General features: G+C 55.7%; 51 protein-coding genes (2 of these 51 only partly in view). 17 read left to right on the forward strand and 34 right to left on the reverse strand.

Features of this window, described 5'->3' with window-relative positions; all coding sequences use genetic code 11:
* The 4 genes in view from secD to queA are tightly spaced (at most 53 nt apart) and all read right to left on the reverse strand, a layout consistent with a single transcriptional unit that may run on beyond the window.
* Nucleotides 1-1,669, reverse strand: partial view of a protein translocase subunit SecD gene (secD, locus tag ACOTX4_RS06190; protein WP_003859106.1) — the 5' portion only. 179 nt of this gene lie to the left of the window's left edge; 1,669 of the gene's 1,848 nt are visible here — the first part of the coding sequence; its start codon is at nt 1,667-1,669; its stop codon lies beyond the left edge, outside the window.
* 27 nt (nt 1,670-1,696) lie between these two features.
* Nucleotides 1,697-2,029, reverse strand: coding sequence for a preprotein translocase subunit YajC (gene yajC / locus ACOTX4_RS06195; protein WP_003859109.1), 333 nt, complete (start codon nt 2,027-2,029; stop codon nt 1,697-1,699).
* Between the two features lie 22 nt (nt 2,030-2,051).
* Complete coding sequence (tgt, locus tag ACOTX4_RS06200) at nt 2,052-3,179, reverse strand: tRNA guanosine(34) transglycosylase Tgt (RefSeq protein ID WP_003859110.1); 1,128 nt, start codon at nt 3,177-3,179, stop codon at nt 2,052-2,054.
* Nucleotides 3,180-3,232: 53 nt separating this feature from the next.
* A complete protein-coding gene (queA, locus tag ACOTX4_RS06205; protein WP_003859111.1) occupies nt 3,233-4,303 on the reverse strand; it encodes a tRNA preQ1(34) S-adenosylmethionine ribosyltransferase-isomerase QueA in 1,071 nt (356 codons plus the stop codon).
* 92 nt (nt 4,304-4,395) lie between these two features.
* Here queA and acpH point away from each other — a divergent pair, with 92 nt between their 5' ends.
* On the forward strand, nt 4,396-4,977 hold the full coding sequence (gene acpH / locus ACOTX4_RS06210; protein ID WP_022650455.1) for an ACP phosphodiesterase: 582 nt from the start codon (nt 4,396-4,398) through the stop codon (nt 4,975-4,977).
* A 127-nt stretch (nt 4,978-5,104) separates the two neighbouring features.
* Entirely contained in the window at nt 5,105-5,707 is a 603-nt protein-coding gene (locus tag ACOTX4_RS06215; RefSeq protein WP_045330264.1) for a peroxiredoxin C, read from the forward strand.
* A gap of 48 nt (nt 5,708-5,755) precedes the next feature.
* Here ACOTX4_RS06215 and ACOTX4_RS06220 read toward each other — a convergent pair whose 3' ends face one another.
* From ACOTX4_RS06220 to phoB, 7 genes are all read right to left on the reverse strand, one after another.
* Nucleotides 5,756-7,135, reverse strand: a complete 1,380-nt coding sequence (locus ACOTX4_RS06220; RefSeq protein ID WP_045330266.1) for a DUF3999 domain-containing protein — start codon at nt 7,133-7,135, stop codon at nt 5,756-5,758.
* Nucleotides 7,132-9,741 carry a DUF2339 domain-containing protein gene (locus ACOTX4_RS06225; protein ID WP_045330269.1) on the reverse strand — a complete coding sequence of 870 codons (2,610 nt, stop codon included), beginning with the start codon at nt 9,739-9,741 and terminating at the stop codon, nt 7,132-7,134. The genes ACOTX4_RS06220 and ACOTX4_RS06225 overlap by 4 nt, the downstream gene beginning before the upstream one ends.
* Before the next feature lie 91 nt (nt 9,742-9,832).
* On the reverse strand, nt 9,833-11,650 hold the full coding sequence (malZ, locus tag ACOTX4_RS06230) for a maltodextrin glucosidase (RefSeq protein WP_023315506.1): 1,818 nt from the start codon (nt 11,648-11,650) through the stop codon (nt 9,833-9,835).
* 162 nt (nt 11,651-11,812) lie between these two features.
* Nucleotides 11,813-13,186, reverse strand: coding sequence for a proline-specific permease ProY (gene proY / locus ACOTX4_RS06235; RefSeq protein ID WP_003859117.1), 1,374 nt, complete (start codon nt 13,184-13,186; stop codon nt 11,813-11,815).
* 81 nt (nt 13,187-13,267) lie between these two features.
* A complete protein-coding gene (gene brnQ / locus ACOTX4_RS06240) occupies nt 13,268-14,587 on the reverse strand; it encodes a branched-chain amino acid transporter carrier protein BrnQ (protein ID WP_003859118.1) in 1,320 nt (439 codons plus the stop codon).
* Nucleotides 14,588-14,996: 409 nt separating this feature from the next.
* A complete protein-coding gene (phoR, locus tag ACOTX4_RS06245; RefSeq protein WP_003859119.1) occupies nt 14,997-16,292 on the reverse strand; it encodes a phosphate regulon sensor histidine kinase PhoR in 1,296 nt (431 codons plus the stop codon).
* A 21-nt stretch (nt 16,293-16,313) separates the two neighbouring features.
* Entirely contained in the window at nt 16,314-17,003 is a 690-nt protein-coding gene (phoB, locus tag ACOTX4_RS06250) for a phosphate response regulator transcription factor PhoB (protein ID WP_003859122.1), read from the reverse strand.
* A gap of 187 nt (nt 17,004-17,190) precedes the next feature.
* Here phoB and sbcD point away from each other — a divergent pair, with 187 nt between their 5' ends.
* A complete protein-coding gene (gene sbcD, locus ACOTX4_RS06255; protein ID WP_017694432.1) occupies nt 17,191-18,396 on the forward strand; it encodes an exonuclease subunit SbcD in 1,206 nt (401 codons plus the stop codon).
* A complete protein-coding gene (gene sbcC, locus ACOTX4_RS06260; RefSeq protein WP_045330276.1) occupies nt 18,393-21,524 on the forward strand; it encodes an exonuclease subunit SbcC in 3,132 nt (1,043 codons plus the stop codon). The genes sbcD and sbcC overlap by 4 nt, the downstream gene beginning before the upstream one ends.
* Before the next feature lie 97 nt (nt 21,525-21,621).
* Here the strand turns inward: sbcC and mak are convergent, their stop codons facing one another.
* A complete protein-coding gene (gene mak, locus ACOTX4_RS06265; protein WP_003859127.1) occupies nt 21,622-22,527 on the reverse strand; it encodes a fructokinase in 906 nt (301 codons plus the stop codon).
* Between the two features lie 123 nt (nt 22,528-22,650).
* On the opposite strand from mak, the gene rdgC reads away from it, so the two are divergent.
* A complete protein-coding gene (gene rdgC / locus ACOTX4_RS06270; protein WP_421635362.1) occupies nt 22,651-23,565 on the forward strand; it encodes a recombination-associated protein RdgC in 915 nt (304 codons plus the stop codon).
* A gap of 47 nt (nt 23,566-23,612) precedes the next feature.
* On the opposite strand, the gene ppnP is transcribed toward rdgC, so the two are convergent.
* From ppnP to ACOTX4_RS06295, 5 genes are all read right to left on the reverse strand, one after another.
* Nucleotides 23,613-23,900, reverse strand: a complete 288-nt coding sequence (gene ppnP, locus ACOTX4_RS06275; protein ID WP_003859131.1) for a pyrimidine/purine nucleoside phosphorylase — start codon at nt 23,898-23,900, stop codon at nt 23,613-23,615.
* Nucleotides 23,901-23,971: 71 nt separating this feature from the next.
* Nucleotides 23,972-24,649, reverse strand: a complete 678-nt coding sequence (locus tag ACOTX4_RS06280; RefSeq protein ID WP_003859133.1) for an AroM family protein — start codon at nt 24,647-24,649, stop codon at nt 23,972-23,974.
* A gap of 236 nt (nt 24,650-24,885) precedes the next feature.
* Nucleotides 24,886-25,077: a protein YaiA gene (gene yaiA / locus ACOTX4_RS06285; RefSeq protein ID WP_003859135.1), complete on the reverse strand. Its 192-nt coding sequence runs from the start codon at nt 25,075-25,077 to the stop codon at nt 24,886-24,888.
* Nucleotides 25,078-25,121: 44 nt separating this feature from the next.
* Nucleotides 25,122-25,646 (reverse strand): shikimate kinase AroL, encoded by a 525-nt coding sequence (gene aroL, locus ACOTX4_RS06290; protein WP_421635363.1) that lies wholly within the window; start codon nt 25,644-25,646, stop codon nt 25,122-25,124.
* Nucleotides 25,647-25,790: 144 nt separating this feature from the next.
* Entirely contained in the window at nt 25,791-26,249 is a 459-nt protein-coding gene (locus ACOTX4_RS06295) for a YaiI/YqxD family protein (protein WP_003859141.1), read from the reverse strand.
* A gap of 97 nt (nt 26,250-26,346) precedes the next feature.
* On the opposite strand from ACOTX4_RS06295, the gene proC reads away from it, so the two are divergent.
* Entirely contained in the window at nt 26,347-27,156 is an 810-nt protein-coding gene (gene proC, locus ACOTX4_RS06300) for a pyrroline-5-carboxylate reductase (RefSeq protein WP_023315501.1), read from the forward strand.
* Nucleotides 27,157-27,172: 16 nt separating this feature from the next.
* On the opposite strand, the gene adrA is transcribed toward proC, so the two are convergent.
* The 5 genes from adrA to ACOTX4_RS06325 all read right to left on the reverse strand — a co-directional run bounded on the left by adrA (nt 27,173) and on the right by ACOTX4_RS06325 (nt 31,529).
* Nucleotides 27,173-28,276, reverse strand: coding sequence for a diguanylate cyclase AdrA (gene adrA, locus ACOTX4_RS06305; protein WP_045332057.1), 1,104 nt, complete (start codon nt 28,274-28,276; stop codon nt 27,173-27,175).
* A gap of 102 nt (nt 28,277-28,378) precedes the next feature.
* The gene (gene psiF / locus ACOTX4_RS06310) at nt 28,379-28,699 is read right to left on the reverse strand and encodes a phosphate starvation-inducible protein PsiF (RefSeq protein ID WP_022650447.1); all 321 of its coding nucleotides are present in this window, start codon (nt 28,697-28,699) and stop codon (nt 28,379-28,381) included.
* A 293-nt stretch (nt 28,700-28,992) separates the two neighbouring features.
* Nucleotides 28,993-29,253, reverse strand: a complete 261-nt coding sequence (gene iraP, locus ACOTX4_RS06315) for an anti-adapter protein IraP (RefSeq protein ID WP_003859148.1) — start codon at nt 29,251-29,253, stop codon at nt 28,993-28,995.
* Nucleotides 29,254-29,461: 208 nt separating this feature from the next.
* Nucleotides 29,462-30,676, reverse strand: coding sequence for a multidrug efflux MFS transporter (locus ACOTX4_RS06320; RefSeq protein WP_015571317.1), 1,215 nt, complete (start codon nt 30,674-30,676; stop codon nt 29,462-29,464).
* A gap of 169 nt (nt 30,677-30,845) precedes the next feature.
* Nucleotides 30,846-31,529, reverse strand: coding sequence for an extensin family protein (locus tag ACOTX4_RS06325; RefSeq protein WP_003859154.1), 684 nt, complete (start codon nt 31,527-31,529; stop codon nt 30,846-30,848).
* Nucleotides 31,530-31,633: 104 nt separating this feature from the next.
* Between ACOTX4_RS06325 and ddlA the strand changes: the two genes are divergently transcribed.
* Nucleotides 31,634-32,731, forward strand: coding sequence for a D-alanine--D-alanine ligase (gene ddlA, locus ACOTX4_RS06330; RefSeq protein WP_003859156.1), 1,098 nt, complete (start codon nt 31,634-31,636; stop codon nt 32,729-32,731).
* 3 nt (nt 32,732-32,734) lie between these two features.
* Here ddlA and ACOTX4_RS06335 read toward each other — a convergent pair whose 3' ends face one another.
* Nucleotides 32,735-32,956, reverse strand: a complete 222-nt coding sequence (locus ACOTX4_RS06335; RefSeq protein ID WP_003859157.1) for a DUF2754 domain-containing protein — start codon at nt 32,954-32,956, stop codon at nt 32,735-32,737.
* 248 nt (nt 32,957-33,204) lie between these two features.
* Here ACOTX4_RS06335 and ACOTX4_RS06340 point away from each other — a divergent pair, with 248 nt between their 5' ends.
* The gene (locus tag ACOTX4_RS06340; RefSeq protein WP_045332053.1) at nt 33,205-33,507 is read left to right on the forward strand and encodes a DUF2755 family protein; all 303 of its coding nucleotides are present in this window, start codon (nt 33,205-33,207) and stop codon (nt 33,505-33,507) included.
* Here ACOTX4_RS06340 and ACOTX4_RS06345 read toward each other — a convergent pair whose 3' ends face one another.
* Together ACOTX4_RS06345 and sbmA are read right to left on the reverse strand one after the other, a co-directional pair.
* Complete coding sequence (locus ACOTX4_RS06345) at nt 33,508-34,605, reverse strand: DUF1615 domain-containing protein (protein WP_023315499.1); 1,098 nt, start codon at nt 34,603-34,605, stop codon at nt 33,508-33,510.
* 12 nt (nt 34,606-34,617) lie between these two features.
* Complete coding sequence (sbmA, locus tag ACOTX4_RS06350; RefSeq protein WP_003859162.1) at nt 34,618-35,838, reverse strand: peptide antibiotic transporter SbmA; 1,221 nt, start codon at nt 35,836-35,838, stop codon at nt 34,618-34,620.
* Between the two features lie 351 nt (nt 35,839-36,189).
* Here sbmA and ampH point away from each other — a divergent pair, with 351 nt between their 5' ends.
* On the forward strand, nt 36,190-37,350 hold the full coding sequence (gene ampH, locus ACOTX4_RS06355) for a D-alanyl-D-alanine-carboxypeptidase/endopeptidase AmpH (RefSeq protein ID WP_003859164.1): 1,161 nt from the start codon (nt 36,190-36,192) through the stop codon (nt 37,348-37,350).
* Between the two features lie 2 nt (nt 37,351-37,352).
* Here the strand turns inward: ampH and ACOTX4_RS06360 are convergent, their stop codons facing one another.
* Both ACOTX4_RS06360 and ACOTX4_RS06365 read right to left on the reverse strand, forming a co-directional pair.
* Nucleotides 37,353-37,979, reverse strand: a complete 627-nt coding sequence (locus ACOTX4_RS06360; protein ID WP_003859165.1) for a helix-turn-helix domain-containing protein — start codon at nt 37,977-37,979, stop codon at nt 37,353-37,355.
* 87 nt (nt 37,980-38,066) lie between these two features.
* Nucleotides 38,067-40,841, reverse strand: a complete 2,775-nt coding sequence (locus tag ACOTX4_RS06365; RefSeq protein ID WP_045350619.1) for an autotransporter outer membrane beta-barrel domain-containing protein — start codon at nt 40,839-40,841, stop codon at nt 38,067-38,069.
* 452 nt (nt 40,842-41,293) lie between these two features.
* Here ACOTX4_RS06365 and hemB point away from each other — a divergent pair, with 452 nt between their 5' ends.
* Nucleotides 41,294-42,268, forward strand: a complete 975-nt coding sequence (hemB, locus tag ACOTX4_RS06370; RefSeq protein WP_045332047.1) for a porphobilinogen synthase — start codon at nt 41,294-41,296, stop codon at nt 42,266-42,268.
* A 128-nt stretch (nt 42,269-42,396) separates the two neighbouring features.
* The gene (locus ACOTX4_RS06375) at nt 42,397-44,121 is read left to right on the forward strand and encodes a lysophospholipid acyltransferase family protein (RefSeq protein ID WP_023324213.1); all 1,725 of its coding nucleotides are present in this window, start codon (nt 42,397-42,399) and stop codon (nt 44,119-44,121) included.
* Between the two features lie 69 nt (nt 44,122-44,190).
* Here ACOTX4_RS06375 and tauD read toward each other — a convergent pair whose 3' ends face one another.
* The 6 genes from tauD to mmuP form a co-directional block, all read right to left on the reverse strand.
* Nucleotides 44,191-45,042 carry a taurine dioxygenase gene (tauD, locus tag ACOTX4_RS06380; RefSeq protein WP_003863169.1) on the reverse strand — a complete coding sequence of 284 codons (852 nt, stop codon included), beginning with the start codon at nt 45,040-45,042 and terminating at the stop codon, nt 44,191-44,193.
* On the reverse strand, nt 45,039-45,866 hold the full coding sequence (gene tauC / locus ACOTX4_RS06385) for a taurine ABC transporter permease TauC (protein ID WP_003863170.1): 828 nt from the start codon (nt 45,864-45,866) through the stop codon (nt 45,039-45,041). Before tauC ends, tauD begins: the two co-directional genes overlap by 4 nt.
* Entirely contained in the window at nt 45,863-46,630 is a 768-nt protein-coding gene (gene tauB, locus ACOTX4_RS06390) for a taurine ABC transporter ATP-binding subunit (RefSeq protein ID WP_003863171.1), read from the reverse strand. The genes tauC and tauB overlap by 4 nt, the downstream gene beginning before the upstream one ends.
* Nucleotides 46,631-46,640: 10 nt before the next feature.
* Nucleotides 46,641-47,603, reverse strand: a complete 963-nt coding sequence (gene tauA, locus ACOTX4_RS06395) for a taurine ABC transporter substrate-binding protein (RefSeq protein WP_022650443.1) — start codon at nt 47,601-47,603, stop codon at nt 46,641-46,643.
* Nucleotides 47,604-47,776: 173 nt separating this feature from the next.
* Nucleotides 47,777-48,709 (reverse strand): homocysteine S-methyltransferase, encoded by a 933-nt coding sequence (mmuM, locus tag ACOTX4_RS06400; RefSeq protein ID WP_022650442.1) that lies wholly within the window; start codon nt 48,707-48,709, stop codon nt 47,777-47,779.
* A complete protein-coding gene (gene mmuP, locus ACOTX4_RS06405) occupies nt 48,696-50,096 on the reverse strand; it encodes an S-methylmethionine permease (RefSeq protein ID WP_017383140.1) in 1,401 nt (466 codons plus the stop codon). The genes mmuM and mmuP overlap by 14 nt, the downstream gene beginning before the upstream one ends.
* Before the next feature lie 157 nt (nt 50,097-50,253).
* Between mmuP and ACOTX4_RS06410 the strand changes: the two genes are divergently transcribed.
* The 6 genes from ACOTX4_RS06410 to ACOTX4_RS06435 all read left to right on the forward strand — a co-directional run bounded on the left by ACOTX4_RS06410 (nt 50,254) and on the right by ACOTX4_RS06435 (nt 57,369).
* A complete protein-coding gene (locus ACOTX4_RS06410) occupies nt 50,254-51,363 on the forward strand; it encodes an AI-2E family transporter (RefSeq protein WP_003863175.1) in 1,110 nt (369 codons plus the stop codon).
* Between the two features lie 114 nt (nt 51,364-51,477).
* Nucleotides 51,478-53,262 carry a diguanylate cyclase gene (locus ACOTX4_RS06415; RefSeq protein WP_063938046.1) on the forward strand — a complete coding sequence of 595 codons (1,785 nt, stop codon included), beginning with the start codon at nt 51,478-51,480 and terminating at the stop codon, nt 53,260-53,262.
* Nucleotides 53,263-53,645: 383 nt separating this feature from the next.
* Nucleotides 53,646-54,140, forward strand: a complete 495-nt coding sequence (locus ACOTX4_RS06420) for a molybdopterin-dependent oxidoreductase (RefSeq protein ID WP_023324209.1) — start codon at nt 53,646-53,648, stop codon at nt 54,138-54,140.
* Nucleotides 54,141-54,157: 17 nt separating this feature from the next.
* Nucleotides 54,158-56,095 carry a putative bifunctional diguanylate cyclase/phosphodiesterase gene (locus ACOTX4_RS06425; RefSeq protein ID WP_032657331.1) on the forward strand — a complete coding sequence of 646 codons (1,938 nt, stop codon included), beginning with the start codon at nt 54,158-54,160 and terminating at the stop codon, nt 56,093-56,095.
* Nucleotides 56,096-56,354: 259 nt separating this feature from the next.
* Entirely contained in the window at nt 56,355-56,612 is a 258-nt protein-coding gene (locus ACOTX4_RS06430; RefSeq protein WP_003863178.1) for a YjhX family toxin, read from the forward strand.
* A 10-nt stretch (nt 56,613-56,622) separates the two neighbouring features.
* Nucleotides 56,623-57,369 (forward strand): SAM-dependent methyltransferase, encoded by a 747-nt coding sequence (locus ACOTX4_RS06435; RefSeq protein WP_045332032.1) that lies wholly within the window; start codon nt 56,623-56,625, stop codon nt 57,367-57,369.
* Between the two features lie 106 nt (nt 57,370-57,475).
* On the opposite strand, the gene ACOTX4_RS06440 is transcribed toward ACOTX4_RS06435, so the two are convergent.
* Nucleotides 57,476-57,671 (reverse strand): IS3 family transposase gene (locus tag ACOTX4_RS06440; protein ID WP_096888931.1); it runs 1,003 nt beyond the window's last position. Within the gene, nt 57,476-57,671 belong to an annotated coding region that runs on past the window's edge; the region does not span the whole gene.

Genomic DNA, 57,671 nt, shown 5'->3' on the forward strand with positions numbered 1-57,671 from the left:
TCGCATCGAAGATGGAGCTGAACGCCCCTTTGTAGCCTTCTTCAATCGCCTGCTGTACAGAACGACCGTTGCTCAGCTCTTCTTTGATACGTTCGTTTATCAGTACGTTGGCGTCGACCGCCACCGCAAGGGTTAGAACGATACCCGCGATACCTGGCATGGTTAGCGTCGCCCCTGGCAGCAGGGACATGATACCGATGATCAGCACCAGGTTGGCAATCAGCGCGGAGGTCGCAATCAGGCCGAACTTCTTATAGAAGAAGATCATGAAGATGATGGACACCGCCAGACCGGCCAGACACGCTTCCAGACCCTGTTTGATGTTCTGCATACCCAGGGTTGGACCGATGGTACGTTCTTCAACAATCTGAATTGGCGCAATCAGCGCACCGGCACGCAGCAGCAGAGAGAGCTGACGCGCTTCGTTCGGGTTGCTGATACCGGTAATACGGAAGCTGTTACCCAGACGAGACTGGATGTTGGCGATGTTAATCACCTCTTCCTCTTTCACCAGCACGGCACGGCCATTGGCGTCTTTCTTACCGCTGTCTTTGTACTCCACGAACAGGGTCGCCATCGGCTTGCCGATGTTGTCCTTGGTGAAGTTAGACATAATGTTGCCACCTGCGCTATCCAGCGAGATGTTAACCTGCGGCTGGTTGTACTCATCCTGGCTTGAAGTGGAGTCGGTGATATGGTCACCGGTCAGGATCACGCGTTTGTACAGCACAACCGGCTGGCCTTCGCGGGTCTGCTTCACTTCGGAATCGCCCGGCACACGGCCTGAAGCCGCAGCAGCCTGGTCAACGTTGGAGTTAACCAGACGGAACTCCAGGGTCGCCGTCGCGCCCAGAATCTCTTTCGCACGGGCGGTATCCTGGATACCCGGCAGTTCGACCACGATACGGTCAGCACCCTGACGCTGTACCAGTGGCTCAGCCACGCCCAGCTGGTTTACACGGTTACGCAGAATGTTAATGTTCTGCTGAACGGCGTATTCACGTGCTTCACTCAGACGCGCGTCGGTCATTACCGCACGCAGCTGATTGCTGCCCTGAGAGGTGATCACCAGATCGCGGTGACGCTGAGACAGATAGGTCACAGCCTGATCGCGTGCCGCGCTGTCGCGGAACGTGATGCTCATGCCGTAGTTATCTTCTTTACGTACGGTGGTGTACGGAATGCCCTTATCGCGCAGATCGCTGCGCAGGCTGTCGATATTCTGTTCCTGTAGCTTGCCGAGCGCGGTATCCATATCCACTTCCATCAGGAAGTGAACGCCGCCACGCAGGTCAAGACCCAGTTTCATTGGCTCTGCGTTCAGCGCAGCCAGCCAGCGTGGGGTTGCAGGAGCAAGGTTAAGCGCCACGACATATTTATCACCCAGCACGCCCATCAGCGCTTCACGTGCGCGGAGCTGCGTGTCGGTGGTGTCGAAGCGAGCAAGAATTGCGCCCTCTTCCAGTGCCACAGACTTAGCGGTAATTTTTTCTTCTTGTAACGTTTTCTGGACCTGGATCAGCGTTTGCTCACTGGCGGCGACACCGCGCGCGCCAGTGATTTGAACGGCCGGATCCTCACCATACAGGTTGGGAAGCGCGTACAGCAGGCCGACGATAATCACGACGACCAGCATGATGTACTTCCACAAAGGATAACGGTTTAACACGGCAGTTCCCTTTGGGAAAAGTTGGGATTACAGCGCCTTCATGGTGCCTTTCGGCAGAACGGCAGCTACGAAGTCACGTTTGATAACCACTTCAGTGGTGTCGTTGAGGGCGATAGCAATGTAGCCGTTTTCCGCTACTTTGGTTACGCGACCCACCAGGCCACCATTGGTCAGGACTTCATCGCCCTTCGCGATGGAGTTCATCAGGTTTTTGTGCTCTTTAGTACGCTTCTGCTGTGGACGCAGGATCATGAAGTAGAAGATCAGACCGAACACAACCAGCATCAGAATCAGAGACATCGGGCTGCCCTGCGCTGGTGCACCCGTTGCTGCTACCGCATCAGAAATAAAAAAGCTCATTCAAATTCCCTCATTATTAAAATTAATCAACGTTCAACGGTGGAACATCCCGCCCCTGACGTTGGTAGAAATCGGTCACGAAGCTCTCTAATTTACCCTCTTCGATAGCCTTACGTAAACCAGCCATTAAGCGCTGATAATAACGAAGATTATGAATGGTATTGAGACGCGCCCCCAAAATCTCGTTGCAACGATCGAGATGATGCAGGTACGCGCGAGAATAATTGCGACAGGTATAGCAATCGCACTCGGAATCGAGCGGGCTGGTGTCACTCTTATGCTTCGCGTTTCGGATTTTCACCACGCCATCGGTAACGAACAGATGACCGTTACGCGCGTTTCGGGTTGGCATAACGCAGTCGAACATATCAATGCCGCGACGTACGCCTTCCACCAGATCTTCTGGTTTACCCACACCCATCAGGTATCGTGGTTTATCCGCCGGGATTTGCGGGCAGACATGCTCCAGAATGCGGTGCATATCTTCCTTCGGCTCACCCACAGCCAAACCGCCGACAGCGTAGCCATCAAAGCCTATCTCTACCAGACCTTTAACCGAGATATCGCGTAAATCTTCGTAAACGCTACCCTGGATAATGCCGAACAGCGCATTTTTGTTTTGCAGGGAGTCAAAACGGTCGCGGCTACGCTTCGCCCAACGCAGGGACATCTCCATAGAACGCTTGGCGTAGTCCCAGTCCGCCGGGTATGGCGTACATTCGTCGAAGATCATTACGATATCGGAGCCGAGATCGTACTGAATCTCCATGGATTTTTCTGGATCGAGGAAGATTGGATCGCCGTTGATCGGGTTACGGAAGTGTACGCCCTGCTCAGTGATCTTACGGATATCGCCCAGGCTGAAGACCTGGAAACCGCCGGAGTCGGTGAGGATGGGGCCTTTCCACTGCATGAAGTCGTGCAGATCGCCGTGGAGCTTCATGATCTCCTGGCCTGGACGCAGCCACAGGTGGAAGGTGTTGCCGAGGATAATCTGTGCGCCAGTGGCTTCAACTTCTTCCGGCGTCATTCCTTTTACGGTGCCGTACGTGCCCACAGGCATAAACGCGGGGGTTTCTACCACGCCGCGATCAAACACCAGACGACCGCGACGCGCGCGACCATCGGTGGTATCGAGTTCAAATTTCATTTTTTCTCCGACGTCAGAAAAACAGTCCAACGTTGTAACACAGTGCCGCGGACTTATTCCCCGACACGCTCATTCAAAGCCTGCGGATTGTACGTGATAAACATCGCGTCACCGTAGCTAAAAAAGCGATATTTTTGTTCTACCGCAGACTTGTAGGCGTTCATCGTATGCTGATACCCCGCAAACGCGGAAACCAGCATAATCAGCGTCGATTCAGGCAGATGGAAGTTGGTCACCAGCGCATCAATGACTTTGTACTGATAGCCCGGGTAGATAAAAATCTGCGTATCGCCAAAGAACGGTTCAATCAGCTCGCTTTTCGCGGCCTGCGCGGCGCTCTCAAGGGAACGTACCGACGTTGTACCGACGGCCACGACGCGGCTTCCGCGCGCTTTCGCCGCCAGCACCGCATCCACCACCTCCTGCGGCACTTCGGCGTACTCAGAGTGCATGATGTGATCTTCGATGCTGTCCACGCGTACCGGCTGGAACGTCCCCGCACCGACGTGCAGCGTCACGAAGGCCATCTCAACGCCCTTGGCGCGCAGCTTTTCCAGCAGCGGTTCATCAAAGTGCAGGCCCGCCGTTGGCGCCGCCACCGCACCCGGCTTCTGGCTGTAGACGGTCTGATATAGCTCGCGGTCGGCCTCTTCGTCCGGGCGTTCAATGTACGGCGGCAGCGGCATGTGGCCGATGGCGTTGAGGATATCAAGCACCGTGCGTTCGTCGTTGAACTCCACCTCGAACAGCGCGTCGTGACGCGCGGTCATGGTCGCTTTGATGCTCTCGTCATCCCCCAGCAGCAGCTCCGCGCCCGGCTTAGGCGCTTTGGAGGCGCGAATATGTGCCAGAATACGTTTATCATCGAGCATACGTTCGACCAGCACCTCAATCTTGCCGCCGCTGGCTTTACGGCCAAACAGACGCGCCGGGATCACGCGGGTATTATTAAAGACCAGCAGATCGCCAGGGTTGAGCTTGTCGAGCAGATCGGTGAAAGTACCGTGCGTCAGCGCGCCCGTTGGCCCGTCCAGTGACAGCAAGCGACAGCTGCTACGCTCAGGCATGGGGTAGTGAGCAATCAGGGATTCAGGTAGTTCAAAGGAGAAATCGGCGACGCGCATGACGTATACTCGTGACTTAAAAACAGGCGGCATAGTCTAGTGCTCACACCCTTTTGCTGCAACAACTAGCCGCCACCGGACAACGAAAACGCATGAATTTTCTCGCTCACCTGCATCTCGCTCACCTCGCGGACAGCTCCCTCTCCGGCAATTTGCTGGCCGATTTTGTACGCGGCAACCCGGCGGAAGCGTATTCCCCTGAGGTTGTCGACGGAATTTTTATGCACCGCCGCATCGACGTGCTGACCGATAACCTGCCGGAAGTGAGGGAAGCCAAAACCTGGTTCCGCCCCGAAACGCGACGGGTGGCGCCGATCACGCTCGACGTCATGTGGGATCATTTCCTGTCGCGCCACTGGTCGCAGCTGTCGCCTGATATGTCGCTGCCTGAGTTTGTGCGCTACGCCCACGCGCAGGTGTCGATCATTTTGCCGGACTCCCCGCCGCGCTTTGTAAATCTGAATAACTATCTCTGGTCTGAACGCTGGCTGGAGCGATACCGCGAGATGGATTTCATTCAGAACGTCCTGAACGGCATGGCGAGCCGTCGACCGCGTCTGGACGCGCTGCGCGACTCATGGCATGACCTGGATGAACATTACGATGCGCTGGAAACCCGCTTCTGGCAGTTCTACCCGCGTATGATGACGCAGGCGAAAAATAAAGAACTGTGATGCCGGTATGATTGATAGGTAAAAGCTGGTGGAACGATTGTTACCACCTCTTTGTCTTATTCCCGTACTGCCTCTATACTGGCCCGCGTTGCGTTCCAAATAACCTTAGTATCTACAGGAGAATCATATGGTTCTGGTAACTCGTCCGGCTCCGGATTTTACAGCTGCCGCTGTTCTGGGCAATGGTGAAATCGTTGAAAACTTCAACTTCAAACAGCATACCAACGGTAAAGCGACCGTTCTGTTCTTCTGGCCAATGGACTTCACTTTCGTTTGCCCGTCTGAGCTGATCGCGTTCGACAAACGTTACGCAGAATTCCAGAAGCGTGGCGTGGAAGTGGTTGGCGTCTCCTTCGACTCTGAATTTGTACACAACGCATGGCGTAACACCCCTGTCGAAAACGGCGGCATCGGTGCGGTGAAATACGCGATGGTTGCGGACATCAAACGCGAAATCCAGCAGGCTTACGGTATCGAACATCCGGACGCTGGCGTTGCACTGCGTGGTTCTTTCCTGATCGATGCAAACGGCATCGTTCGTCACCAGGTTGTGAACGATCTGCCGCTGGGTCGTAACATCGACGAAATGCTGCGCATGGTTGACGCGCTCCAGTTCCACGAAGAGCACGGTGAAGTGTGCCCGGCGCAGTGGGAAAAAGGTAAAGAAGGTATGGCGGCTTCCCCAGACGGCGTAGCTAAATACCTGTCTGAGAACGTATCCAGCCTGTAATCGACACGGTTTACGAAAAACCCGCGAATACGCGGGTTTTTTTATGGCTTATGCTGCGCCGTCTTTTTTTACCTCGCGCCAGATGCGCCATGCCATACCCGCAAGCACCATCACCCCCGCAATCAGTACGCCCCAGACCATCAGCGTTTTCATTCTGCTTTCCTGCTCAGCCGCAGACGTCGCGGTTAAACGCGCCTCGCCCCCCAGCGGGACAGGTTCCAGCGTATCCGCCATCGGCAGGGCTGCCAGATCGTAGGTTTTACGCAGTTCGGTCGGGATCAGCATATCCGTCTCCACGCTCGCCGGTTTCGCAGCCCCGTTCCCCCACGCGAGCAGGTACGGCCCCTTCCCCTGCGCGTTAAACACCAGATCGTAGCGCACGCGCTGCCCTATCACGCCCGGCAGGTTCTCAGGCAAACGCGCATTGAGGGTCTTGATTTTTACCGCCTCGACCAGCCCGCCAGGGAGCGGAACAGGTTCAGCCGTTTTGCCGCCGAGCTGGTAGATCACCTCTTTTTTCAGCGTATGCCATCGATCCTTGTCCGCCCCCCGCCAGGCTATTTCTGCCGGGAGAACGCCGTCGCCATTCAGCATGAAGGCGATCGCACTCAGAGGCTGCGGATGTTTCCAGCGCCACACGGCTTCGCTTTCGGATAACCGCTCCCCCTCTCCCGCCAGGCTAATGTGCTCTGATTCCGGCGGCGCAGGCGCGTTAATCGCGTTGACGCCGGTTAACGTCAGGGCAGAACGTCCCGTGTTCAGCACCAGCAGCAGATAGCGATTCGCCTCAGGTGATAACACCAGATCGGTATCGATGCGGTCGAGCTTCAGGCGCTCCCGTCCACTCATCACGTCCAGCAGGGGCATCTCTTCGCGCAAGGTATACCAGTTTTTCAGATCCTCGCTGTAATAGACCGATGCCGTCCCCTGCCACGAGCCCTGCGGCGTGTCCCAGAAAAGCTGGAGCTGAGAGAGCGGAACCTCCGTCGCGTTTTCCGGCAGGGTCAGCAGATAGTGCTGTCCGGCAGCCGCAGCGTGTTGCCCTTCCAGCACAATTTCCACGCCGTTTCTGGCCCGTAGCATAATTTTATCGCCGCTGTCCTCTTCCCCGCCCGGCGAGGCGTTAAGCGCAAAAAGGCGCAGCGCCGTGGTGGTCGGTGCCGGCTGCGGACGCGTCGTAGTAACCAGGCTGAACGGTACAGGCTCGCCCGACTGATTAAACACGCGCACGTCGCGCAGATCGGGCGATGTGCTCTGCTGATAAATCGCCAGCGGCAGCATGACCCGATACCACGGCGAAGAGGCAGAGGTATCAAGGGACAGGCCGTAGGCATAATCCCGCGGGGATTCCGCTGGCGCGCCCTCGCTGAATGCCGGACCGGCCATGGCCAGCAGTGCTGCACAAACAACCGCATTCATCCATTTCATTTTTCTTCTCCTGCTTTAGGCGGTAGCGGCGAGAAATAGCCCACAATCAGGACCAGGATCGCCACGCCAATAAACGCGACGGCGCGCGCCAGGCCGCCACCGCCCGCGCTGTCCACCAGCATCAGTTTGAGCATCACCACCCCCAGCAGCGCCGCACCGCCAAGCCACTGCTGACGGGAGGCCTGACGGGTGGCGCGGATCATCACCACCAGCGCGCAGAACATCCAGAACAGGGCAAAGGTGGTCTGAATAAGCCGCGAATGCCACAGCGATTCCATGTTCCAGGCCACCTCGCCGTACCACGCCAGCGCACGCAGCAACGCGCCGTTGAGCCACCAGAAGCCAAGCGCCATCAGCACAACGGCGGGCCAAGGTCGGGACTGCGCAAGCGATGCCGGATAGTAGCGATCCACTGCCCGATAAAATACTACCAGCCCCAGCAGCGCGAACGCCGCCCCTTCCTCAAGCGGGTTCACCAGCGGCAGCCAGGTCTGTCGATAGACCACACCGTCCTGGAAATTGGTCACGACCAGCAATACCACCAGCGCCACAACCACAGGGATCGCGGCAATGCAGGCGTAGAGCGCAGGCCATACCCGGAAAGGCCACCCGCGACGCAGTACGGCCGCGGAGAGCGCCATAATCACCCCACCGCCGACAGCCATCGCAATGCCGCTTCCCCAGGCCGCCATGCCCCATGGCAGGGAGCGGGCAAACCAGTAAAGCTCGGCGGCAATGGCGAGTAAAATCATCCACAACAGCGACAGATGCAGCCCCATTGAGATGCGCGGCAGAAGTTTATCTTCGTCGCGCCGCAGCAGCATCAGGGCGGCAGGCAGCGCGATAGCCCAGGCCAGATTTGCCCAGCCGGCCGCCAGAATCTGCTGGTGCGAGACCTGATACAGCACCATCAGCAGCATCACCGGCCACAGCAGCCATTTGCTGGCATCCAGCTCCCACCATGCCAGACGAGCGGCAGCCTGCCGCCATCCCCAGGCCGACGCCGCCGTCAGCGCCAGCACGCCTGCCAGAAGCGATAACTCCTGCTTCAGGAACAACTGCGACGCGCCCAGCAACGCCACTAACCAGAACAGCAACCCACCGGCCAGCAATGCCCAGCTGCCCGGCAGCGCGATTTTCTGCCACAGCCAGGCCGCAGCCAGCCAGCAAAGACTGAGCACTGCGAAAATAAGCAGGAGGCTCAGCGTAGTGACCCCGTCCATTTGCGCCCATATCGCGCTGCCGAGCGCCAGCACCAGCAACGCCGTCCCGCTATAGCTCATGCGCCGCTGCTGCTGTTGCACGCCCAACCAAAGAATACCCAGCCCTTCCAGCGCCCAGGCCATCGCCGTCCAGCGCGCTGAAAGCGCCAGCGGAATGGCAAGCGTGGCAAACCCGCCGCCGATCGCCAGCGCCGCCATAACCAGCGGTCGTCCGATGGAGGGGTAACGCCGCAGCGCGAGAGACGCCAGCGAGAGGTAAAACGCACCATAGCCCAGCGCGCTTAGCGCCGGGCCGTACGTCCAGTGAGACGTCATGCCATACTGCATCCCAAAACCAATCAGCGGCGGAGCAAACAGCAGTACGCCGTCAATAATCTGTTTGCCTTTTTCCTGCGCCCGCAGCGACAGCGCCACGCTAAACACGCCAAAAATAAGCGTATTGGCAATCAGGAACAGCTGACAAATAACATAGTCTTCCGGCTGGTAGTCGCTCAGTCCCCACACCCCGCCAACGCCAAACGTGAAGAGCAGCCCGAGCAGGTTGAGCTCGCGCCAGTGCTGCCAGATGCTGATGACGAGAATGCCGATGGACAGCAGGAGATAGAAGGAGAATAGCGCCACAAAGCTACCGCCCCCGGTAGACAGGAGCAGCGGCGCAAGATATCCGCCGAGGCTCGCCAGCATGGCAAGGCTCAGCGCCTTTTGCAGCACGGCCAGCCCGACGCTCGCCGCGCAAATCACCACCAGCAGCGCAAACGCCAGCGTCATCGGCAGCATCTGCCACAGCCGGAATGCGCCAAAGACGGTCAGATAAAGCACGCCGGTCGCTCCGCCCTGGAGGATCAGCGCGTAGATCCGCTGCCTGTGCCGCAGCCGCCATCCAACGGCCAGCAGAACCATGGCAAACAGCGCCGTGGCGGCAAGACGCAGCTCAAGCGGAAACAGTGAATGTTCAACGGTATAGCGCAGCAGGAAAGAGAGGCCGAGGAAGAGCAGTACAATCCCCAGTTTTGCCAGCGGATTGCCCTGCATAAACCAGCGCGTCAGCGAGGACAGGATGCCGCCAAAGGCGGAAGGACGTTTTGCCGCCGGTACAGGCACAGGCTCTGCTTCAGTGACGGGCGGTTCGGGACGCCAGGGATCGACAGGTGCGTTAACGGCCTCTGACACCGGCGCTGGCGTCTTCACCGGCGCGGCGGTCTGCACCTGCTCCGGTGCTTTCTCAGCCACACTACGCTGCTCGAGCGCCTCAATGCGCTGGCGAAGCCGGGCGATCTCCTGCCGCGCCGCCGTGCTTCGGTTAAAGCCTATCACCGCGAGCACGGGTGCCACGACCAGCGCAAAAACCAGGAACAAACAGCCAAGGATGTAAAGCTCGTCCATGTTTCCACCTTCACCGTAAACGATCCGTTAAGATTGACACAAATCGTTGCATTTGCGCCATCTTAAAAGGTGAAAACCATTCTGCCTGCGCTTAGCTGCCGAACCAGACCGCAGCGGAGATCGCTGGCAGCGTGAGCACGCTCCCCTGGAACGTCGCTTTACCCTCTTTGCTCTTCCACATTTTACCAGCCAGCAGCGGTGAATCTTCCAGCACGACTTCACACGCCTCGCCCCGGTTGATCGCCACCAGCACGCGCTGCTGGTTATAGACGCGGACAAACACCACCACGTTATCGTGGGCGTACATCACCTGACAGCCCCCGTATCGCAGGGCCTGGCTCTGCTTGCGCAGCGTCGCCATGCGCTGGTAGAGGCTGAACAGATCCTGATCCTGCTTTTCAGGCTCCCACGGGAAGGTTTTACGGCAGAACGGATCGTTGTTGCCGTCCAGCCCGACTTCATCGCCATAGTAGATGCAGGGTACGCCCGGCCAGGTAAAGAGCCAGGTCACCGCCAGCGGCAGACGCGCCACATCCTTACCCAGCAACGATTTAAAGCGTGCGGTATCGTGGCTGTCGAGCTGGTTAAACATCCGCAGCTGCTGCTGATGCGACAGGCCAGCGCGATAGTTTTCCATCCACGCCATGCAGGTTTCGGCGTCAATATGCTGCGGATCGTAAGAGATATCGGTGTTAGCGAGGAAACCCCACAGCGGGAAGGTGAAGCCGCGATAGTTCATCGCCGCGTCTTCTGCATCAGCCTGCAACCACTGACGCGCGTCGCCAAAGTGCTCCCCGAAGACGAATGCTTCCGACCGGGCCGCTTTTGCCGACCGGGTAATGGCGGCGACATGCTGAAGGTTATTCCGCGCCCCGCCTGCTTCACCCAGCATATGCACCACGTCCAGCCGCCAGCCGTCCATGTTCCACGGCGCTTTCAGCCAGTGGCGCACGATGCTGTCGTCGCCGCCGTAGATCTCATTCACCAGCGATGGCGACTGGAAATCGAGCTTCGGCAGGCTCGGGTAGCCCAGCCAGTCCAGGGCGCGGCCATTCTCGTCAAAACTGTACCAGTCACGCTGCGGTGAGTCCGGATTATGGCATGCGCCGCCCATCGACTGATTGTGACGGTCAAACCACGCATGAGAATCACCGCTGTGATTGAACACGCCATCAAGGATCAGGCGCATACCCTCTTTTTGCGTGTTGTGCCGCAGCCGCAGCAGCGCTTCGTCACCGCCAAACTGCTCGTCAACGTGGCGGTAGTCCTGCGTATCGTATTTGTGCACGCTTGGCGCTTTAAACACCGGGTTCAGGTACAGCGCCGTCACGCCGAGCTTTTTCAGGTACGGCAGTTTTTCGCTGATACCGTCGAGATCGCCGCCGTAAAAGGTCGATCCCCCCGCCTGGGCGGTCAGCGGCTCGTCCCATTTTTTCAGAATGATGTCGTGACCGACCGCATGATGGTAATAAACCTTGTCCTGATCGACGGTGCGCTTTTCACTGCGCGCAAAGCGGTCCGGGAAAATCTGGTAAAAGACCTGATCGTTAACCCACTGCGGGCCGTTATCCGGGTGATCCACGGCAAACTGCTCCAGCCTGGCCGGAGGGAAACGGCTGAAACCCTGCGGGGTAAACCACAGCTGGCGGTTGTTCCACAGCAGCTTGAAGCCGTAGCGGCGACGCGGTTGCCCGCTGCGCAAATCGATATTTGCCCGCCACGCCGTGACGCCCGGCTGCGGCTGGCTGCGCACTTTGTGCATTTTCAGCGACGTTTCTTCGTTATCCACTTCGGCGCGCAGGGTCACACGTTCAGGCTGATTGTCCCCTGCCAGCCAGAGCGTAATCACAAGGTTGTCTTTGTTTTGCTTAACAAATGGGGCAACCGGAAGGTGCCAGGCGTTTAACATCACGAATCCCCTTTGATGAAATTGACGTCACCTTGCCACAGGGTGATTAAGGATAGCTCACCATGATGGGATTTATTGGGGGAGGAGGACGGGGGAGGAGGCATCAGTGCAGCCTGATGCCCTCACCCTAACCCTCTCCCACGGGGAGAGGGGAAAAGAATGTTACTGTGCTTCCGCCAGCTGACGATCGCGGCGACATTTAAACATCCAGCCCACCAGCAGCAGGACGATCCACGCGAAGCCCACGTACAGGGAAATACGGGTATCCGGGTGATAACCAATCAGGCCAATGATGAAGACCAGGAAGATCAGACCGACAATGGTCGTTGGCACGCCGCCCGGCACTTTAAACTTCAGCGCTTTGGCCTCTTCTGGCGACAGGCGGCGACGGAACGCAATCTGCGACAGCAGGATCATGATCCATACCCACACGGTGGCGAAGGTCGCCAGTGACGCAATCACCAGGAAGACGTTCTCCGGCATGATGTAGTTCAGGTAGACCGAGAACAGCAGCGCCACGGTCATGACCAGCACCGTTACCCACGGGGTGCCGCGACGCGACGTTTTGGCAAACACCTTCGGCGCACTGCCCTGCTCCGCCATGCCGTGCAGCATACGGCCCACGCCGAACACGTCACTGTTGATGGCCGACAGCGAGGCGGTCAGCACCACAAAGTTGAGAATGCTGGCGGCAAACGCAATGCCCATATGCTGGAAAGTCAGGACAAACGGGCTGCCGTTGGTGCCCACCTGGTTCCACGGGTAGATGGACATAATCACAAACAGCGTGCCCACGTAGAACACCAGGATACGCATCGGCACCGAGTTGATGGCGCGCGGAATAGACTTCTCCGGATCTTTCGCTTCCCCGGCGGTGATGCCGATAATCTCGATTCCGCCATAGGCGAACATGACCATCTGGAGCGACATGACCATCCCGAGCCAGCCGTTGCTAAAGAAGCCGCCGTTGCTCCACAGGTTATGGATGCCGGTTGGCTGCCCACCGTTGCCGATACCCCAGATGATGATGCCGAAACCGGCGAGGATCATGATGATAATGGTCGCGACCTTGAAGAAGGAGAACCAGAACTCCAGCTCGCCAAACACCTTCACGCTCATCAGGTTAACGGCGCAGATAATCAGCACCACGCTCAGCACCCAGATCCAGTGCGGCACGGCAGGGAACCAGACCCCCATATAGATGCCAAACGCCGTCACATCGGCAATGGCGACAATCAGGATTTCAAAGCAATAAGTCCAGCCGGTGATAAACCCGGCCAGCGGGCCTAAGTTCTCTTGTGCATAGCGTGAAAACGAGCTGGCAGACGGGTTGTGAACCGACATCTCCCCCAGCGCACGCATGATGATATAGGCCGCGGCACCGCCGATGATGTAGGCCAGCAGAACGCTTGGACCGGCCATTTTGATGGCATCTGCCGAGCCATAAAAAAGACCGGTGCCGATAGCCGAGCCCAGCGCCATAAAGCGGATGTGGCGGGTGCTCAATCCACGTTTAAGTTTGTTAGTGCTTTCCATTAAAATCTTGCCATTCAACACGAAAAAAACAAAAAACCACGGGGCCTTAAGCCCCGTGGTTAAACAATTTGTTGCCGTTGATTAATGGGCGTTGGATGTCACCTGACGCCCGGCCGCACGGTCCCAGATAATCGCAAGAACCAGCGCTACAACGGAAGGCATCAGCCAGGCCAGGCCCTGCTCGGACAGCGGCAGACGCTGTGTCCAGGCTGGCAGGATTTCTGCAAATGCTGATGCTTTGATCCCGTCAAGGATACCAAAAATCAGGCTGATAAACATGGCCGGCGCAATAATTCGCGTCGAGTTATGCCACCACGGGCGGGTGAAGCTCAGCACCACCAGCACGATACATGGCGGATAGATAGCCGTCAGCACCGGAATTGACACCTGGATCAGGTGGCTCAGACCGAGGTTTGAAACCGCCATGGAGAAGATGCCGAGGATAAACACCAGCGTGCGGTAAGAGAGCGGCAGATACTGAGCGAAGAACTCCGCGCAGGCGCAGGTCAGACCCACCGCCGTCACCAGACAGGCCAGGAAAATCAGCGCTGCCAGCAGCATGCTGCCTGCACCACCAAAGGTGTGCTGCACGTAAGCATGCAGGATCGCCGCGCCGTTTGCGCTCTGATCGACCAGCGTTGCGCTATCTGAACCCAGACGGAACAGCGCCAGATACAGCAGCGTCAGGCCGACACCGGCCATCAGGCCAGCCCAGATAGTGTAACGAGTCAGCAGGCGCGCTTCGGTCACCCCACGGGAACGCGCGGCGTTAACGATAACGATACCAAACACCATCGCGCCAAGCGTATCCATCGTCAGATAGCCGTTCACGAAACCGTTTGAGAACGCCGCGTTCTGGTAGGCGTCCATCGCGGAGCTGATGGGCCCCGCAGGCCAGACAATGGCCGCAACCGCCAGCACAATCAGCGCCACAATTTTCAGTGGTGCCAGGAAGTTACCTACGGTATCCAGCAGTTTGCCCGGATAGAGAGAAACCAGAATCACGATGGCGAAGTAAATGAGGCTGTAAATAAACAGTGGCATCGCGCCGTCACCGGTCAGCGGGGCGATACCCACTTCAAAGGAGACGGTCGCCGTGCGCGGGGTCGCGAACAGCGGGCCAACGGCCAGATAGCAGACGGTTGCCAGCAGAACGCCAGCCACTTTGCCAATCGGGGTGCTGAGGCTGTCCACACCGCCACCGACTTTCGCCAGCGCGATAACGGTCAGTACCGGCAGGCCCACGGCAGTAAGCAGGAAGCCAAACGCAGCCGTCCAGACGTGTTCACCCGCCTGTAAGCCAACCATTGGAGGAAAAATGATATTACCTGCGCCAACGAACAGCGCAAATGTCATAAAGCCCAGCGCGATAATGTCACGCGATTTCAAGTGATGGGTCATAAAACCTTACTGCCTGTGGATGTGGTGTTGAATACGTTGAGATTTTCGCCATCCCTGATGGGACGATACAGCGGAAAATTTGCTCAATTTCAGCGGGATATGCTCCCGTCCTGGCGTGGCGAAGAATAGTTTTTCGATTTACCACGCAAATACAGTCGGTCTGACAGTATATGGGGGGCAATTTAAACGCTTATAACGTTTAAAGGCAAGAAGGGATCGTAAAACCAGAACAATATGCCAGCATGAAAATCCAGACCAACATAATATGCCACGTATAAGAAAAACTCATGGCTAATCATGCGAACAAAAAAGCACCAGCCGTATAATATTCATCCGCGTTTCGCTTGACTGCAAAGCAAACGGGCCAGCAATCGCTGGCCCGTGGAAAGGTAGCCTGACACACACGCTGTCAGGCGCTTTTTTTGGCAATTAATCGTTCCGGAATCACGAAGCTAAAGCGCGTGCCCTTACCGAGGGTGCTTTCGATATTGAGCCGGCTTTCGTGGTGGCTGACGGCATGCTTCACAATTGCCAGCCCCAGTCCGCTTCCGCCGGTCTGCCGCGAGCGCGCCTTATCCACCCGGTAGAACCGTTCGGTGAGACGCGGGAGGTGTTCAGGCCCAATCCCCGGCCCGTTGTCCTCGACGCTAAACTCAGCCCCTGCCGGAGTATGCTGCCAGCGTACCGCGATATGCGTCCCTGTCGGGGTATGATTCACGGCGTTATAGACCAGGTTTGAGATAGCGCTTCGCAGCTCATCTTCACTGCCGAGCACTTTCAGCGTGTTATCAACATCAAAACTCAGGGTGTGCTGATTATGACTCAGCGTTTGGGCTTCGCGCTCCACCACCCGCAACATCATCGGCACATCAATGATGTCGTTTAGCGCCAGCGACGGGGCAGCCTCAATTTTTGAAAGCGTCAGCAGCTGTTTGACCAGCCCTTCCATGCGGAACGTCTGTTCCCGCATGGTATGCAGCGCTTTCTCACGCGGCGCCCCCTCAAGCGTTTGCTCCTGCATCATCTCCAGATAGCCCTGAAGCACCGTCAACGGCGTACGCAGCTCGTGGCTGACGTTGGCAAAGAAGTTACGTCTCGCGCCCTCAAGCTGGTGCATCTGGGTAACGTCCCTCGCCACCATCAGCCACTGCCGATCGCTGTAGGGCATCACGCGGATCTCCAGATGGCGACCGTTATTGAGCTTCAGATTGTGCGGGCGCGAAAAATCCCGCTTTTTCAGATACAGCGTGAACTCGGGATAACGCAGAAGGTTCAGGATGTTCTGACCGTTATCATCCGGCCAGCGCAGGCCCAGCAGCTGTTGCGCGAGGCCATTGCACCAGAAGATTGTCCCTTCTTCCGTCGTCAGGATCACCGCGTCCGGCAGCGACTCCGCACCGCTACGAAAGCGTTTGATCAGGCTTCCCAGCTCACGACGGCGCTTTTTGTTACGCATCTGCATCTGGTGCAGGCCGTAGAGTAGCGGTTCCCAGCTCCCGCTTCCCGGCGGGGGTGTCATACTTCTGTCGACCCACAGCCACCAGGAAAGACGCAGTAAATTCCAGAAATGCCAGACGAGCAATCCCGTCACGGCCACCAGTAAAAACCACGGCAGATAGCCAAAGATAGCCCCCAGAATGAGGGCCGGAATACAGCATAAGATCAGTTCAAAGACGAGCCTTTTCCATGACAGACGTTCCAGCACGCGTCACACTCCTGTCATTGTTCAGAAACGGGTCGAGAAGCGATAACCCGTGCCGCGGACCGTCTGTACCATGCGATCGTGGCCGCTCAGTTCCAGTGCTTTACGCAGGCGGCGAATATGGACGTCAACCGTTCGGTCTTCGACATAGACGTTAGTTCCCCAGACGTTATTCAGCAACTGTTCGCGGCTGTAAACGCGCTCCGGGTGTGTCATAAAGAAGTGCAGGAGTTTAAATTCGGTGGGGCCCATATCGAGGGGATTTTCACCGGTCATGACCCGGTGCGAGGTAGGATCCAGGCTCAGCCCCTGCATCTCAATCACCTCTTCCACCGCCATCGGTGAAATACGGCGCATCACGGCTTTGATACGCGCCACCAGCTCTTTCGGGGAGAACGGTTTGGTGATGTAATCGTCCGCGCCGGTTTCCAGACCGCGCACGCGATCCTCTTCCTCGCCGCGCGCCGTCAGCATCACCACCGGGATATCACGGGTCATCGCCTCGCGTTTGATATGCTTGATAAACTGTAATCCGGAACCGCCAGGCAGCATCCAGTCCAGCAGGATCAGATCGGGCCAGGGTTCATTCAGCTGGTTCACCGCGCTGTCATAATCTTCCGCTTCAACCGGCTGGAAGCCATTTTGTTCAAGCACGAAGCACACCATTTCACGGATCGGAGCTTCATCTTCTACGACCAGAATACGTCTCGCCATACTTTGCCCTGTCTTATCGTATTTAAGTTACAAGTCTGTAATGCGGCGTCATTATGCGTCAGATTTATGACAGATTTATGAAAAACATTACCACGATAAATAGCAAACTGTTGTTTTATTACAGCGGTTATTTTCCGTTCCCCGAACGTTTATAATCCTGCTTTCTTATTATTGCCACGGATCTTTTATGCGCATACTTCACACCTCAGACTGGCACCTGGGTCAAAATTTTTACAGCAAAAGCCGCGCCGCGGAACATGAAGCGTTCCTGAACTGGCTGCTGGAGACGGCTCAGGCTCACGAGGTGGACGCGATTATTGTGGCGGGCGACATTTTTGATACCGGATCGCCGCCGAGCTATGCGCGTGAGCTATACAACCGTTTTGTGGTCAACCTCCAGCAAACCGGTTGTCACCTGGTGATTGTCGCCGGAAATCATGACTCGGTGGCGACGCTGAATGAATCCCGCGATATTCTGGCGTTCCTCAATACCACCGTGGTGGCCAGCGCCGGGCACGCGCCGCAGATCCTGAAAAAACGCGACGGCACGCCGGGCGCGGTGCTGTGCCCAATCCCGTTTTTACGCCCGCGAGATATCGTGCAAAGCCAGGCGGGTCTGTCCGGCAGCGAAAAACAGCAGCATCTGTTGCAGGCCATCACCCGCTATTATCACCAGCAGCATACGGAAGCCTGCGCCCTGCGCGGCGATCAGGCCATTCCGATCATTGCCACCGGACACCTCACCACCGTCGGAGCCAGTAAGAGTGATGCGGTGCGCGAGATCTATATCGGTACGCTGGACGCGTTTCCGGCGCAAAACTTCCCCCCCGCCGACTACATTGCCCTCGGGCATATTCACCGGGCGCAGATCATCGGCGGCTGCGAGCATATCCGCTACTGCGGCTCGCCCATTTCGCTCAGTTTTGACGAAACGGGCAAAGCCAAATCCGTCCATCTGGTGAGCTTCACCGGGGGCAAACTCAGCGCCGTTGAGACGCTTGAGGTGCCGGTCACCCAGCCGCTGGCGGTGCTGAAAGGCGATCTGGCCGCCATTACCGCTCAGCTTGAGCAGTGGCGCGGCGCAGCGCTTAATCCCCCCGTCTGGCTCGATATCGAAATCACCACCGACGACTACCTGTACGATATGCAGCGTAAAATTCAGACGCTGACGGAAGACCTTCCCGTGGAAGTACTGCTGGTACGCCGCAGCCGCGAGCAGCGCGAGAAAATACTGCTCAACGCCCAGCGTGAAACGCTTAGCGAACTTCGGGTTGAAGAGGTGTTCGCGCGGCGGCTTGCGCATGAAGAGGTGGACGAGGCCAGACGCACCAGGCTTAACGAGCTGTTTGCCCAGACCCTGCACTCCCTCCATGACGAGGACGAAAACGCATGAAAATTCTGAGCCTGCGTCTGAAAAATCTGAATTCGCTAAAGGGTGAGTGGAAAATTGATTTCACCGCGGAGCCGTTCGCCAGCAACGGGCTGTTTGCCATCACCGGCGCAACCGGCGCGGGTAAAACCACGCTGCTGGATGCCATCTGCCTGGCGCTGTACCACGAAACGCCGCGTCTTAATAAGGTCTCTCAGGCGCAAAACGACCTGATGACGCGCGATACCGCCGAATGCCTGGCGGAAGTGGAATTTGAGGTCAAAGGCGTTGCTTATCGCGCTTTCTGGAGCCAGAACCGCGCCCGCAACCAGCCGGACGGGAACTTACAGGCACCGCGCGTAGAGCTGGCCCGCTGCGAAGACGGCAAAATTCTGGCCGACAAAGTCACGGATAAGCTGGAACAAACCGCCGCACTCACCGGGCTGGACTATGGTCGCTTTACCCGCTCGATGTTGCTCTCGCAGGGGCAGTTTGCCGCCTTCCTGAACGCTAAACCGAGCGATCGCGCTGAGCTGCTGGAGGAACTGACCGGCACGGAAATTTACGGCCAGATTTCCGCCATGGTTTTTGAAAAACACAAAGCGGCACGTAACGCGCTGGAGATGTGCGAAGCGCAGGCCGCAGGGGTTGTGCTGTTGAGCGAGGAACAGCAGCAGCACTTGCAGCAAAGTTTGCAGGCACTTACTGACGAAGAGAAAATCCTGCTGGCACAGCAGCAGAGCCAACAGAAAGATTTTCAGTGGCTTACGCGTAACGACGAACTGATACGTGAGCAGCAGCGCGCAGCCGCTTCGCAGCAGCAGGCGCAACAGGCTCTGACGGACGCCGCGCCGCAACTGGCTAAGCTCCAGCTGGCGCAGCCCGCCGCCCAGCTACGTCCGCTATGGCAGCACCAGCAGGAGCAGACCGCCCGCCTGTCGCAAACCGCAGAGCGAATTGTCGAAGTAAATACTCGCTTACTCGACAGAGCGGCACAGCGCGCGCGTATCCGCAACGGTGCGCAGCGCAACCGTGAACAGTTGCAGACAGAGCACACGGCGCTGACGCAGTGGCTAACCGAACACGATCGTTTCCGTCAGTGGGGACAGGAAATTGCCGGCTGGCGGGCGCATTTTACGCAGCTGAATCGCGATAAAAATCAGCTTGTTGCCCAGGCAGCGCGCATGGCTGAGCTTCGTCAGAAGCTGGCTGAGCTGCCGGAGAGTACGCTGACGCTGACGGCTGAGGATCTCGCGACGGCAATGGAGCAACAGGCACAATCGCGGGCGCTCCGCCAGCGTCTGACTGCGCTTCACGCTCGCTATCAGCCGCTGCAAAAACGACTGCGCCAGAATGCGGAAAGCGTGCAGAAAGCGCAGGCTGAGCAGGGTAAGCTCAATGAAACGCTGATCCTGCGGCGTCAGCAGTTCAAAGAAAAAAATCAGCACTATGCCGACCTGAAAGCGCTCTGTGAGCGTGAGGCGACAATCAAGGATCTTGAGAATTATCGTGCTCAGCTGGAAGCGGGTAAGCCTTGCCCGCTCTGCGGTTCACGCGAACACCCGGCAGTTGTGCAGTATCAGGCGCTTGAACTGACTGACAATCAGCGCCGCCGCGACGCGCTGGAGAAAGAGGTTGCTGCGCTAAAAGAGGAAGGATTGCTGGTGCTCGGGCAGGTGAATGCGCTGACCCAACAGATCCAGCGCGAGACTGAGGAAGCACAGGCTCTCTCTGAGGAAGAGCAAGCACTCACTAAAGAGTGGCTGGAGGTCTGCACCTCCCTGAACATAGCGCTGAATATTCAGGATGATATAGCACTCTGGATGAGCGCACAGGAGCAGTATGAACGCCAGCTGTATCAGCTCAGCCAGCGTCTGACGCTGCAAAACCAGCTCATTGAACAGGAAGGTCAGGCGCGCCAGTACCAGCAGCAGCTGACGGCGACGCGTCAGGCGCTGGCGGCCTCGCTAGAGTCGCTGTCGCTTAGCGTGCCCGATGAAGGGGCCGAAAGCGCCTGGCTGAGCGCGCGCGAAAGCGAATATACCCTGTGGCAGGAAAAACAGGCCCAGCACGGTACGATTCAGGAACGTATTAACGCCCTGATGCCAATCCTGGAGACGCTGCCGGTTACCGATGATACAGAAGCCGACGCGGTTATACCTGAGAAGTGGCGCGGCATCCACGACGAATGCGTGTCGCTGCAAAGCCAGCTCACCACCCTCCAGCAGCAGGAGACGCTTGAGCGTGAACGGCTCCAGCAATCACAGGCTCAGTTCAACGCCGCGCTGACCGCGAGCTGCTTTGCCGATCGGGAGGCATTTCTCTCCGCCCTGCTGGATGAAGCGTCGATCCGCCAGCTTGAACAGCAAAAGCAGACGCTGGAAAACCAGCTCCAGCAGACCACGGCGCTTTCGGTGCAGGCAAGCCAGCAGCTTCAGGCGCATCAGGCACAGCGCCCCGAGGGGCTGGAAACCGATGCCGCAACGCTTCAGGCGCAGTTACATCAGCTGGCGCAACAGCTTCGGGACAACACCACGCATCAGGGGGAGATCCGCCAGCAGCTCAAACAGGACGCCGATAACCGTCTGCACCAGCAGGCGCTTATGCAGCAGATTGAGGAGGCGGCGCGTCAGGCCGACGACTGGGGCTATCTCAATGCGCTGATAGGCTCCAGCACCGGCGATAAATTCCGTAAATTCGCCCAGGGGCTAACGCTGGATAATCTGGTGTGGCTTGCCAACCAGCAGCTCAACCGTCTGCATGGCCGCTATCTGCTTCAGCGTAAAGCCAGCGACGCGCTGGAGCTGGAAGTGGTCGATACCTGGCAGGCCGATGCGATACGCGATACCCGTACCCTTTCCGGCGGGGAGAGTTTCCTGGTCAGTCTGGCGCTGGCTTTAGCGCTTTCCGATCTGGTCAGTCACAAAACGCGCATTGATTCGCTGTTCCTGGATGAAGGGTTCGGCACGCTCGACAGTGAAACGCTGGACACCGCGCTGGATGCGCTCGACGCACTGAACGCCACCGGGAAAACCATCGGCGTGATCAGCCACGTTGAGGCGATGAAAGAGCGTATTCCGGTGCAGATCAAGGTGAAGAAGATCAACGGGCTGGGGTATAGCAGGCTGGACAGGGAGTTTGCGGTGAATTGAATGGGGGACGGTGCGGTCTGATGCCCTCACCCTGGCCCTCTCCCTGTGGGAGAGGGTACAAACATCAAAAACGGCAACGCAAGTTACCGTTTTGCGTTTATTCCGGCCACAGCCACGCCGCACCTCGCACGCCGCTGGAGTCACCGTGGACGGCTTTGCGGATCGGTGTTTCGCACTCGCCGCCAAATACCCACTGTTTCACCAGCGTTGGCACCGTGGCGTAAAGTCGGTCGACGTTGCTCATGCCGCCGCCCAGCACAATCACGTCCGGATCGAGGATATTGATCACATGCGCCAGTGACTTAGCCAGCCGCATTTCGTAGCGGCTGAGCGCCAGTTCAGCCACCGGATCCTGCTCCTCAACCAGACGCATAATCTCGTTACCTTTCAGCGGCTGGCCGCTCAGACGATGATAATCGGTGGCAAACCCCGTACCGGAGATAAAGGTCTCTATACAGCCCTGCTTGCCACAGTAGCACGGCACTTCGGCGCGGTATTTGAGTTCATCTTCATCCATCCACGGCAGCGGGTTGTGCCCCCACTCGCCCGCGGTGCCGTTGCCGCCAATATGCGAGCGCCCTCCGAAGGCCACGCCCGCCCCGCAGCCGGTGCCGATAATTACGGCAAATACGGTCTGCGCGCCAGCCGCTGCGCCATCCACGGCCTCAGACACCGCCAGGCAGTTTGCGTCATTCGCCAGACGCACTTCCCGGTTCAGGCGTTGGCTTAAGTCCTTATCAAACGGCTGACCGTTGAGCCAGGTGGAGTTGGCGTTTTTCACCACGCCGGTATACGGCGAAATGGAGCCAGGGATCCCCATCCCGACTGTGCCCGTCTCGCCCGTTGCCTGCTCTGCCATATCGACCAGGCGGGCAATCGTCTCTATGGTCTGGTGATAATCATCGCGCGGCGTAGGCAGACGGTGGCGAAACAGTTGCTCCCCCTGCTCGCTCAACGCAATGACTTCTGTTTTGGTGCCGCCCAAATCAATCCCAATACGCACAAGACACTCCTCATTATTTTGATTATCAACAGAGTAGAAGCCTGCTTCCCGATTAGCAATGCAAGCGATGCGACAATTCGTTATCATGCCCGCTGATTTAACGACAAGGCCGTGGAAATTATCATGCTGTGGTTCAAAAATTTGATGGTTTACCGTCTCAGCCGCGACGTTTCGCTGCGTGCAGAAGAGATGGAAAAACAGTTAGCCGCTTACTCCTTTACCCCTTGCGGTAGCCAGGATATGGCAAAAACCGGCTGGGTTCCGCCAATGGGTTCTCAAAGCGATGCGCTGACCCACGCCAGCAGCACGGGGCAAATCATCGTTTGCGCCCGCAAAGAAGAGAAGATCCTGCCGACGCCCGTGGTTAAGCAGGCACTCGAAGCGAAGATCTTCAAGCTGGAAGCTGAACAGGGCCGTAAGCTTAAAAAAACCGAAAAAGATTCGCTGAAGGATGAAGTGCTGCACTCGCTGCTGCCGCGCGCCTTTAGCCGCTTTAGCCAGACCATGATGTGGATCGACACCGTTAACGAGCTGATTATGGTGGACTGCGCCAGCGCCAAAAAAGCCGAAGATACGCTGGCGCTGCTGCGTAAGAGCCTTGGCTCATTACCGGTGGTACCGCTGGCGCTGGAAACGCCGATTGAGCTGACCCTGACCGAGTGGGTGCGCAGCGGGACTGCCGCGCAGGGCTTCCAGATCCTTGATGAAGCAGAGCTGAAAGCGTTGCTGGAAGATGGCGGCGTGATCCGCGCGAAGAAACAGGAACTGGTGAGCGACGAAATCGCCGTGCACATTGAAGCGGGCAAAGTGGTGACCAAACTGGCTCTCGACTGGCAGCAGCGCATTCAGTTTGTGATGTGTGATGATGGATCCGTGAAGCGCCTGAAATTCTGCGATGAACTGCGCGATCAGAACGAAGATATCGACCGCGAAGATTATGCTCAGCGCTTTGACGCAGACTTTATCCTGATGACCGGCGAGCTGGCGGCGCTAATTCAGAACCTGGTGGAAGGTCTCGGCGGCGAAGCGCAGCGCTGACAGGCAAAACGTAGGCCGGGTAAGCGAATGCGCCACCCGGCATGCTTTTATTTCAGATAGCGGCACAGATAAGAGGTTGGCTCTGCAACCTGTAAATGGAACTCGCTGTGGCCCGGCACGTTGAAGACCTGCCCGGCACTATATACTTTCCACTCCGTTTCACCCGGCAGCAGGACGTTCAGCGCGCCGCTGACCACCGTCATCTCTTCCGCTTCTGCGGTGCCAAAGGTGTATTCCCCTTCCGCCATTACGCCGACACTGGCGCGGCCAGTGCTGCTGCTGGTAAAACCAATGGATTTCACTTTACCGGAAAAGTATTCGTTACTTTGAAGCATAAACTGGCCCTTATATTTATAGAGAAAAATCCACTATAGGGGCCATGCTCATGACCTGTCACGCAAAATCATTACACCAGTAATTCTGACGCCAGACGCGCCATCAGGACGTTAGAGAGCAGCACCGGAACATCCAGCGCCTTTTGCAATAAATCACGATGCCGCTGATGGAAGCCCAGGCAGTCGAGCATCAGGACATCCGCCCCTCTGTCGATCAATTCCTGCCCAGCCGCAATCAGCTTCGCTTCGCTGTCCCAGAACGGGTTAGCCAGCGCGTACAGCGGGGTGTGCTCCAGCGCAGCCCACTTCACCGTCTGGTTATCCAGCAGTTCCTCAACGGGAACGATGACCCCAACCTGATGACCATCAACAATAGAGGCCACCAGCGGGGGGATAATCCGCATCGGTTCGAGCAGAATGGCATTACGCGCGCTGAGTCCTTTAACGGGTGCCGTGCTCATCAGCAAAATGACGTCATAGTCCTGATTGTCGAGCACTTCGATCACGCCCTGTAGCGCGCGCTCGATTTTCTGGCGCGACACATGCGCCAGTTTACCGTCACTGAGTAACGTTGCCAGGGGATCTTCCCCCTCTCCGACCGCGTAGTCTTCCATGACCTCTTCCCGACTGAGCTTCCCTAACAGACTGAGATGCGTAATTTGTTGTTCAGAGACATGCTCGGTTAAGAGCGGTAATACTTCGCTTACAGGCACCACACCAATCGTGAGGATCGCCAACGTCGCCTTCATTTTGATCGCCTTCCGTTACTACCACAACTGCCACACAGGTGCAGGCTCACTACGCTGCGCTGTTCATTTATTCAACAAAACAGCACCAAGCGTAGCAGGGGATCTCAACACCGTAGTGTAAAGATCGACTGGCCTTTCCGAATCCACCTGTAATAACTAAATATTAACTGCTGCTTAACATCAGCGATAAGTTAAAAGTGTGATTCAGGCACGGTTGTAACGAATTCGGATTCCTGTCAGGACTTCTCAGGATCCTCATAGCGCCGTTTCGCATCCAGCGCTTCCTGTTCGGTTTCATGTTCGCTGATCAGCGAATCAGGTTTAGGGTGATCGGCACGCAGCTGGTACCAGGTTACGGTTTGATCGCCATTACCTTTTTCAACGGTAACGATGCGGGCTTCACGTGGATAGGGAGGTCTGGTTGGCATAGCTCATCCTTTTTTTATGTCTGAGCTATGAGTATAGACGGCTGTTAGCTGACGCAAGCCAAACGCAGGGCGGTAATAATCTGAATCGCAACTTTTTCGGGTGACGCCGACGCATCCACAACGTGGTGTGCCGCCTCGCGGTACAGTGCATCGCGTTCGGCGAGGACCTCGCTGACCTCTTCACTCAGCGGTTTCGCGGTCAGCGCCGGGCGCTGCCCCTCTTCCGGAAACGCCTCCAGCCGCCCCACCAGCGTAGAGACCGGGGCACAGAGGTAGATCACGACACCCTTTTCGCGCATAAACTGGCGGTTATACGACGCCAGGATAATGCCCCCACCGGTCGCAATCACGGTTGACGGCGCGGTCACCGCTTCCAGCGTGGCCGTTTCACGCGCACGAAAGCTCTCCCAACCCTCATCTTCAACGATATCGGCGATAGTCTTACCCGCATTCTCCTGAAGCCAGTGGTCAGTATCGACAAACTGACTCTGGCACAAACGCGCCAGCTCCAGACCAACGGTGGTTTTCCCACAGCCGCGAGGGCCAACTAAAAAGATGGGTGGGTTCATAACCAGGTGTTCCCCTTGCTGCCGGATAACTGAAGGCTGTAAAGAAATGATTGCAGTAGATGTTGCGCTAACTTTACTGCAAAGCGGTACGGAATGACAAGCCTGTGGAAGCCACACTGTACCACAAAACCGCCCGGAGGTGGGCTACGCCGGGCGGCGCTTCACTTCCAGCAGCCATTTATCCAGCTCGGCGGCAAACTGCTGGCGATCGCGCTGCGACAGGCTGTCCGGCCCACCGGTTTGCACGCCGCTGGAACGCAGCGTATCCATAAAATCACGCATGGTGAGCTTCTCCCGGATCGTTGCCGGAGAGTAGCGCTCGCCGCGCGGGTTAAGCGCCGCGGCCCCCTTCGCCAGCACGTCGGCAGCCAGCGGGATATCCGCCGTGATCACCAGATCTCCTGCGTCACACAGGCGTACTATCTCGTTATCCGCCACGTCAAACCCGGCCGGAACGCGCAGAGATCGGATGTATCTGGAGGGCGGCACGCGGATATTCTGGTTCGCCACCAGCGTTAGCGGCATCTGCACGCGCTCGGCAGCACGAAATAAAATCTCTTTAATCACATTCGGACACGCATCCGCATCAACCCAAATCGCCATCGTCTCTCCCCATTATGATTCTGGCGACTATTGTCGCCTGCATTTCGTTGTTAAGCTATCAATGAGAGATAACAACGCATAATAACGGAGAGACGTGATGGATAAGAAAATCGGGTTTATCGGCTGCGGAAACATGGGCAAAGCTATCCTCGGCGGACTGATTGCCAGCGGGCAGGTGCTGCCGGGGCAGATTTGGGTCTATACCCCATCCCCGGATAAAGTCGCGGCGCTGCGTGATGAGTATGGTGTCAACGCTGCCGAAAGCGCGCAGGAAGTGGCTCAGGTGGCGGATATTGTCTTTGGCGCCGTTAAGCCGAATATCATGATTAAAGTCCTGGGCGAGATCACCTCCAGCCTTAACAAAGAGACCCTGGTGGTGTCGATTGCCGCAGGCGTGACCCTCGATCAGCTCGCCCGCGCGCTGGGTCACGACCGTAAGATTGTTCGCGCCATGCCAAACACCCCGTCGCTGGTGAATGCCGGTATGACCTCCGTTACCCCGAACGCGCTGGTCACATCTGAAGACGTGGCAGATGTACTGAATATCTTCCGCTGCTTCGGCGAAGCGGAAGTGATTGCCGAACCGATGATCCACCCGGTGGTCGGCGTGAGCGGCTCTGCCCCGGCGTATGTTTTTATGTTTATCGAAGCCATGGCCGATGCTGCCGTATTGGGCGGAATGCCGCGCGCGCAGGCCTACAAATTTGCAGCGCAGGCGGTGATGGGCTCGGCCAAAATGGTGCTGGAAACGGGTAAGCATCCGGGCGAATTGAAAGATATGGTGTGCTCGCCGGGGGGCACAACCATTGAAGCCGTGCGCGTGCTGGAAGATCGCGGATTCCGCTCCGCCGTGATCGAGGCGATGGAAAAATGCATGGAAAAATCAGAGAAGCTCAGTAAGTCCTGATGCGCTACGCCGGGCGTCAGGCGGCCACTTCGGTGCGGCCCCGTCCGGCATTTTTGGCTTTATAGAGGGCCACGTCCGCCGCCTTTAGCCATTCACGATAGTGGGTGAACTGCGCTCCCCAGGGGGCAACCCCAACGCTGATACACAACCTCGCCGTTGGTGCTCCGTGCAGCGGCATGTTGACCAGCCGTTCATGGACGCGCGACATCGCTGCAATCGCGCTGTCGGCAGGCGTGCCGGACATGATCACCGCGAACTCATCCCCACCAAAGCGGCCAATATAATCGCCTGAGCGCAGAGTCAGCTGAAGCTGGCGCGTAATGGCAACAATCGCTTCATCTCCCACGTCATGCCCCCAGGTGTCGTTGATCGTCTTGAAGTGATCGATATCAATGAGCAGTATCGTCGCCTGTCGATGGCTGCGACGGCAGGCCTCAAATTCGTAACGCAGCAGCGTTTCCCAGTGACGGCGATTGAACACGCCGGTCATTCCGTCGCGGGTACTCATCAGCTCAAGCCGACGCTTATGCTCTGCCAGCCGGATCGCCGTGCGGTGGCTGAGCCATGCAAACAGCATGGGGTAGACCACCAGCACGGGGAGCGTCAGCCACAACGCCAGCGGTTCAGAGGTCAATAGCACAGGAGTACCCGTGGATTGCACGGTGAGCAGAGCAGACAGGGCAAGCAGCGCCAGTCCTGTCAGAAATAAGCGACATCCCCCCGATCCCATCATATTCATGCCGATCATCATGATCAGCGCCGCCGTTGGTAGCGCATTGAACCCTGTTAGCCCCATCCAGACACCGGCAAGAATGGCATCGATTTTCAGATTAACAATTTCACTTCTGTGGGGTTCAGCCGAACGAAAAGCCAGCTGCCAGGCCAGATGGGGCCAGACAAAGACCCAGCCCACCAGCAATAACCACCAGACGCCGGAAAGAAACTGGCTCACCAGAACGCTGGCAAGCGGAACAAATAGCGCCGCCAGACCAACGATGCGTGCCAGCCGTATTCGCCGGGCAAATCGCAGACCGGAACGGTATGAATCATCCTGAGAAAGCTGCTGGTGCCACGCTTCCCGAATGTTCCCGTGACTGTCATAAAACTCATCATTCATCATCTTTGGGAATATTCTGAAACATTTTCCCAAATTATAGAGAGGGGGATAGCGGGGAAAGTATGAAATTTTGGGTGAGCCACAGCCGTGACTCACCCGTTAGCACTACGCCTGTTTTTTCAGGCACGCGCTCATGAACTTGCTGCGATCGTCGCCTTTCAGCATCTGCTGTGTCGCCTGGGCATTGCACTCGCGCATTTTTTGCTGCTGCGGGGTCAGGCTTTTTTCACCGGGTTTTGTCGCACCATTTTTTAGGCAGTCGCTCATGTACGTTTTACGGGCATCCCCTTTCAGGCTTTGCGATGTCGCCTGTTGGTTACAGGTCGTCATGCGTTGCTGCTGGGGCGTCAACGTTTTCTCTTCCGCATGTGCTGATGCCATCAGACACAGGCCAGAGAGCAGGGTAATCAGTATTGTTGTTTTCATTGCACCATCCTTTATGTGAAGTTCCACGTTAAGTCTGGTTCGTTACGGAAAAAAAACCACCCTGCGCACCTGATTTTCGCCGGGCTCCGCGGTTATTTCAGCCCTGTAGCGGCACAATGATCATTATCCGGTTTCGCCGGCAGGGAGGCGGTAATTAATAGCAGAAATTATGCGGTGAAAACTGTGCTCTGTCTCAATTTAATTTACCCTGAAAAATGTGTAAAAATAAAAACAGAGCGACGCCAGGCATCCTGCATGACAATTCTGTGACATGTCATTTCACCTCTGGCCGGTTAACTGCGAGGATGCCTCAAAAGCTTTTTTACGTATTGCTGAAGCAGCTCCGCATCCTCTGCGGGAACCTGTGAATCAGGGCGAGCTTTTTCCAGCGCGCCTTCAACGTTGTCGATCAACGCCTCCTGCTCTGGTTTTGCCATCTGTCGCAGCAGCGCCGTCACAACGATTTCCAGCGCCTCGACCTGGGCAACCAGCTCTTTCGACTCTTCTTCCTTTTGGGCAAGCTTAACCAACAACTCAGCAATGAGATTTTTCATGGTGCTATTTCCTTATGTGATTTCCCCTGAAATTAACACCCTCACTGAATAATGAAAAGCATGGATTGGCTTTATCTTATGCAAAAGTGACATCGCTGCCAAAAAAGATATTTCGTGGAGAAAGCGAAACGTTTTTCTAAAAGAAAGGCGCCGCATTTCGTTATATAAAAATGCGGCGTTCATAAGAATAAATAATATATTATCGTGTTTACCGGGCCGACTTTGCCTCAGCGATTCGCCTGCGACGGCGTAAGGCAAAGGCCAGTTGAATAATATTCAGCAGTACCACCACCGCCGTCGCGGCAAATACCCAGCGGAAACCCGCCATCGCCGAGACCGAGGCGCCAATAAGCGGGCCCGCTACGTTGCCTAAATACATGAACGACTGGTTGTAGCCAAAAATGCGGCCGGTTACCTGGTCACTGGAATATTTCACCAGCAGCGTCTGAACAGCGGGCAGCATGGCGCCATCCGCGAAGCCAAGCAGGAAGCGCAGGATGCCCAACTGAAGAGGTGTGGTGACGAATGACATGGCAAAGAAAAGGATCACCGCAATGATGAGCGTTGCCATCAGAATACGTGCCGTACCGATCCTGTCGCCCAGTTTCCCCAGGCGCGGAGCAGACATCAGCGCCGACACGCCCGGCACGGCGGCAATCATCCCGCTCAGAAACGCAATGTTGCTGCTGTCCGGCGCCATCGACTTGATAAACAGCGCCAGAATCGGCCCCACCGAGCCGTTACAGAGCTGGATCACCATCGTCGTCACAAAGAGGCTAATCATCAGGCCAGGATAAGGCAGCGAGGCGAAAACCGCTTTTCCGCTCAGGCGTTCGGATTTGCTGACAACAGGCCGCCCGCCCTCTTTAATCAGAAAAAGGGTGACCAGAAAGCTAATCGTCAGCAGGATCGCAGTAATGATAAAGACCGCACGCAGCCCGACATGGTCCGCCAGGAAGCCGCCGAGCAGCGGGCCGCCAATGACCCCGCTGATCTGGGCGGTGGAAAGCGTGCTGAGCGCCCAGCCGCTTCGCTCACGCGGTACCTGTGAGGCCACCAGCGCCATGGCATTCGGAATGTACCCGGAGGTCAGCCCCATTATCGCCCGCAGAATAAACAGCTGCCAGACGTTGGTGGCGAAGGCCTGGAGCAAAATGGCTATCGCCATCCCCAGCGAGGCGCGGAGCAGCATCAACTTGCGCCCCTTGCGATCTGCCAGGCTACCCCACATCGGTGACACAATGGCGGAGACCAGAAACGTCACGCTGAACGTCAGGCCGGACCACATGGAGAGCGCTTCATGGGAAGTGACCCCCAGCTGCGACACATACAGCGGCAGGAAGGGCAATATCTGGCTGATAGCCAGTCCGGTGAAGAAGCAGCCGAACCAGACTGAAATGAGGTTAACTTTCCAGGATTCCATAACAGAAATAGTCTTCATTTTTAGGCGAATTCGCCGACAGATTAGCAAGTTACGCGCAATGACATAGCGCCAGAGATGCGGCCTTGCAGACTTTGGTGTTTTATCTTCCCAGTCATCACATTTGTGAAATAAGTCACAATTTATCCAAATTTCGGCGGAAGATTATGCTTCATCGACATAATCCATATCCGCGCATTCCCAGATGGAAATGGTTGGCATGGGCGGCATTATAGTCCGGTCCCAGACCGTTACCGTAATAACCACAGCTTGCCGAGAGCAGCGCCTGTAGCCAGGGCTGCGTCTTTTCCGCTTTCCAGCCGTTTAGAACGGTAACACGCTGTCCGTTTGCCAGCCTGAAAGCGCTGATATCCAGCGCATCCGCCGTGGCATGTTCGCTGCGCCGCGCATCCGGGCGGCTGTAGATATTGCGGCAGGCAAAGCTGCCCAGATGTTCAATACGCGCAAGCTCGCTTCCCGTCCAGGTTTTGGTGAGCGGCCGGGCCTGCTGGCTGACAAACAGCGCCGAACTTAACGCCAGCGGGCAACTGGCAAGAAAGCTGCTGTTCAGACTGACCGGGCCAAAATCACGTACGCGCACCACGTTACTCAGTGGACACTCCCCGGCGCTGTCAGCGACCGCCTGGGTACGGATAAGCCGACGTTGGTTCGCCTGCGTTAACAGGCTTTCGCACGCCTGGGGGGTTAAACGCCGAAGTTTAAACTGGGTTATTTTTCCGGGCGGATCGTCAAGCGTAAGCGGCACGAAAGGGTTGTACTGCGACGGCAACCAGCGGTAGCCCACCGTGACGATCCCGGCAATAACAATAAGAATAAACAGACCTTTTCCTTTCACGCGCCCCCCTTCAGCATCCCTCAAAACATTATGGCAGAAGGCCGCGAAACCCGCCGGGCATCGTGGTATGTTATTGGCTTTTCGTCAGACTGGAAGAGAGTGAGATGGCAAAGCAGCGCGTAGGTATTGTCTTTGGGGGAAAATCGGCAGAGCACGAGGTGTCATTGCAATCGGCTAAAAATATCGTTGATGCGATTGATAAAAGCCGTTTTGACGTGGTGCTGCTGGGCATAGATAAACAGGGCCAGTGGCATGTTAACGATGCCAGCCAGTATCTGTTACACGCTGACGATCCGGCGCACATCGCCCTTAATCCTTCTGATATCAGCGTCGCAACGGTTCCAGGCGTGGTACAGGGACAGCTTATCGATGCCGGGAACGCGCAGGCGCTGGCACAGATTGACGTGGTGTTTCCTATCGTTCACGGCACGCTGGGCGAAGATGGCTCCCTGCAAGGCATGCTGCGGATGGCGAACCTGCCGTTTGTCGGTTCCGATGTGCTGGGCTCTGCCGCCTGCATGGATAAAGACGTCACAAAACGTCTCCTGCGCGACGCCGGTCTGAATATTGCGCCGTTCGTGACGCTTACTCGTGCCAACCGCGATAAACATAGCTTCGCGCAGATCCAGGCGCAACTCGGCCTGCCGCTATTTGTGAAACCAGCAAATCAGGGCTCGTCCGTTGGCGTCAGCAAAGTCACCAGCGAAGCGCAGTTTAACGAAGCCGTTCGTCTGGCCTTTGAGTTTGACCATAAGGTGGTGGTTGAGCAGGGAATTAACGGACGCGAAATTGAGTGCGCCGTACTGGGCAACGACTTCCCGCAGGCGAGTACCTGCGGTGAAGTAGTGCTGAACAGCGACTTCTATTCCTACGACACCAAATATATTGACGACAAAGGTGCCCAGGTTGTGGTCCCCGCCGCGCTCGATCCTGACGTTAACGACAAGATCCGCGCGATCGCCGTTGAAGCCTATCAGGCGCTGGGATGCTGTGGGATGGCGCGCGTCGACGTGTTTCTGACGCCGGATAACGAGGTGGTGATTAACGAAATCAACACCCTGCCGGGCTTTACCAATATCAGCATGTACCCGAAACTGTGGCAGGCCAGCGGGATAAGCTATCCGGAACTGATCACCCGCCTGATTGAACTGGCGCTGGAGCGTCACGCCGCTGACAGCGCCCTGAAAAGCTCCGTTAACTAACGGTTAGTCGGTTTTCTCTGCCGTCGTCGTCTCATCGGGGCGACGGCGGATAATGAATCCCGCCAGCCAGAAACTGATTACCCAGGTCACCAGCCCAACCGCATAGGTTTGCCAGCCTTTCGCTTCAAATCCCAGCAGCCCGACAACACCGTTGAGAATAAAGATCAGCCCGATCGCAAAGGCGTAGTAATGCCAGTCACGGCGTAGTTTGGAAGTGAGCTTCATGACAACTCCGGCAGAAAAAAAACTATCCTCTCACAGTTTGATAAAGGCGTCTGTGGCGGATACGTAAATTCTGAAAAGCAGCGCAGTTTCACTTATGTTATCAATTTGTGACGTGATGCAGAATTCGACAATCCAGGAGAAATCCTGAACCGAATTTCCCACGATTCTGATATTGACAAATGCTATGACCTGTCACACTCACCCTGTACGACGCGTATTAAAACAGAGTGATATTTTCGGGAGGTCTTATGGCAGACTTTACATTGTCGAAACCGATTTTTGGCGGAAAACAACCAAAAACCTCCACGGCGGGGAATATTGCCTATGCCCTGTTTGTTCTGTTTTGTTTCTGGGCAGGAACCCAACTGCTGAATATGCTGGTGCATGCTCCTGGCGTGTATGAGCATCTGATGCAGGTGCAGGATACAGGCCGCCCACGCGTTGAATTCGGTTTAGGCGTGAGCACCGTATTTGGACTCATTCCCTTCCTCGCGGGCAGCATGGTTCTGGGCGTGATTGCCCTCGTCCTGCGCTGGCGCAATCGCCACTGATTACAGTCCCATACAGCGTGCCCGACGATCGTTCACGCGTTTCGCGAACCAGGCGGTCGTCAGGTTACGCGTGATCTTCGGGCTTTCCAGTTGAATCCCTGGCAGAATGGCTCTGGGTAATGCCTTTCCACTTTTCTTCTCGGCCAGCGCAAAGACCTGCTTATAGAGATCCGTTTTCTCAAACGCCAGGCTGTCGCCCTTCTCCAGCTGTCGGCGAATGTCGTTGTTGCTCATCTCCAGCTTCGTCGAGAGTTTTCGCACCGCACGTTCGGTGGTCCCAGCCTCACTGCTGCCGTATGCAATGAGATCGCCATCCAAAGCGAGCTTCACACCGCTGGCGCGGCTTACCGCATTCTGGAAGGCTGCATTTCGGCTGGCATACCAGCCCGCATTAAAGTCGGCAAAGCGATACAGCGGTTTATCGTAGTTGGCCGGATAATTCAGCAGGTGATACGTCCCAAACCACAGCCCACCGCGCAGAGAGAAGACCTCCTGACGCACCGTACCATCGATACCCCACGGATAGCCGTCGGTATGCTTTTCCGCAAATGCGATACTCACCTGCATCGGACCGCCGGTATGCACCGGATTCAGCGATCCAAACAGCTTCTGCCCCATCGGCACCATATTGATGAAATCATCGAAAATGGCGCTAAGCTGCTTCTCGGTTTTCACCGTATCCAGCCGTTCGCTATAGCTTTTACCGTTTGGCGAGGTGATTTTAAGGGCGGTATGTACCAGGAAAACCGGGATATGCATCGATTCGGCCCGGCGGTCGATCTCTTTCCAGGCGATTTTGTTCAGGCCAGGCACAACAGGATCTGACTGATACATCGATTCCTGCTGCGCCACCGCGAGCACCGAGCAGATATTCTCTTCGGTAGGCGCGATCTTCTGGCTTTTGAAGGTCGTTGCCAGCGCATCAGCCCACTCACTGCGATCCTTCACGCTGGCGGGCATCTTCTGCCGCACCACGCTCGCCACATCCACAGGCTTCTCCCCTTCTTTGAGCGGGGCAGCCCCTTTTTCGGCACAGCCCGCCAGCACGAAAGCGGCGAGTAACGTCAGAGGTAATGCACGTGGTACGGCAAATGGCATAGCAATTCCTTTTTAACCTAATGTATGGGTGACTTCCTGCACGTCCTTATCGTCCAGCTCACGCTCGAAACTGCGTAAACGTTTGTAGATGGACATCAGCTCCACAAGCGTAGTCCAGGAGCTAATCAGATACTGGAACGAACCGCGAACCTGACCAAAGACGTTGGTGATTTGGGTCATCAGACCGAGCGTAATCGTACCCGCAACGATGGACGGGAACAGCAGGAACAACCCGAAAACGTTATCAACCTGAAGATAAAGAATGCGCGCGATATTGAAATACATGTAATGGAAATAGAGGCGGAAGTAGTTACGACGTACGGCGCCAAACAGCTCACGCACGGTAGGCGGTGACGCACGGTTGGCATCGTCTTCACCATACACCAGCTCTTTACGGTAGGCCGCTTCCACGCGCTGGTTTTTAAACTCCAGCCCCGGCAACTTGATCCCTACCACCGCCAGCAGCCCCGTTCCCATCAGCGACCAGACAATCGCGGCAATCACCAGGCCGTAGGGCAGATGGCCGACAATCGGCAGCTCCGGAACGTGCGACGAGAGCGTCACCAGCACCGGCAGGAAGGCGATCAGCGTCATGATGGCGTTGATAAAGCTCACGCCCATATCTTCCAGAGTAGAGGCAAAACGCATGGTGTCTTCCTGCACACGCTGTGCGGCACCTTCGATATGTCGCAGGTGCTGCCAGTGCGCCATATAGTGTTCGTTCATCGCGGTACGCCAGCGGAACACATAGTGGCTGACGAAAAAGTTATTCATCACGCCGATCACCACGGCGATGAGGGCGATGCCGAGGAAGATCCCCACCTCATGGTAGAACTGGTTAATGGTCACTTTATGCGGCGAACTCAGCGCCGTCTGGATCAGATCGTAAAACGGCGCATACCAGGCGTTGACCGCTACGCCCACCTCAACCAGGAACCAGGTGACAAAGATGATTAACGACGTGCCGAGAATCGACCAGTATTGCCAGCGGTGAGGAGAATAGACAAACCAGAACATGGCAAAAAGCCCTACGCAGAGCACGTAATAAGCGTAGAAAAGCAGATAGCTCATGGACCAGAAGCGCGCTGCGCTAATGGGAATATCGCCCGTTGCCCCCGTAAGACGGGTCAGCCACGCGCCGCCACCGGCCTGCCAGAAAATGACAGCCAGCAGTGCCCAAATAAATGCCGACAGGAAAAAGGGCCCCGGCTTTGGGAAAAAAGACTTAAACATTGTGCTTCCTTCTTGTTGTTATGGCTGTTGCTGCGTTCAACATATCGCCACACGAAACCTTGCCTGTACCAGCCTCCCGGCTCAGGCAAAAAAGTGAGACCTGCGGGTGAATTATTAGTTCGCTTCCCAGTTTTCAAGAATTGTTTCGGTGCGTTTCATTCGCAACAGCGATCGTAGCGTCTATCATACGGTCGATGTCACAAAATGGGAGCCACGCTGCAAGTAAATTGTTCAAATTTACCCACGGTTACGTTTTTCTCGCTATCGTTATGCAAATCGGGCCATTGCCCGACGCCGATTAGTAGTATAACTACCCGTAACTTTCCTTATTCACTTGATGGATGCTTTTCGTTGAAACGTTGTCTGCTCTCTATCGCCGCGCTGTGTGCGGTGAGCCTGTCCACCGCCCAGGCAGCACAGCCTCTGACGGCCCCGGTTCTGGCCTCTGACATTGCCGATCGCTACGCGAACCTTATTTATTACGGCAGCGGTGCGACGGGAATGGCGCTGGTCGTGATCGACGGTAACCAGCGGGTGTTTCGCAGCTTCGGTGAAACACGACCGGGAAATAACGTTCGTCCGCAGCTGGATTCCGTTATCCGTGTCGCGTCGATAACCAAGCTGATGACCAGCGAAATGCTGGTGAAACTGCTCGATCAGGGCGTGGTGAAACTCGACGATCCGCTCAGCAAATATGCGCCGCCCGGCGCTCGCGTTCCGACATATCAGGGAACGCCGATCAGACTGGTGAATCTGGCGACCCATACCAGCGCCCTGCCGCGAGAACAGCCCGGTGGCGCTGCGCATCGCCCTGTCTTTGTCTGGCCAACCCGTGAGCAACGCTGGAACTACCTGAGCACAGCAACCCTGAAATCGGCCCCGGGCTCGCAGGCTGGCTATTCTAACCTGGCGTTTGATCTGCTGGCCGACGCTTTAGCGACGGCCTCGGGTAAGCCCTACCCTCAACTGTTTGAAGAGCAGATCACGCGTCCGCTCGGGATGAAAGATACCACTTACACCCCCTCCCCGGACCAGTGCAAGCGTCTGATGGTGGCGGAAAAAGGGGCCAGCCCGTGCAATAACACGCTGGCCGCCATTGGCAGCGGTGGAGTTTACTCTACGCCTGGCGACATGATGCGCTGGATGCAACAGTTCCTCTCATCGGATTTTTACGCGCGCAGCAATCAGGCCGACCGCATGCAGACGCTCATCTACCAGCGTGCTCAGTTACGTCGCGTCATTGGCATGGATGTACCCGGTAAAGCCGATGCCCTCGGCATGGGCTGGGTGTATATGGCGCCAAAAGATGGCCGACCGGGGATTATTCAAAAAACCGGTGGAGGTGGCGGATTCATCACCTATATGGCGATGATTCCGCAATCAAACGTAGGTGCTTTTGTGGTGGTCACCCGGTCGCCAAATACACGCTTCGTGAATATGAGTGATGGCGTAAATAATCTGGTGGCCGAGCTGAGCGCCAATAAAGCGCAGGTGCTTACGGCCTCTAACTGATCTCAATAGTCCGTGGGCAAACGGTTGATACTGACCAGTTTGCCCCGGCTCATATTGATGTAGTTCCCCTGACGCAGCGCCGCCAGAACCTCCGCAACGACCGAACGAGAAATACGCGTGCTACGCTGAATATGATTCATAACACCAATTTTTGAACGTAGCGCGTCATCCCACTCGGCCATATTCAACAGCATCGCCCGAATTTGGCTATAGGAATTATTTCCAATCAGCTGTATATCACGTTTTCCCAGTAAATGGTTTAGCCATGACAGCCAGCAGAAAGCTTCTTGCCAAACATGCGCTTCTTGAATAAGTTCGCATGCAGTAGAGGCAGGCAAATAAAATCCGGTACAAGGTGTTTGTGCAATCAGAGAATATTCAAGATAGTTGTCATTTATCCATGCGCTTAAACCGTGGATATACGGTGCCCGCGCAATACCCATAAGTAATTCGTCTGATTTACGGTGGACTGCAGTCAGACCGGATTGTATGACAACGGTCAATGGTTCATCATCATTATTGCCGGTAGTTATTAATTGTTGTGGTTCGGTCTTAAATGGGGTACCGGCGATTTCCAGACACTTAATGAGCCGGCTTAATTCAGAAAGTGGTTTCGCATTAACGTTCATGCATACCTCAAGTCATCTGTATCTGTCGGTTCTTTATTATTTTTAAAGCACATAAAAAAGCGGGGGCAAAATCCCCCGCGTTTTTTCTTACCAGGTATATTTCACACCCAGGTTTGCTCCCCAGTTCTGGTCAACGTCGCCGCCGCCCAGATAAGTCGCATCAGTGTAAGCACTGAAGTTTTTCGTGAAGCTGAACTGAGTACCCAGTCCCACGCGAACCGCAGAGCCTTCTACGCCGTTATCAATGCTGTCGTTGTTGATATCAGCATTGTTGTCAGCATCGTCATACACGTAAGCCAGTTTGAAGTAAGGCGTTAATGCCTGCTCGCCGCCGTAGTTGAAGGTATAACCTGCATCCACGCCGAGTTCATAACGCATACTGTCGTAAGACTGACCATCGATACGCATGTCGTTGCTTAACTGGTAGTCATCACCGGACTGGAACAGGCCAGAGATCGCCGCGTAAGGCGTGACGTAGCCAGACAGGTTTGGTTTCCAGTCATAGCCCAGTTTCATCCCGAAACCAACGGCGTCAGTCGTGGTATTACCGTCAACATACTGACCATTGCTCATGGTGGCAGAGAGGTCGTTGTTGAAGCGGGTGTAACTCAGTGAGCTGTCGAGGAAAATATCGTTCATGAACTTAGCCGACGCGTAGATCATCGCAGTCTGGCTGTCCTGATCGACCTGACCCGTACGATCGCTGATATCACCCTTCGCGAAACCAGCCGCACCACCGACAATCCACTTCGCATTATTACCGTCGATCTGAGTGTCCAGACCTACCATAATGCCGCTTACGTCCTGATCGTAGCTAACGGTGCCATTATCCGCGTCAAAGTTGCCGCCGAAATAGCTCACCCATGCGCCGCCGTTATCTGCCAGGCCATGACGGCTGTTGGTCAGACGGGTACCCACGGTATCCTGTTGCAGATTCCAGATGTTGGTATTGGCAGAAGGAATGCTCAGCGCCATGTTGGCGTAGTCAGTCAGCTCTTCCTGCTGGAGAACAACGGTGTCGCCCTTCTGCTGCGCCTGATAGGTGTATGCACCTAAATCAGCTTTATTTGCCGCAGTAAAGCTGGCAGCGGTATCCGCGTTATTGTCATAGACGCGAATGATCTCTTTGTTTTTGTAGTCAGCTACGGAGCCTGCGCCGGTCGCATCGTCGATGCGCACTTTATAGTTACCGGCAACGTCACCGTTCACAGCCAGATGACCGTCAGAGTTCAGCGCGACAACACCATAGTCGTAGTCCGCTTTATTGCGATCGTTGGTGATATACCGTGCGTTGTTCAGGTCGCTGTTCAGCACATAATCGCGGCTGGCAACGTTGAGTACACCGCCATCGGTCAGCACCATATTGTGCGTATCAACCTGACCCAGACCCAGCGCCAGCTCTGCACCGTTGTCCACGGTAATGGTGTTGGCATACAGCTCAGCTGTCTCTTCAGTCAGTGCCGCACGGCTGTAGCTATCCAGATACAGGCTATCGGTTGCTACCGCGCCGTTGTCGCCGATGTTCAGGCTAGACGCATTGGTCAGGGTGATGGAATCCGCCAGCAGGCCGGAGTTTTCAACATTGACCTGAGACTGGTTGTTCACCGTCAGCGCGTCGATGTTGGAGATCTTACGGGTATCCCACTCGGAACCGTTATCCAGCGCCACGTTGAACAGGCCGCTCTGATAAACCTCTTCACCTGCAACGTGACCGTTGCTATCAAAGGTAGAATCAGGCCAGATGCTGTTTGGAGAAAGTGCATGCCAGTCTACATTGCTGTAGCCTTCACCATACATCTGCGCCGTGCCGATGGCCTCAACGCTGGACTGCGCGGCACCCACCCATTTACTGCCGTTGGTCAGCGTGACATCCAGCTTGTCGGTATCATCCCAGCCGTTGGTAGTTGGGTTATAGATGCCGTCATCGGTGGTATCCGTTGCCGGATCGCCATTCTCGTAGAAGTTGTTATCAAAGGTGCTGGAGAAAAGGATGTCGCCGGTAATGGTAGAGTGATCGAAGGTAGCGGTGGTCTGCATAGCGTTATCAGACGCGCCAGCCACAACGATCAGCGCCGCATCATCCGCAGCCGTGGCGTTGGTTTCACCGTAGTCGCTCGGCTTCGCCGTTTGACCGTAGAAGCCGCTGGTACCCAGATCGCTGTACGCACCGGAGGTCAGCACAGAGTCTTTCACCACCAGCGTATCGGTAAAGACATTGCTGCTGTTAGCAACGCCTTCAACACCGTCGTATGGCGTGTTATCCAGATCCTGGTAACCCTGCGTCAGCGTGATACCCGCAACGTGGGAATTGTTCTGAATAACGATATCAGATTCAACGTCCAGCGTGATGGCGTTACCCAGATCATAGGTGTCCAGATAATGCGTTTCAGTGGTTTCGCCATTGACGACATCATACGCGTAATGCTCGTAGGTATCGTTGATGGTGGAGTTATCAACGGTCAGGCTAAAACGATCATACTGGGTATGAGCGGTGCCGTCAGTATCTACGCCATCTGCACACGTCGTGGTCATACACTCTGAGGTGATCATGCCATTAATGGTGCTGTTAGAAATACTCAACGCGTTCGCACGGCCATTGACACCATCATCCAGATAGTATGTCGAAATAACTCCGTTTACGGTTGATTTATTGACGACCGGATAAATGTCACCATCATGTGTGGCATCTGAATAATTCCAGTCAGCATAACCATAATACCAGGGCGTGGACGCAGTATTGTCATATCCAAAAGTATTATATGTCGTGCCGGATATATCTTTCGCATTGGCCTGAGAAGCGATAGCCAGTGTGCAGGCTAATGCAAGTTGTGATACAACCAGTTTCTTTTTCCATGTTTGCATTGGGTCATCCCTCCTCAGGGACGTAAGCAAGTTTGTCCATCAAATCATTTAGCAACATTAAATTGCGGAAGGAATTATGCAGTTTCACTTCGAAAAGGTTCAATGAATGATTCCATTAAGTCCGTATTCAGACAAATAAGCTTATAAACCCACGGCAATATCAATCATTATGAATAAATATTATAAATTCAACTGATTGCAAACTACTTTAGTTGCTTCGACACATATAATAAAAAGCAATTAATCATTTATATTTATAATCCCAAACCAATATAGAAGCCTCACCAATATTACACGCCACGCTGAACATCAGAATAAGATTTATAATATAGACTAAATACATGCAGCGTATATTAGTCGATTTCGAAAATCTAAAAGACAACTTTAGTAAAACACCGCTCCCTGCTTTCAGGTACACTATACCTCTTTGTTCCACAAACATCAGGCATACCATGACCGATTTAATTGCACGTCCCCGTCGCCTGCGCAAGTCACTCGCACTGCGCGCCATGTTTGAAGAGACAACACTGACCTTAAACGATCTGGTGTTGCCGATTTTTGTTGAAGAAGAGATCGATGACTACAAAGCCATCGACGCGATGCCGGGCGTGATGCGCATTCCTGAAAAGCATCTGGCCCGCGAGATCGAACGCATTGCGAATGCGGGCATCCGCTCGGTGATGACGTTCGGTATCTCCCACCACACTGACGCGACCGGCAGCGATGCCTGGAAAGAAGACGGCCTCGTGGCACGCATGTCGCGCATCTGCAAAGAGAGTGTGCCGGAGATGATCGTCATGTCCGATACCTGCTTCTGCGAATACACCTCTCATGGCCACTGTGGTGTGCTGTGCGATCACGGCGTGGACAACGATGCGACCCTGCTGAATCTGGGCAAGCAGGCGGTGGTTGCCGCCGCCGCGGGTGCGGATTTCATTGCGCCTTCTGCGGCAATGGATGGGCAGGTACAGGCGATTCGCCATGCGCTGGATGCCGCGGGCTTCACCGACACCGCCATCATGTCCTACTCCACCAAATTCGCCTCCTCTTTCTACGGTCCGTTCCGTGAAGCAGCGGGCACGGCGCTGAAAGGCGATCGTAAAACCTATCAGATGAACCCGCTGAACCGCCGCGAAGCGATTCGTGAATCTCTGCTTGATGAAGCCCAGGGCGCTGACTGCCTGATGGTGAAACCGGCTGGCGCGTACCTGGATATCCTGCGCGACATTCGCGAACGCACCGAACTGCCGCTGGGCGCATACCAGGTGAGCGGTGAGTACGCGATGATCAAATTCGCCGCGCAGGCGGGTGCCATCGACGAAGAGAAAGTGATCCTCGAAAGCCTGGGGGCGATCAAACGTGCGGGCGCGGATCTGATCTTCAGCTATTTCGCGCTGGATCTGGCCGAGAAGAAAATTCTGCGTTAATCCGCTTTAGCGCCGGGTGGCGACTTCGCCTTACCCGGCCTGCTCTCTGCGCTAATCTTCACCAAACTGCAATACAAACGACATCTCCTCCTTCTACTGTCTGGGCAAGACGGCAGGAGGAGTGATCAATGTTTAGTCTCGACAGCGTTCTTGATGACCTTTGGCCTCAGGCGAGGCCCGCACCCTGGCAAAAAAGTCTGTTAAAAAGACTGCTTCACGAAGACGAATTTCAGCAGTTTGCCGCCAGCCACCGTCACCTGAAAGGGCTGGATATGGTGGATCAGGTTCTGGAACACCTTGATATTCACTGCTCCGTTTCCGCCCGCGATCTCGAACAAATCCCCGAACACGGCCCACTCATTGTGATAGCGAACCACCCCACTGGCACGCTGGATGGGCTGGCGTTGCTGTACGCCGTTTCCCGCGTGCGCCGCGACGTCAGGGTTGTTACCAACAGGATGCTGTCCCACCTTGAGCCCCTCAGTTCATTGTTTATTCCCGTGGATAATATGGGCGGCAGAACCGCAAAAGCTTCGCTGATACAGATGGAGCAGCACCTGCAAAACGCCGGTGTGCTGATCTTCTTTCCGGCGGGCGAAGTTTCCCGCCCAACGCGCAAAGGCATACGCGATAAAAAATGGCATCCGGGCTTTATCAAGCTGGCTGGCAAATTACGGGTGCCGCTACTTCCGGTACATATCCAGGCGCACAACAGCCTGCTGTTTTATGCCAGTACCCTGGTCTCGCCAACGGTATCCATGCTGCTGTTGATGCAACAGATGTTTCGCCGCCGTCACAGTCAGTTGCCGATCAAAATCGGCCAGCAGATTGCCTGGAATGACCGGTTTAGTTCTACCCTTTCATCGCGTGAGATGGCCGAGCAGTGTCGTCAGCACGTGATACGTCTTGGCAAGGGATTGCCTGGCGTCTTTAAAACCCAGTGCGCCATTGCCCGCCCGGAAGACAGGGCCACGCTGAAGCGCGAACTGGCGCAGGCCGAGTGTCTGGGAAAAACGAGCGATGGTAAGGCCATCTATCTTTGGCAGCGCAACGGGCAGGAAGAGGCGCCTCTGCTGCGCGAGCTGGGGCGGCTGCGCGAGATTGCCTTTCGTGCCGTGGAGGAAGGCAGCGGGAAGCGGCGGGATACGGACAGCTACGATGATGACTATCTGCACCTCATTTTGTGGGATGACGATGACCTGGAGATTGTCGGCGCGTACCGCTTTATGCCAACGGCCATGCAGGTGGAAAAGCGCGGCGTCGAGGGGTTGTACAGCTACAGCCTGTTCCACTACGACGAAAAAATGCAGGACATACTGGAGCACGGCATTGAGCTGGGGCGTAGCTTTATACAGCCGCGCTACTGGGGGCGTCGCGGTCTGGACTATCTGTGGTCAGGTATTGGCGCCTATCTGGCACGCTATCCTCATTACCGTTACCTGTTTGGCCCGGTCTCCATCTCCGGGGGGTTACCGCCTGCCGCGCGGGATCTGCTGGTCGCCTTTTACCGCTTGTGGTTCCCGGCGACGCATCCTCTAGCCGCCTCGCGCCAGCCCTATCCCGCATCCCTGCCAGACGTGCTGGCGCAATTTGGCGGGGTGGATTACGTGGATGACCTGACAAAGCTCAAATCCCTGCTCGGCAACCTGGGCTGCGGCATCCCGCCGCTCTACAAACAGTATTCCGAGCTATGCGAACCCGGCGGCGTGCAGTTTGTCGATTTCGGCAGCGATCCGGCGTTCAATAACTGTATCGACGGGCTGGTGCTGGTGGATTTGTGTTATCTGAAGGCGAACCGCTATCAGCGGTATATAGAGGCGCACTTAATACCCTCCCCCCTGCCCTCTCCCTAAAAGGGAGAGGGTGAAAACCGCACCGGTCAGTCCCCTCGCCCCTTTGGGGAGAGGGTTAGGGTGAGGGGCTCAAACCGCACGGTAGAACGGCTTATCCCCCAAAATCGTCGCCCGCTGCATAATCCTTCGCTGCGGCAGATAATCCGCATTGGCGTAATGCTGCGTGACGCGGTTATCCCAGATCGCCAGATCGTTCTCCTGCCAGCGCCAGCGCACCTGAAACTCCGGTTTGGTGATATGCGCGAACAAGAAGCCGAGCAGCGCCTCACTCTCTTTCTCCGCTACGTCCACGATACGCGTGGTAAACCCTTCATTCACAAACAGCGCCTGCTTTCCGGTCACCGGATGCGTACGCACCACCGGGTGCAGCAGCGGGGGATGTTTTTCGACCGCATCCAGCCAGCGCTGGTGCTCCTCTTCCGTTTTACGGTACTTATATTCCTGGAATGATTTTTTGAAGTCATGCTCCGCCCGCAGGCCGCTCAGTAGGGTCTGGAGCGGCGCGGAGAGCGCCTCAAACGCTGCGATCCCGCTGGCCCACAGCGTATCGCCCCCCGTCTCAGGCAACAGCTTCGCCGCAAGAATCGCCCCGGCTGGCGGTGTGTCGATAAAGGTCACATCGGTATGCCAGTTATCGTTATCCGGCGGGTTATCGTTGTGGGTGTCGAGGACGATAATCTCCTCCACCCCTTCCGCATGCGGATAGACGGGGTGGATATGCAGGTCGCCAAAACGCAGGGCCAGCGCGCGCTGCTGATGCGGGGTAATGGCCTGTTCACGCAGGAACACCACCTGATGACGCAGCACCGCGTGGTACAGCTGCTCAAACTGGTTATCGCTCAGCGGACGGGTTACGTCCAGGCCCGACACTTGCGCGCCAATGTACGGCCCCAACGGGATAATCGTCAGACGTTCACTCATTGTATTTCTCCATGCCAGGGCGTCAGGCGACGCTGTAGCGCGCGCAGTCCCAGTTCTAATCCAAAGGCGATCGCGGCGATCACTGCGATCCCTGCCAGTACCACATCAGTCGCCAGGAACTCTCCCGCCGACTGCACCATAAACCCAAGGCCGCGCGTGGCGGCTATCAGCTCTGCCGCCACCAGCGTAGACCAACCCACCCCAAGGCCGATGCGCAGCCCGGTCAATATCTCCGGCAGCGCGCCCGGTAAAATGACGAACAGCAGGACCTGCGCGCGGCTGGCGCCGAGCGACTGCGCCGCACGTATGCGTACCTGCTGCGCACTCTTTACGCCAGCCAGGGCCGACATCGCGACCGGCGCAAAAATCGCCAGGTATATCAGTAAGATCTTTGACGTCTCGCCGATGCCAAACCAGATCACCATCAGGGGCAAGTAAGCCAGCGGCGGGACGGGACGGTAAAGCTCTATCAGCGGGTCGAGAATGCCGCGTACCGTCGGGCTCAGTCCCATCGCGATCCCCACCGGAACGCCAATAATGACCGCCGCCAGCAGCGCCACCAGAATACGCGTCAGACTGGCGCCTAAATGCTGCCAGAGCGTGGCATCCATAAAGCCCTGCGGCCCGGCGATAGTAATCAGTTTTTCCAGAACCTGGCCTGGCGGGGGCAGAAACAGCGGGCTGACCCACTGCTGCGCGGCAACCGCCCACCATACCGCCAGCAACACCACCAGCGTGCTGACGCTTAAAGTGAGCTGGCGAGAGAACGGCCAGCGTAAGGCAAGGCGCGTCCGCCGCGTTTTTTCACTGAAAACAATGCTCATGAGAACGCCTCCCGTTGCTCAAACACGCGGCTTAAGACGTATTCACGCTGTTCAATAAACAGCGGATCGGATTTGATGCTGCGTACCGGTTCTCCCGCCACATAGCGCCGGGCAAACTCAAGCGGCAGGCGCTCCAGCACGCGTCCCGGCCCCGGTGAGAGCAGCACCAGCTCCGTCGCCATAAACACGGCCTCTTCGATATCGTGGGTGATTAACAGCACCTGCTTGCCGGTTTCGTGCCACAGGCGCAGCAGCAGGGTTTGCATCTGCTCGCGGGTGAAGGCGTCCAGCGCCCCGAAAGGTTCGTCCAGCAACAGCAGCTGTGGGTTAGCCGCCAGCGCACGGGCGATCCCGACGCGCTGACGCTGCCCGCCTGAAAGCTGCCAGATAAAGCGTTTTTCAGCCCCCTCCAGCCCGACCTTTTTCAGCATATCGCGCGCCGTATTCAGGCGCTGTTCACGTGCTACACCGGCCAGTTGCAGACCAAACGCAACGTTTTCCTGAACGTTTCGCCACGGGAGTAACCCTTCGTTCTGGAAAACCACGCCGCGCTCTGCGCCCGGCCCCGTGACCCGTTTCCCTTCCAGTTGGATCGAGCCGTGCTGATACGGTACAAACCCGGCGATCAGGTTCAGCAGCGTCGTTTTCCCGCAGCCGGACGGTCCCAGCACCACCAGCAGTTCACCGCTGTCCAGCGTCAGGTTGATCGCTTCCAGGGCGGGTTTGCCGCCGTAATCGGCAGACAGGTTTGTAATGTTCAGCATTGCAGCCCCCTTATTTCACAAAGCGATCGGTCACGAACTGGCTGTAATCCGCCGCCACCGCAGGCACTTTGCCCTGCTCTTTCAGGAACGTCGCAGTGTCAACAATCGCTTTGCTTACCGGCCCGTTCAGCTGCTGGACCTGCTGATCAGGCGTCAGATAGGTGTTGCCTTTTACCAGCCCCGGCACGTCAGCTTCCGGCACGCCGCTCAGACGTGAGAGTTTCTCCAGGTTGGTGGGCTGTTTCAGCCATTCATCCGGGTTGCTGATGTATGGCTGCTGTGCGTCGATGGCGCTTTTGGCGAAGGCTTTCACCACTTCAGGGTGTTTCTCGGCAAAGTCCTTACGTACCACCCAGACATCTAGGGTTGGCGCGCCCCACTGCCCCACTTTTTCGGAGTCGGTCAGCACGGTGCCCTCTTTTTCCAGTTCGTTGACGGCGGGCGCCCAGACGTATGCTCCGTCGATGTCGCCACGCTGCCAGGCGGCAATAATCGCCGGAGGTTGCAGGTTGATGATCTGCACCTGGCCGGGCTTAATGCCCCAGTGTTTCAGCGCTGCCAGCAGGCTGTAATGCGTGGTGGAGATAAACGGCACTGCGATGCGTTTGCCGATCAAATCTTCGGGTTTCGTGATGCTTTTCTTCACCACCAGCGCTTCGGAATTTCCGAGCTGCGACGCCAGCAGGAAAACTTCAATCGGCACCTGCTGGCTGGCGGCCACCGCCAGCGGGCTGGAGCCCAGGTTACCAATCTGCACGTCGCCCGAGGCTAACGCCCGCACAATCGCCGCGCCGCTGTCGAACTTGCGCCAGTCGACGTTCGCCCCGCTCGCTTTGGCGAAGGTGTTATCCGCCTGCGCGACTTTCGCCGGCTCAGCGGAAGTCTGATACGCGACGGTGACGTCCACCGCCTGCGCCTGAAATGCCCACAGCGCCAGTGCGCCGAGAAGTGTGATCCGCGATGAAATTGCCATAATGTCTGCTCCCTTGTTGTTATGAGAGCAGTATTTCCGGCGCGAGAATTTTGATAAAGGAATAAAAAAGAATCGCTAATGACGATTCGTTTTTAGAAAAAAAGCGGGAAAGGATAGTGAATTTTGTGCGGTTGTTTCGCCGGGTAAGGCGCAGCCGCCACCCGGCAAAGACCTCAGCGCTGAACCGTCAGCGCAGCAATATCTTTCGGCGTGGTCCGGCAACATCCCCCGATTAATTTAGCGCCAGCCGCCAGCCACTGCGGTAAATACCCCGCCAGCGTCTCGCACGCTTCACCGTGGTGATGCCAGGTTTTGCTCACCGCATCATAATGCTCGCCGGAATTCGGATAGACCACCAGCGGCAGCGATGTCAGGCTGTGCAGATGCGTCAGCGCCGAGGTGGTGTTTTCCAGCGCGATACAGTTGATCCCCAGCGCGACAACCTGCGGGTAGTTTTCCAGCGCAGAAACGACATCCCGCAGCGGCGTTCCGTCACTCAGGTGCTCGCTGTCACGCAGGGTAAATGAGAACCATGCCCGGGCGCGGGGATACGCCGTCAGCAACGCCGCCAGCGCCTTAATCTCAGTGAACGAAGGCAGCGTTTCACAGGCCAGCAAATCCGCGCCCGCATCCAATAGCGCCTCTACACGCGGGCGGTGGAAGGCGGTGAATTCTTCAGCGCTACGCACGTAATCGCCGCGATACTCGGAACCATCGGCCAGATACGCGCCGTAAGGGCCCACAGATCCCGCCACCAGCAGCGTGCCTGCATTTGCGTTCTCAGCCAGGTACGCTTCCCGCGCTTTGCGTGCCAGCTCTACGCTTTTGCCAATCAACGCCCGGGATTGCGACTCGTCCAGCCCGCGAGCGGCAAAGCCCGCGGGTGTCGCCTGATAGCTGGCGGTGATCGCCACCTGTGCCCCCGCGCGGTAGTAGTCGAGGTGTACGTCACGGATCAGCTCCGGGTTTTCCATCAGCACTTTAGCCGACCAGAGGCTGTCGGCAAGGTTACAACCGCGCGCTTCCAGCTCCGTTGCCATTGCCCCATCCAGCACGACAAACGGCTGGTTTTCAAGGAGAGCGGTAAGCGGATTATTCTGCGACATGTTCAGGCTCCTGCGTGGTCAGGTTTCGGGTCAGGTAGTACGCACCATAACACAGGGCGACAAACGGAAGCCCGCAATAAAGGGCAATACGCTGGCTGGGGTCAAACCACAGGCCGACGCAGGCCACCAGGCAGAGGATAAAGCCAAGCACGGGCACCAGCGGATACCATGGCGCGCGATACTGCAACGCCGAAAGCGGTTGCCCGGACTGCACGTGACGGCGACGAAACACAAAGTGCGACGCGCAGATGCTGATCCACACTGCCACCACCGCAAAACCGGAAATGGCTGACAGCGCCACAAACACCGTATCCGGCGCGACCACGCTGGAGAACAGCGCCAGCACGCCGCCCAGCATGGAAACGGAGAGCGCCGTCAGCGGCACGCCGTTTTTGTTGACGCGGGCAAAGCAGCGCGGCAGCGTTTTCTCGTTAGACAGAGACCACAGCATACGGCCAGAGGCGTACAGGCCCGAGTTCGCCGCCGAGAGGATCGCCGTCAGGATCACGAAGTTAAAGATATCCGCCGCATACGGAATGCCGACCTTTTCAAACACCAGCACAAACGGACTTTTCTCCACGCCAGCCTGCTGCATGGGGATCAGCGCCGCCAGCACAAACACGGTGCCAATAAAGAAGATGATGAGCCGGGCGATGGTGGTGCGAATAGCAACCGGAATAACCTTGTGTGGGTTTTCCGTTTCCCCTGCCGCGATGCCGATAAGCTCTGTACCTGAGAAGGCAAAGTTGACCGCCACCATGGTCATCAGGATCGGCAGACCGCCGTGCGGGAACCAGCCTTCGGCAGTAATGTTGCTCAAGCCCGGCGCCGGTGAACCATCCTGCATCGGGATAAAACCGAAGATCGCCGCTCCGCCGAGAATAATGAAGGCGATGATGGTGATGACTTTCACCAGCGAGAACCAGAATTCCCCTTCGGCGAAGAAACGCGTGGAAATCACGTTAAGAGCAAAAATCACCACGCAAAAGACGACGCACCACGTCCAGACGGGAACCTGCGGGAACCAGTACTGCATACAGAACCCGGCTGCGGTAAAGCTCGATCCGAGCGCCACCGTCCAGGTCAACCAGTACAGCCACGCCACGGTATACCCTGTCGCCGGGCCGAGATAACGAGCGGCGTAGACGTGGAACGCCCCGGTTTCCGGCATCGCCACGGAAAGTTCCCCCAGGCATTGCATAACCAGCCAGACCACCAGCGCACCGATAAGATACGCCAGCAGCGTGCCCGCCGCGCCAGTTGTCGAAATGATGTATCCGGTATTGAAGAATAACCCTGTGCCGATAACGCCACCCAGCGAGAGCATAATCAGGTGGCGGGTTTTCATGGTGCGCTTAAGCTGCCCGTTTTGTTGTTCTGTTTGCATATTACCTTCTAAACGTATGGACATCTAAACATCCAAAGAAGGGTGTTATACCGCGATTGTTAACAAAAAGCCACCCGGCACGACTTCGGCGCAATTATTGGTAAATCCTTAAATCAGTTCTATAGTCGACACAGTTTCTTCTTCACCAGGACTCACTATGCGATTTAACGGACTGACCAAAGGTTTCTTTATTCTCATCCTGGCCCTTGTAACCTGGGCTTTCTTTGACGTGCTGTCACCCTATTTCTCGGCGATTCTGTGGGCCGCGATCCTGACCATCATTTTCAACCCGGTGAAAAACAAGCTGCGTACCGCGCTGGGCGATCGCAACGGGCTGGCTTCCCTCCTCACACTCGGCATTATCTGCCTGATCGTGTTTATTCCGTTGATGGTGATCCTTTCCTCGCTCGCGGTGGAACTGAACATGGTTTACACCAAGCTGCAACAGAACAACACGCAGTTCCCGGAAGTCATCGCCGGTATCTTCAACCGCCTGCCGGACTGGGCCAGCGGCTTCCTGGCGGATCACAACCTGACCAACGCCGCGCAGATCCAGAAAAAGCTTTCCGATGTCGCGTTACAGGGCGGACAGTATCTGGCGGGTAGCGCGTTCCTGATTGGTAAAGGGACGTTCGGCTTTGCTATTAGCTTCGGCATTATGCTGTACCTGCTGTTTTTCCTGCTCAAAGACGGGCCCTATCTGGTGCGCCAGATCCTCGACTCGCTGCCGCTGTCTGACTTCGTCAAACAGCACCTGTTCGCGAAGTTTGTCGGCGTCTCGCGAGCCACGGTAAAAGGTACGGCGGTCGTGGCGGTGGTTCAGGGTACGCTTGGCGGTATCGCCTTTGCCATCGTCGGTATTGACGGTAGCGTACTGTGGGGAGCGCTGATGGCGTTCCTCTCCCTGGTGCCCGCCGTCGGCTCGGCTATCGTCTGGGTTCCCGCCGCCATCTTCCTGTTTGCCACTCACCAGCTGTGGCAGGGTCTGTTCATTGTGGGCTTCTTTGTCATTATCGTCGGGCTGGTGGACAACCTTTTACGTCCGCTGCTGGTGGGCAAAGACACCAAAATGCCGGACTACCTGATACTGATCACCACGCTCGGCGGTATGGAGCTGTACGGCATTAACGGCTTTGTGATTGGGCCGCTGATTGCCGCCCTGTTTATCGCCTGCTGGAACCTCTTCTCCGGCCGCGACCACGCAGGCAACGCCGAGGAGCTGGACGCAGATTTTATCGAAGAAGGAAAAAATCCTCCGGATCTCTAACTAAACGCGTTTTGACAGGCGGCCCGGTGCCGCCTTTTTTTTCGCGATAAATCAGGGGTTTTCTATAATCTTTAATGAACGCTCTTCCACATTTGTCGTAGAAGGATCCAACAGGTGCGAATCGCCACGATCACAAACTGGGCTTATGGTGTCACGGTGTGCCTGACCATTGCCTCCGGTATCGTCATGCTGATGGCTTCCCATGCCGACAACGTAGAACGTCAGGCTGTTAAGCAACGACAAATTTTTGACCAGCTTACGGAAGAGATTGAAGCAGAAACCTGGATGCTCTCCGACTTAGCGCGCCTTTACGCCATCAAAAAAGAGCCCGATGTGCTGAAAACGTACCAGGCGAAAGAAGGCGAACTGAAGAATATCGAGCGCAAGCTGGGCCAGTTAAAAGATACGGGCGCAACGGGCGAAGAGCTGGCGCTGCTGTACGAAGGGCTGAAGATTGTCGATGGCCTACAGGATGAACAGCAGGCAGCAATTGCCAGCGTCGCCCGGGGTGAGGAACAACAGGCCATTGCGTTACTCTTCGGCAAAATCTACGAACTTGAAATGGAACGCGCCCAAAGCAAGATTGACCATTTTCGTGTGCTTCTGGATAAGCGCATTATCGCCGATGTCCAGGCAGCGACCAACACGTCAAAAACCCTGCGTACCGCCTCTGAAATGATGGTCGGCCTGACCGCCCTGCTCTTCTTATTCGTGATGGGTTTTATTCTCAAGCACCGCGTGCTGCGCCCGGTGGTGCGCCTCAGTGATGTGGTTCACCGGCTGGCCTCACAGGATTACGCCGTCGAAACGCCAAATTTCAACCAGGTCGATGAGATAGGCGATATGGCGCAGGCCATTCGCATTTTCCGCGAGAACGGGCTGGCAAGGCAGCGGCTTGAAAAAGAACGCGACGCAGACTGGGCCATCCGCGAGCTGCTCGCGCGAATGACCCAGCGCTTGCAGGGCTGCGAGAACGTTAGCGACGTGATTGAGGTGGCAGAGCTGTTTGCTCCCAACATTGCGCCGGGTGTCGCCGGGCGTCTGTATATTCTGGATCGAAACCCGTGGGAGATGCGCTGTGCGGCGGAATGGTTATCTCCCCAGGGAGAAAAAAATGCTTTCCACCCCGATCAATGCTGGGCCATACGCCGTGGTCAGAGCCACCCACCGGTCAACGGCGAGCCGGATATCGGTTGCCAGCATCTGCCTGAATCACAAAAAGACAGTTCACTCTGCGTGCCGCTCATTGCGCAGGGGGAAGCCATTGGTTTGCTGTCGTTTCAGAACATCACGCCTGAAACGGCACCGTCCCGCGCCTATCTCGAATTAATGGCGGAAGCCCTGGGTCTGGCGCTGGCCAACCAGCGTCTGCGCGATGCCCTGCTGGAAAAAGCGCTATTCGACCCGCTCACCGGCTTGCGTAACCGCCACCACCTTGAAGATACCCTGCGCACTCAGATAGCTCAGGCGATGCGCAATGATGAACCGGTGAGCTGCATGATGATCGACATCGATCACTTTAAAAGCATTAACGATCGCTTCGGCCATGAGGCTGGCGATCATGTGATTAAGAGCGTGGCGACAATTGTTCAGCGTGCCGTGCACGATGCCGGCCTGGCATTCCGCTTTGGTGGCGAAGAGTTTCTGGTGCTACTTACGGGTGCGGATGAGGAAGCGGCTCACGCCTGCGCAACGGAGATTTATAACGGCGTCCATACGCTGTCGCTACGTTATGGGCTTGCTGAGATTGGCCCGGTAGATGTGTCGATCGGGATCGCCAGTTACCCGCAGCACGCCCAAAGCGACGACCTGCTGCGCGCGGCAGACGTGGCGCTCTACCGGGCGAAAGAGCTGGGGCGCTCGCGGATCGTCAGTTTCAGTATGCTGGAGGCGGGTTAAGCGAAACTCAGTGCCAACGACGTCAGAGGTACGCGCACTCTCTTATTCCCTCACATTGAGGGTGCGTTATCATTCTTTGTACAAATAAATTCATCTTAACGATGCCACCATTGATAAAAAATGGGGGTGCGTAAATATATCAATAAATCAAAGCGATCATTTTTTAAACTCGGGTGGTTTATTACACTAAGTTTTTATGTTTTAAAAAACGTAAGCTTCAGCCAGCGGTCTGCAATCACGGGGAAAAATACAGCTATCATTTTGATTTTTATAATTTTAATCAAGTAGCGTTTGCAAAAAGGCGTGGCGTTCAACAAAATAGACAAACTTATAGGATAAATAACTTATAATTCTTATACTTCTGTTAAAAAGAGGAGGCCAATATGCGAATAATCCTAATGCTGTGCTGCTTTTTGGTACAAAGTTTAAGCTGGGCTGGCGAACTGCCAAAGCCTGTGGGCAAACCCATCTTAACCATTAGCGGTAATATAGAAAATACGAACGAAAATGGAAATGCCGTTTTTGATATTGCCAGCCTTGAAAAACTGGGCATGGTGAGTTTCCAGACGACCTCTCCCTGGTATAATGGCCGCACGAAGTTTGAGGGTATACCGATGCGCAAACTCATGGAGTATGTGGGTGCAAAGGGTTCTGTCCTGAATGTGATTGCACTCAATGATTACACTACCGTCATCCCTCTCAGCGACTTCCAGAAATACAACGCCATCCTGGCTTTAAAGGTCAATGGCGAATATATGCGCATCCGCGATAAAGGTCCGTCATTCATCGTCTACCCTTATGACAGTCTTCCTGAACTCAATAATCAGATTTATTACTCGCGATCGGCATGGCAGGTCAGCAAAATGAAGATTGAATAGTAGTTCAGGAGAACATAATGAACAGGATACTGGTTGGTATCATTTTTTCTCTTTTTATCACTACGGGATATATAGCATTTCTTGTTTACGATCGTCAGCAAGAGTTGCAAAAATTGACTCACTACACTGAGTCCTGGTCTGTAGCCCAACTGGTATCTGAATATTACCGATTTGAATCATGGATTGGACTGTACGCAACCGAGACTGATGACGTTACGGTAGACCAGGTTCGCATGCGCCTGGAAATCATGCTGAGCCAGAATGATTTATTGAAAGAGGGCGGCCTGGGTCGTTATATAAACAGCGAAAAAGCGCATCAGGCGCTCGCCTTACGCCTGGAAAATATACTGAACTATCTGGATGGTCATCTTGAGAAAATGAGCCGTTCAGAGTTAAAGCTCTATCTGAAAAATATGCATTCACTGGATGCCCCGCTAAGCCAGCTTTCATCCACGGCTTTAACAAAAGATGTTAATACAATCAATGAAACCAACCTTAAAATACAGGTTCTGTATTATATTTATTCGGCACTTTCGCTGTTGCTGGTTATTTTAAGCTTCATACTGGGCTTTTTGATTATCTATCAAAATAAAAATATCCTGAAAGCCCATATGCAGGTGAAAACGCTGGCTGAAGAACTTCAGCTATCCAAAGAAACCCTGCAAATCCAGAATACAAAACTGGAATACGATGTTTATCATGACTCCCTTACCGGAATGAAAAACCGTCTTTTCTTTTGGGATGATCTCAATAAACTTAATCTACAGGCTGAGAAAAAACATATTTCGGTCACGGTGATGTTATTCGATTTAGACCGATTCAAAGAGGTGAATGATACCTACGGTCATGATACCGGGGATTTACTGTTACGTGAGGTATCCACGCGCCTTAATGCTTTGGGCCGCTTTTCAGAGACATTTTATCGTTTGGGCGGCGACGAATTTGCGTTTCTCTCCAGTGGCTTAACCGAAACCGCAGCCGTCTCACGCGCGCGAGAAATCAGTGATAGCATCAGCAAGCCCTATACAATCAATAATCAACTCATAAAAATAGCCACCTGTGTAGGTATTGTTTTATCGGATAACGAACGACGTTCAGATTACCTTTATAAGTTTGCCGATCTGGCGCTCTATGAAGCCAAGAAAGAAGGTTCTCAGCAAATCAAAGTCTTCCGCCAGCGAATGCTACAGAAGTTGCAGGAAAGCAGAACCCTTGAAAATGATATGGCAAGAGCAATAGAGAATGATGAATTTGTTGTTTATTACCAGCCTATTGTGAATTCCGTCAGCAAGGAAATTTACGGCTATGAAGCGCTTATTCGCTGGATGCATCCTGTAAAGGGAATGCTTGCCCCGGATAGCTTTATTTTCGCCGCTGAAAAAACAGGCATGATCAACGAGATAGGTAAAACCGTACTTAAACTGGCCTGTAGGGAAGCGGTCTCCTGGACTGTTCCGGCCAGGATCTCCGTCAACGTCTCGCCTGTTCAATTGGGCAGCAAATCATTTATTAATACGGTGCAGTCCGTTCTGGCTGAAACCGGGCTCCCGGCTAACCGTCTTGAGTTAGAGGTCACGGAGTCCTCCCTCTTCAGTGACAGAAATAACCCCATTGCGATTCTGAAAAAACTCCGCGCACTGGGCGTAAGAATCTCCATTGATGATTTTGGCACGGGCTATTCGTCGCTCTCCAGACTCAGCGAACTGAATTTTGATAAAATCAAGATCGATAAATCTTTTGTCAATCCGATATCTACGCAGGAAGATGCGCTTAATATTGTGAAGCTGATTACCGGTATGGCTAAAAGCCTTAATATGGGCGTCATAGCTGAGGGCGTTGAGACCGAAGAGCAGCTTGAGCGGCTTCAGGCTCTGGGTTGCGAGCTTGTGCAGGGATATCTTTTCAGCAAACCACAGCCTCAGGTCGACAGCAAAATCAAGAGCGGCCAGGAATGAGTCCCTCTCCTCAGCCCGATACCAACCGGGATCACATTTTTCACCCTTGGGTATTCACTGACAATAAACAGGTGTTATCATTCACCCCGTAAATATCTATCAACTCAATCCGAGGCTTTGATGCTGGAGAATGTAATCATCCGATAATCAGCTTCCCGACCATTCCAGGCCGGACTGATTATCAATGCGCTGAAACCGTATGCGGACACCGCTGTGTGTTTGCACGTTTTGCCCATGATGATTAAACAGGTTTTCCAGTATGAATTTATCCCGTCAGGAACAACGTACCTTACACGTTCTCGCCAAAGGTGGCCGTATTGTGCACGTCCGCGATACCTCCGGCCGCGTCACCGCCGTTGAATGCTATAGCCGCGAAGGACTACTGCTGGCTGACTGCACGCTCGCCGTTTTCAAAAAGCTCAAAACCAAAAAGCTGATCAAATCCGTTAACGGTCAGCCCTACCGCATTAACACTACGGGGCTGAACAACGTTCGCGCTCAGCCTGATAATCGTTGAGGAGAGGATGATGGATATCCCACGTATTTTTACTGTTAGCGAAAGCGAACACCGCATTCATAACCCCTTTACGCCAGAGAAGTACGCGACGCTGGGCCGCGTGTTACGCATGAAGCCAGGCACACGCATTCTCGATCTCGGCAGCGGCTCGGGAGAGATGCTTTGTACCTGGGCACGTGATTACGGTATTACCGGTACCGGCATCGACATGAGCCCGCTCTTCACCGCGCAGGCCACACTGCGCGCAGAGGAACTTGGCGTCAGCGAACGCGTCCATTTCATTCATAACGACGCGGCCGGCTACGTCGCGAATGAAAAATGTGACGTGGCGGCCTGCGTTGGCGCAACCTGGATTGCGGGGGGCGTAGCCGGGACAATGGATCTGCTGGCAAAAAGCCTCAAGCCCGGGGGAATAATGCTCATCGGCGAACCGTACTGGCGTCAGGTACCCGCGACGGAGGAGACAGCCCAGGCCTGCGGCGTCTCGTCGATTACAGACTTTCTCACTCTGCCCGGTCTGGTTGCGTCTTTCGATCAACAGGGCTATGACCTGGTTGAAATGGTGCTGGCTGACCAGGAAGGCTGGGACAGGTACGAAGCCGCAAAATGGATGACCATGCGGCGCTGGCTGGAGGAAAACCCAGACGATGACTTCGCGCAGGAGGTTCGGGCGGAGCTGACGATAGCGCCTGAACGTCATGTGACGTACACGCGGGAGTACTTTGGCTGGGGAGTGTTTGCGTTAATGGCGCGATAACATAACGCTGGCGGTATAGCCTTTAGGGTTATGCCGCCGTTCAACAGACAGGGTTAAGCATTCAGCCAGAAAGTGCAGCATAGATGGGTTGAGTTGTTTGAAGTGGTCAACCAAAACTGGCCACGGCTTTAGAGTTTTTCCAGTATCGGTTTTCCGATTCGTTTGGGGGTAACCCACCGTTATAGTCATGCGGCCTTACCGACCTGTAATACCCGACGATATAGTCTGTGATCGCATGAGCTGCTTCGCTAAAGTTTATATAGCCTGTCACTGGCACCCACTCGTTTTTCAGACTTCTGAAG

It is taken from the genome of Enterobacter cloacae complex sp. IR5459 (assembly GCF_049238005.1).
In the GTDB taxonomy this organism is placed as follows: Bacteria; Pseudomonadota; Gammaproteobacteria; order Enterobacterales; family Enterobacteriaceae; genus Enterobacter; species Enterobacter hormaechei_C.

Excerpts from the sequence above, each read along its gene's own strand:
- yajC (WP_003859109.1), bottom strand. The coding sequence starts at position 2,029 with ATGAGCTTTTTTATTTCTGATGCGGTAGCAGCAACGGGTGCACCAGCG.
- tgt (WP_003859110.1), bottom strand. The coding sequence starts at position 3,179 with ATGAAATTTGAACTCGATACCACCGATGGTCGCGCGCGTCGCGGTCGT.
- queA (WP_003859111.1), bottom strand. The coding sequence starts at position 4,303 with ATGCGCGTCGCCGATTTCTCCTTTGAACTACCTGAATCCCTGATTGCT.
- acpH (WP_022650455.1), top strand. The coding sequence starts at position 4,396 with ATGAATTTTCTCGCTCACCTGCATCTCGCTCACCTCGCGGACAGCTCC.
- ACOTX4_RS06215 (WP_045330264.1), top strand. The coding sequence starts at position 5,105 with ATGGTTCTGGTAACTCGTCCGGCTCCGGATTTTACAGCTGCCGCTGTT.
- ACOTX4_RS06220 (WP_045330266.1), bottom strand. The coding sequence starts at position 7,135 with ATGAAATGGATGAATGCGGTTGTTTGTGCAGCACTGCTGGCCATGGCC.
- ACOTX4_RS06225 (WP_045330269.1), bottom strand. The coding sequence starts at position 9,741 with ATGGACGAGCTTTACATCCTTGGCTGTTTGTTCCTGGTTTTTGCGCTG.
- malZ (WP_023315506.1), bottom strand. The coding sequence starts at position 11,650 with ATGTTAAACGCCTGGCACCTTCCGGTTGCCCCATTTGTTAAGCAAAAC.
- proY (WP_003859117.1), bottom strand. The coding sequence starts at position 13,186 with ATGGAAAGCACTAACAAACTTAAACGTGGATTGAGCACCCGCCACATC.
- brnQ (WP_003859118.1), bottom strand. The coding sequence starts at position 14,587 with ATGACCCATCACTTGAAATCGCGTGACATTATCGCGCTGGGCTTTATG.
- phoB (WP_003859122.1), bottom strand. The coding sequence starts at position 17,003 with ATGGCGAGACGTATTCTGGTCGTAGAAGATGAAGCTCCGATCCGTGAA.
- sbcD (WP_017694432.1), top strand. The coding sequence starts at position 17,191 with ATGCGCATACTTCACACCTCAGACTGGCACCTGGGTCAAAATTTTTAC.
- sbcC (WP_045330276.1), top strand. The coding sequence starts at position 18,393 with ATGAAAATTCTGAGCCTGCGTCTGAAAAATCTGAATTCGCTAAAGGGT.
- rdgC (WP_421635362.1), top strand. The coding sequence starts at position 22,651 with ATGCTGTGGTTCAAAAATTTGATGGTTTACCGTCTCAGCCGCGACGTT.
- ppnP (WP_003859131.1), bottom strand. The coding sequence starts at position 23,900 with ATGCTTCAAAGTAACGAATACTTTTCCGGTAAAGTGAAATCCATTGGT.
- ACOTX4_RS06280 (WP_003859133.1), bottom strand. The coding sequence starts at position 24,649 with ATGAAGGCGACGTTGGCGATCCTCACGATTGGTGTGGTGCCTGTAAGC.
- yaiA (WP_003859135.1), bottom strand. The coding sequence starts at position 25,077 with ATGCCAACCAGACCTCCCTATCCACGTGAAGCCCGCATCGTTACCGTT.
- aroL (WP_421635363.1), bottom strand. The coding sequence starts at position 25,646 with ATGAACCCACCCATCTTTTTAGTTGGCCCTCGCGGCTGTGGGAAAACC.
- ACOTX4_RS06295 (WP_003859141.1), bottom strand. The coding sequence starts at position 26,249 with ATGGCGATTTGGGTTGATGCGGATGCGTGTCCGAATGTGATTAAAGAG.
- proC (WP_023315501.1), top strand. The coding sequence starts at position 26,347 with ATGGATAAGAAAATCGGGTTTATCGGCTGCGGAAACATGGGCAAAGCT.
- adrA (WP_045332057.1), bottom strand. The coding sequence starts at position 28,276 with ATGATGAATGATGAGTTTTATGACAGTCACGGGAACATTCGGGAAGCG.
- psiF (WP_022650447.1), bottom strand. The coding sequence starts at position 28,699 with ATGAAAACAACAATACTGATTACCCTGCTCTCTGGCCTGTGTCTGATG.
- iraP (WP_003859148.1), bottom strand. The coding sequence starts at position 29,253 with ATGAAAAATCTCATTGCTGAGTTGTTGGTTAAGCTTGCCCAAAAGGAA.
- ACOTX4_RS06320 (WP_015571317.1), bottom strand. The coding sequence starts at position 30,676 with ATGGAATCCTGGAAAGTTAACCTCATTTCAGTCTGGTTCGGCTGCTTC.
- ddlA (WP_003859156.1), top strand. The coding sequence starts at position 31,634 with ATGGCAAAGCAGCGCGTAGGTATTGTCTTTGGGGGAAAATCGGCAGAG.
- ACOTX4_RS06335 (WP_003859157.1), bottom strand. The coding sequence starts at position 32,956 with ATGAAGCTCACTTCCAAACTACGCCGTGACTGGCATTACTACGCCTTT.
- ACOTX4_RS06340 (WP_045332053.1), top strand. The coding sequence starts at position 33,205 with ATGGCAGACTTTACATTGTCGAAACCGATTTTTGGCGGAAAACAACCA.
- ACOTX4_RS06345 (WP_023315499.1), bottom strand. The coding sequence starts at position 34,605 with ATGCCATTTGCCGTACCACGTGCATTACCTCTGACGTTACTCGCCGCT.
- sbmA (WP_003859162.1), bottom strand. The coding sequence starts at position 35,838 with ATGTTTAAGTCTTTTTTCCCAAAGCCGGGGCCCTTTTTCCTGTCGGCA.
- ACOTX4_RS06360 (WP_003859165.1), bottom strand. The coding sequence starts at position 37,979 with ATGAACGTTAATGCGAAACCACTTTCTGAATTAAGCCGGCTCATTAAG.
- ACOTX4_RS06365 (WP_045350619.1), bottom strand. The coding sequence starts at position 40,841 with ATGCAAACATGGAAAAAGAAACTGGTTGTATCACAACTTGCATTAGCC.
- hemB (WP_045332047.1), top strand. The coding sequence starts at position 41,294 with ATGACCGATTTAATTGCACGTCCCCGTCGCCTGCGCAAGTCACTCGCA.
- ACOTX4_RS06375 (WP_023324213.1), top strand. The coding sequence starts at position 42,397 with ATGTTTAGTCTCGACAGCGTTCTTGATGACCTTTGGCCTCAGGCGAGG.
- tauD (WP_003863169.1), bottom strand. The coding sequence starts at position 45,042 with ATGAGTGAACGTCTGACGATTATCCCGTTGGGGCCGTACATTGGCGCG.
- tauC (WP_003863170.1), bottom strand. The coding sequence starts at position 45,866 with ATGAGCATTGTTTTCAGTGAAAAAACGCGGCGGACGCGCCTTGCCTTA.
- tauB (WP_003863171.1), bottom strand. The coding sequence starts at position 46,630 with ATGCTGAACATTACAAACCTGTCTGCCGATTACGGCGGCAAACCCGCC.
- tauA (WP_022650443.1), bottom strand. The coding sequence starts at position 47,603 with ATGGCAATTTCATCGCGGATCACACTTCTCGGCGCACTGGCGCTGTGG.
- mmuM (WP_022650442.1), bottom strand. The coding sequence starts at position 48,709 with ATGTCGCAGAATAATCCGCTTACCGCTCTCCTTGAAAACCAGCCGTTT.
- mmuP (WP_017383140.1), bottom strand. The coding sequence starts at position 50,096 with ATGCAAACAGAACAACAAAACGGGCAGCTTAAGCGCACCATGAAAACC.
- ACOTX4_RS06410 (WP_003863175.1), top strand. The coding sequence starts at position 50,254 with ATGCGATTTAACGGACTGACCAAAGGTTTCTTTATTCTCATCCTGGCC.
- ACOTX4_RS06420 (WP_023324209.1), top strand. The coding sequence starts at position 53,646 with ATGCGAATAATCCTAATGCTGTGCTGCTTTTTGGTACAAAGTTTAAGC.
- ACOTX4_RS06425 (WP_032657331.1), top strand. The coding sequence starts at position 54,158 with ATGAACAGGATACTGGTTGGTATCATTTTTTCTCTTTTTATCACTACG.
- ACOTX4_RS06430 (WP_003863178.1), top strand. The coding sequence starts at position 56,355 with ATGAATTTATCCCGTCAGGAACAACGTACCTTACACGTTCTCGCCAAA.
- ACOTX4_RS06435 (WP_045332032.1), top strand. The coding sequence starts at position 56,623 with ATGGATATCCCACGTATTTTTACTGTTAGCGAAAGCGAACACCGCATT.